This is a genomic window from Amycolatopsis sp. NPDC051758 (assembly GCF_044453095.1).
GTDB lineage: Bacteria > Actinomycetota > Actinomycetes > Mycobacteriales > Pseudonocardiaceae > Amycolatopsis.
This window is the reverse complement of the sequence record NZ_JBITCJ010000010.1, coordinates 169842-224062: the sequence shown is the minus strand read 5'-3', so window position 1 is coordinate 224062 and position 54221 is coordinate 169842. Positions and strand designations below refer to the sequence as shown.

Genomic DNA, 54221 nt, shown 5'->3' with positions numbered 1-54221 from the left:
TTCTCCGCCGCGACGGAGTCCCACTGCCTGAACATCTCCTGCATCGCCTCGGCCGCGGCATCCTCCGCATCGTGATAGCTGCGGCCCCACGTGCGCGCGAACCGGCTCACCGCCGCGAAGTGCTCGTGGTAGAACGCCGTGAACTCCGCCTTGCGCCGCGACGCGGAGTCCGGGCAGCCGCGGCTCAACGTGGCCGCGAACCGGCTCACCGACGCGATGTGCCCGTAGTAGAACGCCGTGAACTCCGCCTCGGGCGGCGACGCGGCGTCCGGACAGGTACGGCTCAACGTGGCTGCGAACCGGCTCACCGACGCGATGTGCCCGTAGTAGAACGCCGCAGACTCCGCCTCAGGTGGCGAGGCGGAGTCCAGGCATGACTGCTCGTCGGTCACTGCGGGTCGTCGGCCCGCCGGTCGGGGATCCACGCGGACCAGCCGCTCTGGTCGACCTCGATCGACCCGCCCGTGCGGACGAGCCGGTCGAGCGCCGAGGTGATCGTCGCCCGGCGGGACCTCTCCCGCATCACGTCCCCTACGACCGACTGGCCGCGCTCCGGCGTGGTGGACGCTTCGCCGTTCTCGTTCATCCTCAACAGCACCCTTCAGTGAAGAACGCCGCGCCCGGCGCTGCTGCGTTCATGGAGAAGTCGTCCGAGGCCCCCACACCTTGATTAGTGACCTGGGTCACTTCCTGGCAGTGGGTGGCGGGGACGCCGGTGGCGGACGGGAATCGGGCGGCGGCCCGGTGCTGCTGCGGGCGGTCGACGAGGGTCCGGCCGGCGCCGCGGTGGGCGTAGAGCAGTTCGTCCAGCTTCGCCGACGTGGTGTGGTCGGCGGCGACCGCGGCGAAGGCCACGCTGACCGCGGTCGGGCCGGTCTTGGAGATCTCGCGGACCGTCGCGACGAGGGTCTCGAAGCCGGTGGGCGTGCTGGTGTCGTCGGTGACGATCTCGTCGGCCAGGCTCCGGGGGAAGTCCCGGCGCAGCCGCGCCTCCATCGTCGCCTCCAGCTGCGCGAGCGGCGCGTCGACGGGCAGGGTCCCAGGTCACGGTGTCGACGCGCTGGGCGTTGTCCGGCGGGGCCGGGTTCGCCGCACCGTCAGCCTGCTCATGGGGCTGACAAAATTCGTGATCGACGACGGCAAGTAGCAGTCACTCTGCCCGGGTTCTTCCGCTCCTTCCGCCGGTCACTTCGGCAGGCGCGCTGCCACAGAGTAGGCGGGGATGATCCGGTCGCCGGTGAGTCTCTGATAAGCCAGTTGCTGAGCGACGGCCTGCTCTTCGCGCCACAGGTTCTGTCCTTGCGTCAGGGCGGTGGCGAACGCGATGATCGCGGTCTTGAACTCCTCGAGCTTGGTCGGGGTGATCACCCGCATCTGCGGAACCGGGATCGCCCGCGCGTCGTACACGTCGACCGGGTGGACCATGACCGGCACCGCTGTGACGCCGCCGTAGGTGTCGGTGTTCCACTGCAGGCCGCCGCGTAGCTGGTCGGCGTCCTTCTTCGCGATGCCGGTGCAAGTAAGCTCCACGCCGGTCTTCAGCTCGATCACCGCGTTGCTGGTCGGGGTGAGGGTCCACAGGTTGTCCGGGCCGGTGTTGTAGAGCCGTTCCGGGCGGGTGCTGCCGAATCCCAGGTGCAGCCCGAGCTTCTCCCAGGCGGCCTCGGCCTGGTCGGTGAGCTCCTCGTCCCACACGATCTCGTCAAGCACGGCGCGCACGCCAAGCACGAGCGCGGTGCTGTCGGCGTAGGTGGCGCCCAGGAACTCCGCGGCCGCGCGAGCCTGCACCGCGGCAGGGCGGGATGGGCGGAGGTCGACGTTGACGGTGGGGCGCAGCACCATCGGGTTCTCCCGGATCGCGGCGCCGAGCTGCTGCTGGGCGATGTCCGGGTTGGTGAAGTGCAGGTAGCCGGCCTTCTGCTCGCGGACCCAGCCGCGCAGCGCCTGGTCGGTGAGGCCGTTGATCGCGGTTTGCAACCGGTCCGCGGCCTGGGAGGTCTGACCTGCAACCGCGAGGTCGAACGCTTCGCGGGCCGCGACTGCTTCGGGCCGGACGGCGCCGATGTTGCGGTAGCGCACCGAGGCGAGCGCGAACCGGCTGCGCTGCACCCACTCGGGGTGGCGGTCCAGGCAGACCGACAGCGCGCTGCGGATCCCGTCGAGTCCTTGACCGTAGAGCTGGATGGCGACGTCGCGGCTGAGTACCAGCTGCGCGCGGGTGGCGGGGGAGAACAGCTCCAGCGACGTACTGTCGTGCACCGCCATGGCCAGCCCGGCGCCGAGCAGCAGCACCGCGCAGTGGTCACCGACGTCGCGGACACCGCGGCCCATACCCTGCTCGATGCGCTGGGCGTCGCGGGCCCGGCGGGTGGGGCTGTCGACGAGCGCGGCGGCTTCGCGGCGGTCGGCGGCCGACATCGGCCGGGGGATGCCGTCGATGACCAGCATCTCGCACGCGGTGCCGGGCAGGTCGATGCCGTCGTACTTGTTGACCAGGACCACCAGGCCGACGTGCCCGGCGCGCAGTTCGGCGACGCCGGCTTCGAGGTCGCCGACGTAGTGGACGCGGTCGGCCAGGCCCCGCCACCGGGCGGCCTGTGCGCCGCTGGGTACGAGCACCACGACGTTGACCGGCCGGGTTTCCGGGATGCCGTCGCCGTCGCGGTCGCCGAGGGAGAACTGCTTGGCCAGCTGCCGGATGGCATCGTCGGTGAGGTTCGGGTTGAGCTGGACCGGCGCGAGAACCAGCCGGTCGCCGAGATCGGCTGCGCTGCCAGGGGTGACGACGTGCTCGAGGTTCTTCGGGTCAGCCTTGAGGTTGGTGACCAGCACGCTGTCGTCGGACAGGGTCGCGGTGAGATAGACCCGGCGGCGGGCGCCGACGAACGAGGGGATCTTGTCGATCGGCGGGCACGGCGGCTGGATCTCGATGCCGCGGCTGCTGAACATCACGGTGCACAGCTGCAGGCAGTCGGCGATCAGCGGCCAGGCGAACTTGAACGCCTCGTCCCGCGCGGCCGCGAACGGCTGCAGAATGCTCCAGACCTGGTCCTGCTTGCTCGCCCACGCCCAGAACGGCACCGGCACCGCGGCGCTGACGTCGCTTTCGCTGATGTCGGCGACCGCCTTGCGGTTCTGCTGCACCAGGTCGTTGACGAACAGGTTCCACAACGGCGCGTACGCCGCGTGGTCGATCGGGATGGTGAGCCGGAACTGCCCCTCGGTGGTGGCGAGCGCGGCGTGTGCGTCGTCGACGACCACGACGCCGAGGTCGAGCGGGGTATGCCGGCCGCCGACGACGCCGAAGACGGACTGGCCGTTGATCAGCTTCTGGAACGTGGTGACGAGGGTGGCGCGTGCGGCCAGGAAGTTCGGGTCGTCGTGTCGCTCGGCGGTCGGCAGGCCCAGCCGCTGCGCCTCCTCGCGCACCCGCGCCGCGAGGTAGGTGTCGGGGGCGAGGTAGACGGCTTTCCCGACGCCTTCGTTGAGGGTGCTCTGCGCGATCAACAGGCCGACCACCGTCTTGCCGCCGCCGGTGTTCTGCTTGATCACCACGTCGCGGACGTCCTTGCGCGCGAACCAGCCCTCCAGCACCTCGCCTTGCTCCTGGCGCAGGTAGGAGTAGGAGAACGGCTTGTTCGGCAGGGCTGCGAAGATGTCCCGCGGTTGCACCAGTAGCTGCGGGCTCGACGAGCCGATCCGGTTCCAGTCCAACGACACGAGAGCGGTCCTTTCGCCTGGGCGAGGCGATGACTTTACCGGGCGTTGGGTGCGCTCTGGCGGGCTGTGCCTGCTGTTACCTGACCAGCGTCTGGCACTTGACCAGGGAAAACGATCTCCGTGCTGGCCGAGGCGAACGCGTTCTTCCCGGCGTGGGGTCACAGGCCCCAGCTTCAGCGGGGCCTCGGCAGCGCAAGAGGTCGCACCTAACGTGTACGACCGCGGTGGACCAGCTCGCCCGGACTGACGTCGGCAGGCTCATCTCCCGGCGAGCGAGCCGTGGGTGCCGCCCGAGGTCGTGACCGAGAAGGAGACCACCGAGCCAACGCGGGCCGAGGGGCGAGAGCTTCTCGCCGAGGTGCGCGTCGCGACGCCAGCCGACGCGTTCAGCGTTATTCAGCTCCTCGTCGGGCTTCCTGCAGTCGCGGGGCGGGATCCGGCCGGTCGATTCCCGCGAGAGCCTCGGCGACGTCGGTGTGCCAGCCGCGGAGCTGCCCGAGGAACCCGACCAGCCTGCGGCTCCTGCTGTTCGGCAGGACGGGGAACAGGATCATCGCGGGCACGAGCGCGACCGTGACGACGACGATCGGGATGACGACAAGGCGCGGATCAGGACCGCGGTCCATCCGGGGGCGGTCACCGGAGCTGACCTACTTCGAGCGGACTGCCCGTCGGCCCTGACCGGCACCGGCGCCTGGCCTTTCGGTCAACCCGCGAACTCACTGCCGCAGAGGGCGGACTCGAGCGGAGTCGATCAGGCGGCGTCGTTGAAGATCTTCCGCTGGATTTCCAGGTAGCGACGCAGGTCGACGACGGGAGCGTCTGCCGAGGTCGAGGTCGGGGTCGGCTCCGGTGGCTCGTCCAGTTCGAACGAGTTCGCCTGGGCCAGCTGCCGCGTGTAGTCGATGACGACCTGGACGAGGGTTTCGGACTGTTCCGCGGAGAAGTCGACGGTGATGTTGCTGTTCTCGGAGTACGCCTTGACCGCTTCGAGATCGGCGATGAGGCGTTCGATGATCTCAGCGTCGAGGTTCTGGTCGCGGACGCCTTCGAGGTAGGCGCGCAGCGAGTCGTTGTAGTTCGTGACGCACTCCGGCAGTGCCCGCCTTCGCTTGCGCACGACCGGAACGACGGCGGCGACCGTCCCGGCGACCGCCAGCGTCGCGAGCCCCGCAACGACGACCGGCTTCTTCTTGAGCATCGAGGCTGCCGCGCCGACCGCGCCCTGCTGGTGCAGCTTGGAGGCAGAGGCCTCCTTGAGGTGGGTCACGATGTGTCCAGCGCGGTTGCGCACAACGCCGCCACAGAGGCGCAGATCGCCCTTGAGCAGGCCCGCCGCGATGTCTGCCGGCATCTCGAAGTCAATCTGAACGGTCATTCGTGGTCCTCAGCTGAGCTCGTGAAGGGCTACTGCGCCACACAGTAGTGCCGACTATCGACTTCACGGGCGTCCCGACCACCGGAGATGAAAAGGGAGCCGCGATGCGTGGGCGGCGGGTGCTCGAGCCGCCGGCTTGGGAGGCGGTCGTCGCGCTGACCCGCAGTGCGTCACGGGGCCCGCCCATGGGGTGATCGCTGATCGCTGCGGGCATGAGCGACGAGGGCGAACTCGTGGATGCCCGGGACCTGCTGCTGGACCAGCGGCTCCGGTCACCCGGGCGCGCTGATCGCACCGAGGTGATGACGCGGATGGCAGGGCTGCGGACCCGTCACGCGGACTGCCTGTGGGCGATTGAGCGCACCGCCGACGCCGAGCAGCAGCTGCGCGAGCACGCCCGCAAGCTGGCGCGGGCGATCGTCGTCATCGCAGACGAGCTGGGCAGCCCGTGTGGCGACATCGCCGGCGGGATCGTCCTGCTCCCGACCAGCAGCGTGGTGACCACCCGGATCGTGACGCCGGCGCAGGTGCCCGGCTGCGGCCAGGAGCACCAGCCAGCGTGGCGTACCGCCGCGGTCGCCGAAGCGGCGCGGGCCCGCATGCACGACCCGAGCGCGTGGCGGCCGTCCTGGGTGGCGTCAGTTCCCGATACCCGGACCGACGAAGGATTCCGGCTGCTCACGTTCGACGTTCGGCGCGGTCGGCGGCCCGGCCGTGGCCACGCGCGACCACTTCGCCGCACACCCGTGGGCGCCGGGTGAGACCGGCTGCACGTGCTCGCCGCGCCGCCGGAGGTCATCCGCCGCCGGATCCACGGCGCCTACCAAGAGATCCTGGCCAACCAGTGGGGCTGCGCCGCGATCCCCGCGGACTGGCTGCACCTCACCCTGTGCGGCGCCGCGACCGGCGTCAACGCCGACGACCAGGAGCACGCGGCGGAGCAGCTGACCGCGCGGCTGCGCGAGGGCGCCGGCGACAAGCTGCTGCAGGGCATCGAGCTGGTGCTGGGCCCGGCCACCGTCAACGCCGACGGTGTCCAGCTCGACATCAACAGCCTCGGCCCGACCGGCCCGGAGGTGTTCGAGGCCTGCGACGAGCCCCTGGGGTAGCTGGTCAACCTGGTCCGCGCGCTCGCGCGCGCCGACGCGATCGGCCGGCACTGGCGGCCGCACCTCGCGTTCGCCTACCCCCGGGCCGATCGCGGGATCCTCGACGCCACCGGCATCAATCACGTCCGCCGGCGCTGGGCCTGGCAGCTGGACGTCCTGCACGTCGCCGCGGTCACCCAGCACCCCACCGACGGCTGCTACCAGTGGGACATCCTCGACACCATCGCGCTCCCCGGGGCGCCGTAGCTCTCGCCGGGGAGTAGTCCTGACAGCCCTGGAGTGCTCACCGTCGGCAGCGTCGGGGGAAGATGAGCGCGTGACTGAACAACCCGACGACCTCGGCGCGGCGTCCGTCCCGGAACTGCTGGGGCGGTACGCCGCGATCCTGGCCGAGCTGCGCGACCGCGGCGTCGTGCGGACCCGCAACGCGCCCCTGGGCGACTATGCCGAGTACCTCGCCGAGAAGGTCTATCGCGGGACGCTGGAACCGAACTCGGTCAAGTCCTACGACCTGATCGACGCCGACGGCCGCCGGATCCAGGTGAAGGCCCGCACCGTCGGGCCGGACACCGGCGCGGGTGCGGTGTTCTCGGTCTTCCGGTCCTTCGACTTCGACATCGCCGTGCTGATCACCTTCGACAGCGCTACCTACGCGCTGCGCGAGGCCCGTGAGGTTCCGGTGGCCGAGCTCGAAACGGCCGGCCGGCACTCCGCCCACGTCAACGGGCGCCTGATCAGGATCACCGCCGGCCTCCGGCTCGGCGTGGACGTCACGGCCCGGTTCCGCGCCGTCGCCTCGATGTAGCCGGCGGGTGTCGTGCGGGGTCAGCTCTGCGCTGGAGCGTGCACGAGGACAAACCGGCGATCTGCGCGGTCCCACCAGAACGCGGGGATCCGCTCCCACAACGCCGGCAGCCGCCACTGCGGCGCCAGCTCCGGGGCGACACCGTCGAGGCCGGGAGTGCCATCCATGTCGATCAGGTAGCTGGTCGGCTCGAGCACCTGCCGCCACGGTGCCCACGTCGGCTCTCCGATGAGTACGGCATTGACGATGCCGGCGGTGATCTGCAGCCCGGTGAAGCCGGGAGGGACGGGGACACGCCATTCCCGCTCGTGCGGCCAGTCGCTGGTGTAGCCCTCGAACCGCACGGCCCAGTTCCGCCGCTCCGCCGTCAGGGTCCGGTGTTGGGCTTCGCGGGTGTACCAGACCGGGCCGCCTTCGGCCTGGTAGACCCATTCGCGGGTGAACAGCAGCGCCCACGGCGGGAACGCCTGGTCGTGGAGCAGCCAGTGCAGGTGCTCGACGGGGCTCCCGGAGAAGCACACCATCCGGTTCGCCGCGCCGAAGGGCGGCGAACCGCGCGCAGCCTGCCTTCCCACAGGATGTTCGCCAGCCGGCCCGGCGCCGAGGTCACGACGGCATTGTCGGGGTCCTGACGACGCCGCGACCCCAACGGCCACTGGGACGCCCTGTTCCGCCCATTGGCCAGCGAATCGGGGCGTGTCGCCCGGTCGGGTGGACTCGCAGGGCCGAACGAGCGACCAGTGGTCACATGACGCGGAACCCGCGCCGCCGGCCGATAGAACTGTGGCTCATCGGCGCAGCACGCGGTTCTGCCTTCGGGGGGTCGGCATGGCGGGTACGGGTCGGCACGCGGTTCACCGCACGATGGTCCTGGTCGACGTGGAGGGCTACAGCGCCGCCAGCCGGACGCTGCCGCACCAGCTCGATACCCGGGCTGGGATGTACGCGGTGGTCACCGAGGCGCTGGCGGCGGCCGGGGTGCCGTTGCAGGCGTGCTGGCACGGAGACGCCGGGGACGGTGTGGTGGTGCTGGTCCCGCCGGAGTACCCGAAGGCACCGTTGCTCGAGGTGCTGCCCGAGGCGTTGGTGCGGGCAATACGTGGTCACAACAGCACGAGCCCTACCGCCGCGCGCGCCCGGCTGCGGCTGGCAGTGCACGCCGGGGAGGTCGCCTTCGACGAACACGGCGCGACCTCGCCCACGATGGTCGCGGCGTTCCGGCTGCTGGATGCAGCCCCGGTCCGCGACGCCCTGACCGGTTCACCGGGCGTGCTGGCCATGATCGTGTCCGGGCTGGTCTTCGACGAGGTCGTACGCAACTCCACCACCCTGGACCCGGCCACGTTCCGGCCCGTCGAGGTGACGGTGAAGTCCTTCCACGACCGCGCCTGGATCGCCCTGCCCGACCACCCCTACCCGGCCGACCCCACCGTCCTCACCCAACGCCCACCGGACACCCCGGCACCGGAGACCGCGCCGACCGGCCCTGCGACCGTCCCCGACACACACGCGCGGTGCGACGGTCCCGGACCGCGCGGGGTGCACATCGCCGGCGACGTGCACGGCTCCGGATCCGGCATCACCATCGGCGCGGCCACCGGCGATCACCTGTCCATCGGCTCATCACCGCCTTCGGCGCAGCAGCCGCGCAACCCTCGCTAGCCGACGCGGACCACGGGCACACCGCGTCGGCGCCCGACCCGCCCCACCCTGACACCACCCCGGACGCCGGCCCCGCGGTAACCACGAGCATCCACGGTGACCTCGTCGCCACCGATCACGGTGCCGCCGTCGGTGTGGTGCACGGCAACCTGACCCTGCACCCGCCACCACCACGACCCGCGCCGGCCATCCCGCGGCAGCTGCCCGCCGCGCCGGGACTGTTCACCGGCCGGACCGCGGAACTGGCCCGCCTGGACCGCGCCCTGACCCACACCGCCGCACCGCAGGAACCAGGCACCGACCCGGCACATGCGGGGACGACGGTGCTGGTCTCGGCGATCGGCGGCGCCGGGGGCATCGGCAAGACCTGGCTCGCCCTGGCCTGGGCACACCGGCATCTGGAGCGGTTTCCCGACGGGCAGCTGTTCGTCGACCTGCACGGCTTCAGCCCCACCGGCGACCTGATGGACCCGGCGGTGGCGGTGCGCGGGTTCCTCGACGCCTTGGGCGTCGAGGCGAACCGCATCCCTGCCGACCTCGACGCCCAGGCCGCGCTCTATCGCAGCCTGGTGGCCGGGCGGCGGATGCTCATCGTGCTGGACAACGCCGCCACCAGCGACCAGATCGCACCGCTGCTGCCCGGCTCGCCGTCCTGCACGGTGCTGGTCACCGGCCGGCACCGGCTGGACTCGCTGATCGACCGGCACGGTGCCCGCCACCTGCCCTTGGACGTCCTGTCCCCCGAGGAGGCCCGCGGCCTGCTGGCCGCCCGCCTGGGCGCCGGCCGCGTCGCCGCCGAACCCGAGGCGGTGGACGAGCTGATCGGGCTGTGCGGCGGACATCCGCTGGCGTTGTCGATCATCGCGCGCACCGCCGGCAGCCGCCCCGGCACTGCGTTGGCCGAGGCCGCCGCCGAACTGCGGGACCTCGGTCTGGAGGCGCTTGACCACGACACCGACCCGGCCGCCAGCCTGCCCACGGTGCTGTCCTGGTCCCTACGCCGGCTCACCGACACCCAGCGCACCGTGTTCGCGTTGCTGGGCATCGCTCCCGGTCCCGACACCACCCCGCCCGCCACCGCCGCCCTCACCGGCCTGCCCGACCGCCTCGCCCGCCGGGCGCTGAACGGGCTGGAGAACGCCTCCCTGCTGGAACGGCGGCCGGGCGGCCGCTACGCCATGCACGACCTGATCCGCCGCTACGCCAAGGACACCGCCCACACCACCCTGCCCGGGCACGTGCGGGAAGCGGCCCTGACCCGGGCAGGGGACTTCCATCTGCACACCGCCCACGCCGCCGACCGCCTCCTCAACCCCCACCGCGAGCTCCTGTCGCCCGAGCCGCCCGCGCCCGGCGTGCACCCGCACCCGCTGCCCGACACCGACACGGCACTGGCCTGGCTGGACGCCGAACACGCCACCCTGCTGGCCACCCAGCGCACCGCCGCCACCTTCGGCCACCACCACACCGTCTGGCACCTGGCCTGGAACCTGCACGCCTTCCACCAGCGGCGGGGACATCGGCACGACGAGATCGCCACGTGGCAGGCCGCACTGCACGCCGCCGACCACCTGCCCGACCCCGCCACCCGCGGCCGCACCCACCGGTTCCTTGGCCATGCCTGCTCCTTTTTGGGCCTGCACAAGCAGGCCACCGCCCACCTGGAGCGGGCCCTGGACCTGGCCCTGCGCCACCACGACTCCACCGAACAGGCCCACACCCACCGGGTGCTCGCGTACGCCTGGGAACAGCGGGGGGACGACCGGCAGGCCCTGGAGCACGCCCACTACGCCCTCGACCTCTACTGCGCACTCGACCACCCGGTGCGGGAAGCCGACACGCTCAACGTGGTGGGCTGGTATGCCGCGCGCCTGGGCCGGTTCGACACCGCCCGCGAGCACTGCCAGGCCGCCCTCACCCTGCACCAACACCACCACGATCCCGGCGGCGAGGCGGCCACCCGGGACAGCCTGGGCTACATCGCCCACCACACCGGCGACCACCACCAGGCCCTCGACCATTACCACCACGCCCTCACCCTGCGCCACACCCTCGGCGACACCTACGCGGTCGCGGACACCCTCGACGGCGTGGGCCATCCCCACGCCGCCCTCGGTCAGCATGAGCAGGCCCGCACGGTGTGGCGGGAAGCGCTGCAGCTGTACCGGGACCAAGGCCGCGACGCCGACGCCGAGCGCGTCCAACGCCAACTCGACGACCTCGACCACACCTGAACCACGCCGCTGCCTACCAGGCAGTTACCAGATAACGGACCATTATCCGGCAAGATGTTCCCCTGCGGCGGGCGGCGACCTGCGGCGGCCGCCCGGCAGGCGATTCGCGACTCGTGCACGTTATCCGGTAGGTCGGGGATCGCCGGGTGGTCCATGGCGACGACGGTGACGAAGCCGGCCACCCGGCAGCGCGTAACGACAGCCAGAGGCGGGCCGACCGTGCGCGCGGCGATCGACGCCATTCTCGACAGCCCGAAGGTGCAGACGAGTCCCAACGATCCGGGATCCTCGACGTCACCGCTCGGGAACTGACCGGGGCGGGGTGGGTCAGGCCGTGGGCGCGGGGCCGAGCGATGACTCGAGCGTGGTGAAGACCCGGCCGTCAGCGAGTTGGAACTCGATGTCGTCGGGCCCGCGTACGGCGATCACCGTTGCCGGCGTGCCTTCGGGTAGGTCGAGGACGGGTTCATCGTCCAAGAACACGACCTGATCGCCAATCTTCATGCCGGTCATGATGCCAACCTGGAGGATTCCGCAAACGCGTTCATCCGCGGCCGCATCGACGAACGAACCGATGGGACTGGGCCGGGCAATTGTCGGCTCGGACGGCTTCCACAGGAAGCACGTTTAGTGAGACCAGCGCGCCCGCAGCGGTCTCAACCAAACTGAGTCCACGCAGGTCGTGAGAAGAAGCAGGCATCATGTGCAACGAGACCGGACAGCCGGATGTCCTGTCTCGCGGACCTGTTGCGAGGGAGCCGGAGTTGATGGCGCGTCGCGCGCTGCCTGATGCGGCACTCACGAAGCTGATGCCGGAGGTCTGCCGGGATCGCGTCCCTCATTGGTGAAGGATGAGAGCACGGTTTCGAGGGCGGGGTCGCAGACGAGCGGGACGGGGAGGTGCGGATGTGGCGGTGACCGCGTGATGCAGCTGCTGAAGGTCGAGGACCGCGTGCTGTTCGACGGCGTCGAGCACCAGGTGGTTGCGCTCGCCGGAACCTGGGTGCGGCTGGCCGCCGCGGACGGCACGCCGAGCGTGGTGTTGCTGGGCCACCTGCTCGCGCCGCCGGGGTTCGCGATCCTCGGCGCGGCCGCACGCCGCCGCTGGGCGGGCACCTGCTCGACGACGTGCCCGCCGAGGTCGGCGCGCGGGCCCGAGAGGGAACACCACGTCGTCGAGGTCAAGTCCGGACTGCCGCCCGGCGCAGCGCCGGGAACCGCACCGCGCTCGGAGTTCGATCCGGCGCTGCGGACCGTCCGGCAGCGGGAAGCGGCCAAGGCCGTCGAGCTGAACGCGGCGGGCACGACGACGAGAGCGCTCGAGGGCTTGCTCATCGTCCGAAGCTGACATTCGGACCGCAAGTCACGCACACTGGATCGGCCCGCTCGTCAACGTCGGTGAACAGGGGGAATCATGACCTGGTGGGCAGCAGTGCTGGGCTTCGCCGGCGCTCTCGCTGGCAGCTGGGGCGGCCAGCTCATCGCCTCACGACGCGAAGACCGCCGCTGGCAACGCGAGCGTGAACGGGAAGACCTTCGCCACGAGCGCGAGATGGAAAAGCTGCGGCTGCAACACGACCGCGACGTCGACCTCGCCTGGCGCTCCGAACGCCACGCCGCCTACACGCGGCTGTTCACCGTGATGCTCGCGTTGGAGCCCAAGTTCCACGCACCGACCGAGGATCCGGCCGTGGTCGACGATACCGCTGAGCAGAAGGACTTCCATCGCATCCACCACGATCTCCACGACGTCTACACGCTGGTCATGATCGGCAGCAGCACCGAGGTCGACATCGCCGGACGACAGCTGATCGGCGTCTGCAAGGATCTCGCCGTTTGGTACTCGCCCGGGCTCCGTCCCACGGACGGCGAAAAGCCCGACTATAAAGGCTTTGTCCGAGCTTTCAACGCTGCCTTCGAGGCCCTGATCGATGCCTGCCGCCAAGAGCTCCGACTTGGTTCTCAAGCTCGATCAGCAGACTTCGCCGACCATCCCGAATCCGCAAACTAGGTTCTGCGCCGGACCAAGCAGGTACTGGCTGCCTACGAGGACGTGCTTACCGATCCGGCGAGGCTCGCGGCGACCGACACGGAGATGGAGGCCTTCGCCGCAGCCGAGAAAGCGCTGCGAGACGAGATCGCCGCGCTGAGACGGGGAGAGCTGCGGCTGGCGGAGTGGAGGCTGCTGATCGCCGTCAGCGCCGGGTTCTCCGCCGGCGTCCCGTACCTGGCCGCGCTCTACCGCCATCTGGGCAGCACCACCCTCACCTGCTCCTGGGAAGACCACGCCCGGCGGGGGGCTGGAGGTCTTCGACCTCCGCATTCCACCGTTCGACGCAGAGAACGATCGCGGTTGACGCCGGGCGACGGCGTAGGTTTACCAGCATGTCTGTCACCGCCGCGACCGGCCCGGAGCCCCGCGACATCGTCGCCGTGGTCGGTCAGCACGTGACACTGATGCCGCACACCGGGGACCGGCTGCGCGGGGTCTGCCCGTTCTGTGGATCCGCGGTCCCAGCCTTCATCGTCCGTCCGGCGCACGGCACCTTCCATTGCCTCAGGTGCGGCCAGGGCGGCAATGCAACCCACTTCGCCGCTGCGATCGATCGCTGACGATCTGCGCCTACGGCAGTCCATAGGCCGGCTTCTACATCGGCTCGAAGACGATCGTGAGCGCGCAGTCGTTCTCATCGGCCGGGGCGTAGACGTCGTAGGTCACCGCGCGGATGATCATCGTGCGTTCGCGCGGCCCGCACCACTCAGCGGCCGCCGCGAACACGGCCCGGCCGGTCGGGCCCGGTGAACTCGATCGCCTCGGTGCCGCCATACGGCGTGCGCGCCGAGGCTGTCGCCGTGCCCATGTTCGTTGTGCTCATCGCAGCAGCTTCGCAAACCGACGATCGACACGATCGGGCGATCACCGGCTGCCGGACGGCAGCGAGGGACCCTAGGTGCTCTGCTCGATGACTCCCGAGGCGGCCAACGACGTGCTGACCGTCTCAGGCAGTCAAGGACCAAGCTGTTCTACTCGGGCACGTCGGCGCGCGGCCAACCGCGCGCAGACGCGGCCCGGACGAGGTCACGGGCCTGTTCGAGCAGCTGAATGCATGCCGTCCACTCCTCGTCGCCCCGCCACGGAATGTCGGCCGCGGCAGCAAGAGCGTGCAGGGCTGCGTGGGCATCTCGAGCAGCCGGTCCAGCTGCCGCGGTGGCAGGGATAGTGCCGAGGGCATAGCGGCGTCCGCGGAGGGCGTCCGCGGTGAAGTCAAGCATGAGCGAATCCAGGACGTCGGCCGCGGCGCCGGCGAAGCGGCCACCATCGCTGACGGCGACCGCGCACCGCAGCGCGGTCGCGACCGCATGCAGCGCGCGTCGTTCCGGTATGTACGGATCGGGGTAGTCGGAATCGCTGCCCATGAGGTACCAGTCTTCATCGTCCTGCGCGGCCCGGAAGGCCTGTTCCAGCGCACGACGGCGGCTAGCTGACAACCCTGCAGGCGGATTCCTCCTCGCCTCCTCAGCGGCCGTGGTGAGGCGGGCCAGCCGCTCGGCCTCCGGGTCTGGGGTCAGGCGCGCGGCGAGGCAGGCGGCGACGGTGAGTGCCTCGTCGTTGTGGGGGAGGGTGGCCAGCAGCGCCGCGAGTGCGTTCTGCGGGCCGGGCGGCAACGCGGCCAGACGCGCGGTGATGTCGGCGGCGTCGACATGGCGGGCGGCGGCGGTGAAGGGAACGTCCGGGTGCGCGGCCTGGTAGGCGCGGATGCGGGCTTTACGGTCGGCGTGCTGGGTCATCGCGGGTTTCCTTCAGCGCGCGGTCCCACGCACCGCGCGGCGAGAAGCCGGTGACGGTGTGGTCTTCGATGGTGTGGCTGCGGGATCCGCTGGGGACCTTGACCGGGTGTTCGGGGACGGCGTGGGCGTCGATCCGATCCGGCGAGGCTCGCAACTGCCAGGCTCGCAAGACTACCCGAGCGTCCCGGGTTCTCGGCGCAGGCCACACCCTGCCGGCTCGGACACGCCGCGCCCACGCCGAGTGCTCCGGTGAAGTCGGCGCCGGGCTTAGGGTCGCCGACGGCGGAGCCGCGCAGGCACGAAGTGCGCGGGCGCCATGACCAAGGGGACGGGTGTGGCGAAGGACGTCGACGACTCGGGCGCGCCGACGGTCCGGACCCCGGAGCAGGAAGCCGGCCGGATCGCGGAAGCGTTCGACTTCTACGACCGTGGCAAGCACTGGGAAGTCGCCGGGGACCGGCTCGCCGAGGACTCCCCGTACGGCACCGCGCGCGTCAGCCGGGTCGTGCCGGCCCGGGTGCTGCACGTGATCGGCGCCAGCGAGATGGCCGAGCAGTTGCGCCACCTCTACGGCTCCGGCGCGGTGACCGGGTGGACGCTGCAGCCGATGCCCGAGACCCGGACCCCGCTGCACACCGTCAAGCAGGCCATCTTGCAGGCCGCCGACGGCCTCGGCCGGGGCTACACGCAGCTCACCCGCGGCGGCTTCGCCTGCACCGAAGAGGTCCAGGCCTGCCCCGACACGGCCATGCTCGGGGTCACCAACATCGGCCCCGGCACACTCGAGGTCATCCGCGCCGTCCTGCCTTACACCGGGCCCGACCCGGCCGAGGTCGCCGCCGAGCAAGCCGATGCCGACGGCGGAACCACCGAGGTGCCGCACGCGGCGCGAGTGGCCGCGCTGTTCAGCGCGGTGACGCGGGCCCGCTACCCGCGGCTGGTCGAGCAGCTGGCCGCTTCCCGGATGCCCGACGCCGCACTGGCCAAGGTCGCCGACGCGCTCAGCAGCGAGCCGCTCCCGCCGGTGGACCCGATGGTGGACCTGCTGCTGGACACGGCCGGACTGCGCCACGCCTTGGAGATCTACCGGGCCACCCACACGGCCGAGAAGCAGTAGCAGCGGGGTCTCACCGTCCGTTGTGCCTCTGGCGGGTGCTGCCGACGTTCGAGTGGAACGGCCGGCACCGTCGGCGCGGCACGCTGGCCAGGACGGGCGCGACGCGCTCTACTCCAAGCTGGTCGCATGGGGAGGAGCCGGTCGATGGGGCAGCCGTCGGGATGGTCGGAGCAGGGTCTGCCCTGCTACAGCTCGGGCACGGCGCCGTCGTTCTTGTGGACGGAGCTCCAGCGCAAACTCGGCAGCGCGTAGCTGTACGGCGGAAGACCGCTGAGCCGGTGCGACTCGGTGGCAGGATGTGGCGACGACGGACAAGCGCGCGGCGGGCAGCTACGTCGTCGCAGTGCCGTATCAGACCGTGTGGGCCGCGGTCGCCGGCGTGATCGACGCGCTCGGCGTCGACACCGCGTCCGGGTTCAAGGTGCGTTCCGGCGAGCACCTGGCCGTGGTGCTCGCCTCGGCGTTCCTCGGCGGGCCCCCGATCGCGACCGACAAGGACGGCGGGCCGGACATGGTGTTCGACCTCGGTGTCCTGCCCGCGGAGTGGCGGCCGGCGCTGACCGGGCGGGCTGACGCACGGTTCGCCGACGTCGAGGTCAAGTCGTTGCGCGGACCGGTCAGGGCATTCGACGCCGCCATCGACGAGGACCTGGCTCACGGCCAGGAGCCGCGCAAGCGGACCATGGTCACACGGATCGTGTCGGCGAACGACATCGTCGCCGGCCCCGGCCAGGACATGCTCGGCGACGCCGCCGAGCAGCTGCAGCGCAAGTCTTCGCCGGACCGCGCGCGCATCTCCATGCTGATCGCCCACCAGCTGGATCACCTGCACGCCGAAGTCCTCGACGTCGTCATCGCGCACCACCTCGAGCCGCTGACCGATCTGCCGGGCAGCGTCGATGCGGTCTGGATGCTGTTCGCTCCGACCCATCTGGTCGTCTGGTCCGTGGTCGAGAACCGCTGGACCAACTTGCTCTTCAAGGCCGCGGACACGCCCGGACAACCTCCGCCACCTGGGGCCGAGGACGGGCTGGAATTCCTGGTCGCCGTGGACGAAGAGTTCCGCCGGCTCATCGGCGACGACTCACCTTCGCCCTACGCGTTCAAGCTGATCGCCGGCTCGGCGCAGGAGCACACCAGCCGAGGGGGCTACAGGGCTACGCCGTGATCGTGTCGATCCGATCGCGAGTTCGGGAGCGGGGCGCCTGCAGTCGGCCAAGGCGCTGGGCGTCATCCGGCTGCGAGGTCAGGGCCCCTGGTGGCGAACTCCTCGCGCACGGCAGCGAACGGGGCCGGATCGGCGAAGGCGAGCGCCGTTGCCATCTGCAGCATCGCCGTGTGGGCCCGGGACTGGATGACGGCATCGGTCATCGCGCGGGAGTGCGTCGGTGTCCCGGTGTCCATGACCTGCATGTACGGGTGGATCGCGGGCAGGACGAGTGAGACGTTGCCGATGTCGGAGGATCCGGTGCCGCCGCGCAGCACGGGTTGTTCGACGGTGACACCCTGGCGGCGGAGGTGGTGGGCGACCCGGTCGGCGATGGTGTGGTTGTTCTTGCGCTCGCGGTCGACGAGGCCGGCGGTGACGGTGACCGTGGTGCCGGTCGCGGCCGCGGCGGCGTGGGCGACGGCGGTGACACGCTCACGCAGGACGTCGAGCTCGGGTGTGGTGGCGGCGCGGACGGTGAACTCGGCGCGGGTGTAGTCGGGGATGACGTTGGCGGCCTGGCCGCCGTCGGCGATGATGCCGTGCATCCGGCTGGTCTCCGGGACGAACTGGCGTAGTGCGTCGACGCCGGTGAAGAACTGGATGACCGCGGCGAGCGCGGATCGGCCGTCCTGCGGGCTTCCCGCTGCGTGGGCGGCGACCCCGTGCCACTCCAGCGTCAGGGACACCGACGCGGTGGCGTGCCGGATCGGCCAGGTGCGGTCGGAGGGGTGGAACATCAGCGCGGCGTCGACGTCGGCGAACACTCCCGCCTCCAGCAGCAGCACCTTGCCGCCGGCGCCTTCCTCGCCAGGCGTCCCGATGCACGCGACCTTGCCGGGCAACTCGGGCGCGGCCCGCCGCAGCGCCGTCGCGGCGCCGACGGCGCCCGCGGCGATCAGGTTGTGGCCGCAGCCGTGCCCGATGCCGGGCAGCGTCGTACTCGGCCAGGTAAGCGATTATCGGGGACGCGTCGCCGGCGTCGGCGCGGAACGAGGTCTCCAGGCCGCCGTAGGGCTGGGTCACGGCGAAGTTGTCGTCGAGGAACGCCGTCAACCGCCGGACGGCGTGGTGTTCCTGCATAGCTAGTTCGGGGTGGGCGTGCAGATCTCGGCTGAGGTCGACGAGCGCGTCGGACATCTGCGCGACTTCGGCGTCGATGCGCTGGTGTACCTCGGTCGGGGCGCCGGCCATCGAGGTGTCCTCCCTTGCAGTAGGGGTAGCGAACGGCGTGTCCCCGGCGAGCCGAGGCGTCCCTCTCCTTCCTACGCCCCCGTCGAGCGGCGGGATGTCGGCTTTACCTGGCGGCGAAGGCTCGTAGGGTTGGACCTTCTGCTCGCACCTGGGCAGAACTGGAAGGGGTTGAGCGTGGCTGTCGATCTGGAAACGCTGGTCGCGCAGGTCTGGAGTCCGGATGTGCGGCCGCTCGCCGAGGAGGCATGGCGCTGCTACAACGCCGGCGCGATCCGCGCGAGCATCGCGGCGACCTGGTCGGCGGTGACCGCGGACATCATCGTGAAGCTGATCCGCCTGGCCGACGAAGGAGACAAGGGCGCCCAGGCGTTCCGCCAGCAGGTCACCGACGCGCAGGACAAGGGCCTCACGCCCGAGGGCGTGCGCGCGATGCAGGCGATCGAGGCCTCGCTGGTCGACAAGGCGGTGGACTTCGAGCTGATCGACACCATCGGCAAGCGCGAGTTGGACCGCATCCGCGAGGACCGCCACCTCTGCTCGCACCCCTCGCTGCGGATGGAGGGCGAGGTCTACAACCCTCGCCCCGAGGCCGCCCGCGGGCACTTGGCCATCGCGCTGTCCACCCTGCTGGTCCACCCGCCCACGCAGGCCGCAAGCTGGTGGAGGAGTTCAAGAACTTCATCTGCGACCCGCTGTTCGCCTCCTCCGCAGCGCACATTCGTGCCGCCTTCCACGACCGCGTCCGGGTCGCCACCCGCAGGAGCATCATCAAGATCGCCGCGCTGGCGGCGATGCTCGAGCTCGACCCGGACGGCCGGATGCCGGCGGACGCGCACGCCGACCGGATGGCGTTCGCGCTGCGCGCCTTCGCCGAAGTGAACCGCGGCGCCGTCCGTGACGCTGTGGGCGAGACGCGCGAGCGGTTCCAGGTGCTCGACGGTGCGGTCCAGCTGCGGACCTTGGTCCGCATGGCCGACGACGACTACTTCTGGCTCTCGGTCGACCCGGTGCTGGCGACACGATTCCAAGCCCTGCTGAACACACCGATCTCGGTGGGGCAGTGGGACCCGTTGCCGCCGGAGGTGGCGTCGTGGCTGGCGCTGGTCGGCAGCAGCTATGCCCGCGGCCGGCTGCCCGGCTTGGAAGTCCGCTTCGACCACCTCAGCGACACGCATCGTGAGCAGGTCATCGCCGCGCGGCCGAGCGAGTTTTTCGTGCCGAAGGTGATCGACATGCTGCGGACGGCGGGCGGCTGGCGCACCGGCGAACGCATCGGGCGGTTGCTGGTGCAGCACGCCGGGTTCCTCTCGCTCGACACGCTAGCGGAGGCGCTCACGGCCTGGTACGACAACAACCAGTGCCGGGAGGCTGGGGACATGCCTGGTCTGGCCGTGCAGCTCGTGCATGCGACCGCGCACCTGGGCGCCGCTCGCGGACCGGTGTTCACCGACTTCGTCGCCAAGTGCGAGAACGACGCCGGGGTGGGTGAGTACTACAGCTACCCGGACCTGAAGTTGACGCTGCACAACCTCGGTCTTCTGCCGCCGATGGCTACGATGCCGGGATGACTCATCAGCCGTCCAGCCGAGAACTGGGGTCCGGTGCGACCCCGCCGCGCGCGCTCGTCGCCGCGGTGTGGCTGCCGTTGGCGGTCGGCTGAGCGTGGCGAACGGCAAGTCCAGGCCAGGTGACCAGACCACGAGGCTGCTGTTCGGCAGCGCCAGCCGGTGCGCGTTCCCGAACTGCCCGGAGCGGCTGGTGCAGCGGTACGACAAACTCATGACGGTAACCGTCGAGATCGCGCACATCCGCTCGGAGAAGCCGCGGGGACCTCGGCATGTGCCTGGGTACGAGCCAGTTCACGAGTTCGAGAACCTGCTGTTGCTGTGCCTCAAGCACCACAAGATGGTCGACGACAATCCCGACGTCTTCCCCATCGAGTTGCTGGAGGAGTGGAAGGAGATCCAGGTCGGGCAGACGGGCACCACCTTGGACGAGGACGTCGTGGCCGCGTTGCTCCAGCAGGTCTCCACCCTGAGCGAGACGATCACCGCGCTGACCGGGCCGACGCCCGCACGGACCGCGACGGTGCAGCTGCTTGCCGGGCGCGGCGGTAACCGCGAAGCGGCGATGATGCCGCTGGATGTGTACCGGCGGGTCACCTTCGAGGACGTCCCCTCGATCGTCTACCTCGGTGTGGAGATCCGCGACCACGGCCTGCTGCGGGTACGGCAGGCTGGCCTCGAGTTCGACTTCGGCGGAGCGAGCGCGGAGACGACGGCGGTCTACCTGCTGCCGTCGGAGATCTTCAGCCGCAACGACCAGCACGAGGTGCGGCTGGTCGACCAGGACCGGCTGCGGTCCAGCATGCTCAAGCTCGGCCAGGCCACGGCCCGGTTGCCGCTGCGGTTCCGCGGATTCGTGCAGCTCGACGACGGCCGCCAGGTCAGCGGGCCGTGGACGCCGATGCTGGAGCTGCCGATCTGGCGCGACGAGATCACCGAGGACGACCTGCGGCGCCTGATGCGGCGCCCATCGGAGTCCTGACCAGCGGCGATCCGGCGCAGCCGGGTGTCACACCGCAGTCGGCAGGTGCCAGTTCCAGGCGCCGAGTGCGGAGCCATCCGGCTGTCCGCGCGTACAAGCGTCGCTTTCGGGCGTAGAAGCATCATCGACCACGTTCGCCCTAGTCGGCGACTGCCTGGCCGCTCACTTCCTGCACGCGAGTGATGCCCGCTGGCCGACGCCCGGACCGCCTGGCGCCAAGCCGGCGTGGACGGGAACCCTCCGACCTGTTTCCGCCCGCACGACAGGCCGAGTGAGCTGACCGGCCACTCGAGTCCGAGTCGTGGGCACTCACGAATCCGCCGACGACGCTGGCTCTTCGCGTGCCACGAGGACCTCCCCATGATCAAATGCAGGACATGCGGACGCTGCACCACCTGACCGAACTGGGCGACGAGGGCCTGGCCCGGTTACGCGGGCTGCTGCTTGTACGTCTGGTGCAAGCCGGACGCGGCCGCGGCAACGACGGCTTGCTGCACCTGTTCCTGCTGCCGTCCGAGCCGCTGGGGACCCGGTTCGTGCTCTACGAGACCGCGCAGGCCTTCGACGGCGACGTGCCACCGCCGAAGGCGACCGCCGCGGCCACCAGGGCGCTGCGGGCCGCCGGTGGCGATCCGCGTCAGCTGCCCGGCGGTGACCGCCGTTGGGCCGAGGTCGACCCACAGGCCCGCGCGCTGTACCTGGGCAGCGGCTGGCGCGTCGCCAGCCCCAACCCCCGCGTGCAGACCACCACGATCGCCCGGCTCGTGGACACCACCGCCCTCTACCTGACCGTCGGCGTCGACGGGGAACCGCTGATCGCCCAGGTCAGCAAGCCCTACCTGCTCGGCGACGTGAAACAGCGGTCGGACACCGTCACCGCCGCCGGCGAGGTCCCCTTCCAGCTGATCGACACCCTCGTCCAGCTCCTGCGCTGACCGCCGCAGGATCGAGGGCATGACCGGCTGGCCGATCTCCCCAGCGCTGCGCCGACGTCACCATCGGCTGCGCCATGTCCGCGCTGGCCGACACTCAGCTGGTCCGGCCCCTCGGGTAGGCGAATTTCGAGGTAGCCTCCGAACCGCACGCCGAGTTTTGGCTGTTCAGCACATCCGTTTCGGCGTACCGAAGTTCGTGTCCCTTGTGCTTCACGCCGTCACTGTGTAAAAAGCGGAGCGGGCCCCGAAGGTCGTGCCCTCACCTTGATCTTTGAAGGTGAGGAAGGTGCGCGATGCCGGAGTGGCTCATCGCGGTGGCGGCCGGCTATGTGTTGCTGCTGATCTCGTTCGTCGTCGTGGTCGCAGTGCTCGATCGCAACCATCGCCGTGGCGATCGCGCTGTCCGTGTCCTGCGGATGCTGCTGATCGGCGCCACCCCGGGCGTCGCCGGCGCGCTGCTAAAGCTGCACCAGGCCGGCCTGCTGTGAGTTGAGCTGCGGGTTCTCGAGCGCGACCTGGACATCGACGACCCGCGAGGCGACGCCTACGAACACGCCGGCCGCGCGAGCCCTGGCCTGGCACCTGCGCACTGCGTAGAAGAAGAACCCGGCCCTTACACCGTGTTCGCCGAGGACGCCCTCGCCGCCTGCAGCTCCGTGGGACGACGGCCGGTCCTCGGCAGCTGGTGCGAGAACTCTCACCCGCCCGCGCCACCGCGCACCCCGCAGAGCACCCGCACCGCGAGACCAAACGCCCTGAACACCAGCCCCTGGCCGGTGCCGGACCGCAAATTGCTGGCGCGCGACCATGGTCCTGGCTGCCGAAGAACCAGCCGGCCCCCGGCGGCCAGGCGGGCAACAACCTCACGGAGGTCGCCGACCTTGGTGCGGGCTACCGGTCGCGCCAGTCAGCTGCGGGTTGTCGGCTCGTGGTGCAGCGTTTCGACGGTGCCGTGGGGTGAGCCGAGTGCGCGTTCGGCGACGGTGGCGGTGACAGTCTCTGCAGGTGCGCTGTCCGGAGTGATGGTGACGAAGTGGTCGCCGGCGTCGCTTCGGGAGGCGTGGAGAGATACGTGACGGCCGTCGGGCAGGCCGTCGACGACGAGGACCCAGACGCTGGCAGCGGCGCGGTCGCGCATCATGCGACAGCGCAGGTCCAGGGCGCCGCCGGGTGCGCAGCCGAGGCGCTCGACCACGGCCAGGCTGTTAGCCGCCATTCCCAGCCGGATCAGCCGCCCGGCGATGGCGATTTCGGAGGTCGACACCGCGGTGACCAGCTCGGCCAGCGGGCGGCGGTCTCGCCAGCCCTGGGTCAGGATCTCGTCTCGCGTGGGGTTCCATGTGCGGGCGGTGTTGTGGTCGAGGTTGGCTTCGGCATCGAAGTCCGGGTCGGTCGCCAGCAGGTGCCGCAGTTTGAGGTCGGCGTCGGCTCGCTGCACGGTGGTCTGGAGTTCGGGCGGGAGCATTTTCTTGCAGCGGGCTTGGATCGCGCCGGTCGTGCGCTGCAAGGTTTCGGCCAGGTCGTCGAGGGGGACACCGTTGCGGAGCCCGTCGAGCAGCGTCGCGCTGTCCTGGGGCGACCAGGCCGCTCCTGAGCGATGCGGGGCCGATTCGGCCTGGCTGTTCTGGCTATCTGTACTCACCTGTTCACGCTAGCGAGCTGGCGGCGGTGTTCAACCGCTGCACGTCGATCAGCTGACCCGACGCTTGGCGCTGACGGTGCCCGGCGAGCCGGGCCCTGGGTGTCGCGCGGGATTGATGACGCGGGTGGCAGCTTCCGGCCTGCAACGCGCACGGCAGGTTCTTCCGCGGGGTGACGCCGAGGCGCTGCTACGCGGTTGGAGGCGCAGCGATGTGCGCGAGCAGCAAGGCGGCCTGTTGCAGAGTTCTGCAACAGGCGGGTTCGGGCTACTCAGCACGCTGGGCGTACAACGCCGAGCCTCACCGGGACGGTCGCTGGATAGTTTGGCGTCTCGGCCTTGGCGATCGGCGCGCGCTTACTCGCCACGCTGCTGGATGGGTCCGATTGAAGTCGTCGGCGAAGCGGCGGAGAGCTTCCTTGGCGGCGCGGTCGTCAGGTGGTTGGCCGGTGCTGCGTTCGGCCCAGTAGATGAGGGCGTTGACGGTCTGCCGGATAGTGTCTGGTCGGTATCGCGGGTAGCCAGCGGGATCCGGAGCATCGGGGGAGTCGTCCCAGCGGTTGATCTGGTCGTGGACGTACTCGACGAGCTTGGAGGTCGTGATCGCATCAGTCCCGTGCTGGTAGCCGCGGGTACGGCACCAGTGCTGGTAGTGCCCGAGCCGGGCGCGGTAGCACGCCAATGTCTTGGTGGAGTACTCGCGCACGATCGACGGGCGCAGATCGACGTCGGGGCGCGGGGCCGCCTTCGGGTCGGCGGAGGCTACGAACCTGGGCACATTCTCAGGGTGCCATCAACCGCGCGCGAAGGGCACGCGCCATGGCATCACCGAGCATTGGTGGCGGCTGCGTGGGCCGAGCTTCCCGAAACCACAAAATGTGGGTGATACCCCCGGGTATCACCCACATCGTCTACAGGACGAGCGCGTCGGAGGTTGACGCTTCTGGCCTACACTCCGACGGCCATCGGTCGGTTCCCGCAGCTCGGACTGTCTGACGACCGCTCGACTGTAACGCTCTGTGGTGGCACCTTGCCAAGCCATGTGACGAAACTACTCTACGCCACCGGCCTGATCGGCCACACTTGCACGGTCACGCAATTCCCCTTTGGACAGTTTCAATGGCGACAAATAGCCCTAGAAATGCAACCATTTGGCATCACGCTATTACCAGAGTTTTGCGACGTGAATACTGATTTAATCAGATCACAGGAAGACGCTAGGGCATTTGGTCGACCCAGCAGGCAGAGGTGGCCGCATGGGGCACTCGTCTGTCCACAGTGGAATTTCTGGGCCGTTTCTGGGCCGTATGGCGATCGGTCGTAACCGGTACGCACCGGCTCTGACCAGCCCAAACATCCGAAACGGCAGGAGGGGTGCCGCACGGCCCAGATCGGGCCCCACGGCACCCCTGGCACACTTCTCGAACGGTGACGCGTCGGCGTCAGCGGAACCGGTTCGCCCACCAGGTCTGGCCGGCCTCGGGCAGGGTGGTGATCGGGTCGTAGTAGGGGTAGCGCCGCTGGAGCGCCTCGCCGCGATCCTCGGCGTCGGCCTTGTCTACGCTGGTCAGGTAGTTCTTGGTCCAGTAGGAGATCCCCAGCTCGCGGTCGTAGTCGGCCAGCTGGTGCACCCACCGCTTCCCGACGTAAGGCACGTCGCACACGATGCGAGGAGTCGCGTAGCCCGGCAGGTAGCCCATGATCGAGTGCTGCAGCTCCTGCGCCTCGTGCACCGACACCCGCCAGTGCTCCGCGTTCGGGATCATGTCGCACATATAAAAGTAGTACGGCAGGATGTTCGCCTCGCCCTGCAGCGCGAAGCACAGGTCCAGCAGCTGGGCCGGCGTCGCGTTGACGCCGCGCATCAGCACGCCCTGGTTGCGGACGTCGCGGACACCCACGTTCAGCGCCGTCTGGGCCGCCTCCGCCACCAGCGGGGTCACCGACTGGGCGTGGTTGACGTGGGTGTGGATCGCCAGGTTGACCCCGCGGCGCTGGGCGGTGACGGCGACACGCTCGAGGCCTTCGACAACCTTCGGCTGGATCCAGTGCTGGGGCAGCGCGGCCAGCGCCTTGGTCGCCAGCCGGATGTCGCGGACGGTCTCGATGTCCATCAGGCGCATCAGGAACGACTCGAGCTGCGGCCACGGCACGTTGGCGACGTCGCCGCCGGAGACCACCACGTCACGGACGCCCGGGGTCTTCTTCAGGTACGCGATCATCGCGTCCTGGCGGTCGACCGGCTTGAGCGTCAGCTTGTGCTTCTCGACCTGCTCGGTCGAGTTGCCGACGAGGTCCATCCGGGTGCAGTGGCCGCAGTACTGCGGGCAGGTCGAGATCATCTCGGCCAGCACCTTGGTCGGGTAGCGGTGGGTCAGGCCCTCCACGACCCACATCTCGGCCTCGTGCAGCGAGTCGCGCTCCGAGTGGGGGTGGCTCGCCCAGACCGGGTCGCGGTCGCTGCGCACCGGGAGCATGTAGCGGCGGATCGGGTCGGCGTAGAAGGCCTCGGTCACCTTCGCCGGGTCGGTGCCCGCCGTCGGCGCCATCGTGTTGATCATCTGCGGCGGCAGCAGCATCGACATGGTCGCCATTTCGCGCTGGTCGGCGGCTAGGTCGTCGTAGAACCGCTCCTCCAGCAGGTCGCCCATCAGTGCGCGCAGCTGCTTGGCGTTGCGGATGCAGTGCACCCGCTGCCACTGGGCGTCACGCCACTCGGCCTCGGTCACGTCCTGCCAGCCCGGGAAGCGGCGCCAGTCGGGTTCCACCAGCTCGGCGCGAGCGTATTCATAGGGCTGGTCGAAGGCGGCGGCTGGCGTCACAGGTTCCTGGGTCGCAGTCACTTGTACTCCTAGTCGTCGGAAACGCGTTAAAATATCCTGTCATAACGTTCTCACAGAGTAAATCGTCCTGCCTGCTGGCCTGTCTTCACCCACGTGCCGAGGCCCCTGACCCCCGGAGCAGACTCAGGGGCGTGACGGACGAACACACGACGCTCCTGCTCGGCGGGCGCATCTACACCCCCGCCGGCCCGGACGCCACGGCGATGGCGGTCACCGGCGGCACCGTGGTCTGGACGGGGCAGGACGCCCCGGCCCGCGCGCTGCACCCCGGCGCCAAGATCGTCGACCTCGACGGCGCGTTCGTGGCCCCGGCCTTCGTCGACGCGCACGTCCACGCCACCGCCACCGGCCTGCACCTGACCGGCCTCGACCTCACCGGCGTCCACGACCGCGCCGAGCTCCTGGCCCGCGTCCGCGACGCCGTCGTCCCCGGGCAGGTCCTGCTCGCCCACGGCTGGGACGAAAGCGGCTGGACCGACTCCCGGCTGCCCAGCCGCGCCGAGCTCGACGCCGCCGCCGCCGGCGCGCCGGTCTACCTCAGCCGGGTCGACGTCCACTCCGCGCTGGTCTCCACCGCGCTGGTCGAGCTGGCCCCGGCCGCCCGCGCCGCCGACGGCTGGTCGCCCGACGGCCCGCTGACCCGCGCCGCCCACCACGCCGTCCGCGCGGCCGTGCGCGCCGCGATCACCCCGGACCAGCGCGATCGCGCCCAGCGGGCCTTCCTCGCCGAAGCCGCGAAGCAAGGCATCGTGAGCGTGCACGAATGCGCCGGCCCCGACATCTCCGGGCGCGACGACCTCGCCGCCCTCCTCGCCCTCGCCGGACCGGACCAGCCCGAAGTCGTCGGCTACTGGGGTGAACTCGGCGCCGTCGAGACCGCCCGCGACCTCGGCGTGCGCGGCCTGGCGGGCGACCTGTTCGTCGACGGCGCGCTCGGCTCGCACACCGCGGCACTGAGCGAGCCCTACGCCGACCACGCCGGCTCGGGCACGCGCTACCTCGACGCCCACCGCATCGGCGAGCACCTGGCCGCCTGCACCGAAGCCGGGCTGCAGGCCGGCTTCCACGTCATCGGCGACGCCGCGGTCGCGGAGGTGGTCGAAGGCTTCCGCCTGGCCGAGAAGGAGGTCGGGCACCGCGCGCTGGCCGCCCGCCACCACCGGCTGGAACACCTCGAGATGGTCACCGCCGAGCAGGCGAAGCTCCTGGCCGGCTGGGGTGTGGTCGCCTCGATGCAGCCGCTGTTCGACGCCGCGTGGGGCGGCACGGACGGCATGTACGCCGAACGGCTCGGCGTGGACCGCGCGGCCGGGCTCAACCCGTTCTCGGTCCTGGCCGCCGAAGGTGTGCTGCTGGCCTTCGGGTCCGACGCGCCGGTGACGCCGCTGGACCCGTGGGCGAGCGTCCGCGCGGCCGCCTACCACCGGACGCCGGGGGCGGGCCTGTCACCGCGGGCGTCGTTCACCGCCCACACCCGGGCCGGGCACCGCGCCGCCGGGGTCAACGACGGCATCACCGGGAGCCTGGCCCCGGGCGCACCGGCGCACTACGCGATCTGGGACGCGACCGACCTGGTCGTGGCGACCCCGGACACCCGCGTGCAGCGCTGGTCCACCGATCCGCGCGCGGGCGTGCCGCCGTTGCCGCGGCTGGAGCCGGACGCCGTCCTGCCGCGGTGCCTGCGCACGGTGCGCGCGGGTGAGGTCCTCCACAACGCCATCACCTAGAGTTGTCAAGCGTGGCAGTCACCGTGGCGGACCCCGAACCGGGCGCCCCGCACCAACCCGCCCGAACCCGGCGCTTCCCGCGTGCCTGGCTGCTGCGGCTCGCCGCGGCACTGGTGTCCGGGTTCGCCTTTTACCTGAGCTTCGCGCCACGCCCGCTGTGGTGGCTGGCCCCGCTCGCCTTCGCCGGGTTCGCGTTCGTGCTGCGCGGCCGCACCTTCCGGGGCGCGTTCGGCTACGGCTTCGCGTTCGGGTTCGTGTTCTTCCTGCCGCTGCTGACCTGGCTGCTGGACTTCCTGGGCCCGGACTTCGGGCCGTGGCCGTGGCTCGGCCTGTCCTTCGCGCTGGCGCTCTACCACGGCCTGGCCGGCGGGCTCATCACGCTGGTGGCCCGGCTGCCGCTGGCGCCGCTGTGGGGCGCGCTGATCTTCATCGCGCTGGAGACCCCGCGCGCGTGGTTCCCCTTCGGCGGCTTCCCCTGGGGCCGCGTCGCGTTCAGCCAGCCGGAAGGGGCGTTCCTGCCGCTCGCCTCGATCGGCGGCGCACCGCTGGTCGGCCTCGCCGTCGTCGTCAGCGGGTTCTGCCTGGCCGCGTTCGCCGCCCGGCTCTGGGACGGCCGTGACGCGTTCACGTCGGCCCTGCGCGCCCGCCGGACCGTCCTGGCCGCCGCCGGCACGCTGCTGCCCGTCGTCGCCGGGCTGGCGCTGTGGCCGGCGATCGGGACCGGCGCGCAGGACGGCGAGCGCACCGTCGCCACCGTCCAGGGCAACGCCCCCGACATCGGGCTGGCGCTGCAGGGTGAGCGGGACGTGCTGCGCCGCAACACCATCGCCGAGAGCGAGCGCCTGCTGGACGCGATCCGCGCCGGGAAGGTGGCCAAACCGGACCTGGTGCTGTGGCCGGAGAGCGCCACCACCGTCACCGGTCCCGACCCCCAGGTCGACCAGCTCGTGGCGAACTTCGGCGTGCCCGCGCTGATCGGCGCGCTCTACGTGCTGCCCGATCGGCACATCCAGAACTCCGTCATCGCCTGGGACCCGAACACCGGGCCCGGGCAGCGGTACGCGAAGCAGCAGCTGGTGCCCTTCGGCGAGTACGTGCCCGCCCGCGACCTCGCCGCGCTCGTCACGCCGTTCATCGACCAGGAGACCGTCGACATGGTCCCCGGCGACGGCGCGAACCAGACACTGGCGGTCGCGGGCACGAACGTCGGGGTGTTCGTCTGCTACGAGGCCGCGTTCGACTACCCGGGCCGCGACGCCGTGCGCGACGGGGCCGAGCTGCTCGTCGTGCCGACCAACAACGCCTGGTACGGCGAGAGCGAGATGAGCGTGCAGCAGCTGGCGATGTCGCGGCTGCGGGCGGTCGAGCACAGCCGGGCGGTGGTGGTGTCCGCCGTCTCAGGAGTGAGCGCGATCGTCGCCCCCGACGGAACGGTTACCAGCTCAACGGGCCTTTTCACCGCGGATTCCCTGGTCGGGCGCGTCCCGCTGCGGACGCAGACTACGCTGTCGGATCGACTCGGTGCATGGACGGAGTACGGGCTGCTGGCACTGGCGATCGCCGGGGTGGCCGGCGGGCTCGTGCTCCGTTTTCGCACCCGGCGCACCAGCGCCGGCACGGCAGCAGGGGAGACGGCGGACTGACCGCCGGGGATATCGGAGGAGCACGGATGTCGCAGGCGCCGCGGGGGGCCGGGGAAATCGAGCCGGTGCTGGTGGTGATCCCGACCTACAACGAGCGGGAGAACCTCGGCCCGATCCTGGATCGCCTGCACAAGGCACTTCCGGACGTGGACGTGCTCGTGGTGGACGACGGCAGCCCGGACGGCACCGGCGAGCTCGCCGACGAGCGCGCCGCCGCGAACGCCCGCGTCCACGTCATGCATCGGACCGAGAAGGCGGGGCTGGGCGCGGCCTACATCGCCGGGTTCCGCTGGGGCCTGGCGCGCGGGTACAACACGATCGTCGAGATGGACGCGGACGGCTCGCACGCGCCCGAGGACCTGCCGCGGCTGCTGGACGCGGTCGGTGACGCCGACCTGGCCATCGGGTCGCGGTACGTGCCGGGCGGCAGCGTGGTGAACTGGCCGCTGAAGCGCCAGGTGCTCTCGCGCGGCGCCAACGTCTACTCGCAGATCGCGCTGGGCATGCGCACCCGCGACATCACGGCCGGTTTCCGCGCCTACCGGCGCCCGGTGCTGGAGAAGCTGGCGCTGGACGAGGTCAACTCGCACGGCTACTGCTTCCAGATCGACCTGACGATCCGCACGGCCGAAGCCGGGTTCGAGATCGTCGAGGTGCCGATCACCTTCACCGAGCGCGAGATCGGCGAGTCGAAGATGGACGGCTCGATCATCCGCGAGGCGTTCCTGCGGGTGGCGAAGTGGGGCGCCGAGCGCCGCTGGCAGCAGATCCGGCGGCTGGTCAAGCGCGGCTGAGCCGGGCGGTCACGATCCAGGTCCGGGCGCCCAGAAGCACACCGTCCGGGGTTTCGTGCGCCGCGAAGGCGGCACGCAGCCGGTTCGCGGCCTCGCCGGCGGGCCCCAGCTCCTGGACGTCTTTGAGGCCGAGGGCGAATTCGCACGCCGTTGCGGCGTCGGGCCCGTAGCAGACGGGTTCGCGCAGCTCGGTGAACTCGACGTCGGCGAAGCCCGCGGTCCGCAGCAGGGCATCGGTGTGGGTTCGGTCGCCGAGGGAGAAGTGCGGCCCGGCGGGTGGCGGGGTGGTGCCGGGGGCGACGGCGTCGTGCAGCACCGAATACCACTCGTTGCGGGCTCGTTCCTGCCACACGAGCAGCACCAGGCGGCCGCCGGGCCGCAGCGCGCGGGCGAGGTTGGCGAACGCCGCGGGCGGGTCGGCGAAGAACATCGCCCCGAACCGGGACAGCACGACGTCGAACGAGCCGGCGGGGAACTCGTGGGTCTGCACGTCGGCGACCTCGAAGCTCGCTCCGCCGAGTTCCCGGGCTTTGGTGATCGCCTGCGCCGAGACGTCGACGCCCAGCGCCGTCGCGCCCGCCTGGGCGGCTTCGCGGGTGGACTCGCCGGTGCCGCAGCCGACGTCGAGGACGTCTTCACCCGGCTGGACGGCGGCCGCGGCGCGGAACCGCTCGTTGTGCGGTCGTACCTCGGCGTCGAACAGGGCCGCGAACCGGACCCGGTGCTCACTCACGTCGTCTTCTCCCGTTCTCGGCCATCATGGGGCCGATGACGACCATCGTGGCCTTCCACGCCCACGCCGACGACCCCGTGCTGCTCAGCGGCGGCACCCTGGCCCGCGCGGCGGCCGACGGGCACCGGGTGGTGGTCGTCGTGGCCACCGACGGCATGGACGCCGAGTGTCCCTCACCGCGCTGGCGTGAGCTGCAGGCGAGCGCGGCCGTCCTCGGCGTGCGCCGCGTTGTGCACCTGGGCTACGCCGACAGCGGGCACGGCCCGGAGCTGTATCCCGATCCGCCCGGCCGGCAGCGCTTCGCCCGCGCGGACACCGAGGAAGCCGCACACCGGCTCGCGGCCCTGCTGCACGAGGAGCGGGCCGACCTCCTGCTCGGCTACGACGCCAACGGCGGTTACGGGCACCGCGACCACGTCAAGGTGCACGAAGTCGCCCGGCGGGCGGCGCGGCTGACCGGGACGCGGCTGCTGGAGGCCACGATGCCGCGTGACGTCGCGGTGCGGTTCGTCCGGGTGGTCCGGGCGCTGCGGATCCCGTTCCAGTACGACGTCGAGGCGCTCGGCCACGCCTACAGCTCGGCGTCGGCGGTCACCCACCGCTTCGACGTGCGGCGGTTCGCCGGCCGGAAACAGGCGGCGCTCGCCGCGCACGTGTCCGACGTCCGCGGCGCCGGGCGGCTCGCGGCGGTGCTGCGGCTGCTGGTGTGGCTGCCGGCGCCGCTGTTCGGGGTGGTGGCCGGACGCGAGTGGTACGTCGAGGTCAAGCCCGCAGGATCGGCACGCCCTGATCTGCAACTTTCTGCACGTTCTGGTCGTCGGCGTCGGTGATGACGCCCGCGATGTCCGCGAAGGGCAGTACGGCGAACCGGGAAGCGGTGCCGAGCTTCTCGGCGCTGGCCAGGACGTAGGTGTCCGCGGCGCGCCGGGCGAGGGTGCGCTTCATCGCGGCTTCGTCGGCGTCGCCGGTGGTGAGGCCGGCTTCGGGGTGCACGCCGGTGACACCGAGCAGGAAGACGTCGGCGTGGATCGCCTGGGCGGCTTCGGCCGCGGCCGCGCCGCAGGTGACCGCGGAGTGCCGGAACAGGCGCCCGCCCAGGAGGAACACCTCGATGCCGTGGTGGTCCAGCAGCGCGACGGCGATCGTCGGGCTGTGGGTGACGACGGTCGCCTCGAGGTCGCGGGGCAGGGCTTTCGTGACGGCCAGCGTGGTGGTGCCGCCGTCGAGGATGACGGTCGAGCCGGGCCGGACCAGGCCGGCGGCGACCGCGGCCACCCGGTCCTTGCCGCCGACGGCGATCGACGTCCGGCTGGTGTAGTCGGCGACAGCGGGGGAGACGGGCAGCGCACCGCCGTAGACACGCTGGCAGAGCCCGGCCGCGGCCAGGTCCCGCAGATCACGGCGGATGCTGTCGTCGGAGACGCCGAGCTCGGCCGCGACGTCCTTCGCCAGCACCTTGCCCTCGGTTGTCAGCCGGGTGAGCAGCAGTTCACGGCGTTCCCCGACCAACATGCACGGTCCTCCTTGTTTCTGCCGAGTCCTGCACATTATGGTCGTGGCATGAGCTCTTCGACAAGCGCCCTCGGCCTGGACCGCAACCCGCGGGTCCGGATCACCGACGTGGAGGTGCTGGCTTCGGCCTGGCACGTCCTGCGCCGCACGACGTTCGAGTACCAGCACAGCGACGGCCACTGGACGACGGAGCAGCGCGAGACCTACGACCGCGGCAACGGCGCCACCGTCCTGCTCTACGACCTCGCCCGCGAGACGGTGCTGCTGACCCGCCAGTTCCGCTACCCGGTCTACGTCAACGATCACCCGGACGGCATGTTCCTCGAGACCGCGGCGGGCCTGCTGGACGCCGACGACGCGGAGACGGCGATCCGCCGCGAGGCGCAGGAGGAGACGGGCGTCCGCATCGGCGAGCTGCAGCTCGTCTTCGACGTCTACACGAGCCCGGGCTCGGTCACCGAGCGCCTCTTCTGTTACGCGGCGCCGTACGACCCCTCGGCCCGCGGCACGGGCGGCGGGCTCGCGGAGGAAGGGGAGTACATCGAGGTGGTCGAGCTGCCGTTCCGCGAGGCGCTGGTGATGGTGCGCGACGGCCGGATCGCCGACGCGAAGACGATCATGCTCCTGCAGTGGGCGGCCCTGGAGGGCCCGTTCAGCAACGCGGCGAGGCAGTAGGTACCCAGACGGTCGGGTCGCGTACCTGGACGGTCGGCTCGCGTACCCAGGCGGTCGGTTACCTGTCCGACTCTCCAGGCACGCGAACCGACTCCCTGGGTACGCGAGCCGACCCTCGGGGCATACGAAAGGCCCCCGCGGGGGGAGGTCGCGGGGGCCTTTCCGTTGTGGTGGGAGCGGTTGGCTACGAGCCGAGCTCCCGGGGTCAAGCGGACCGGGAGGTCCGCCGCCCCTTCAGCTCGGCGAGACGTTCGTTCAACAGGTCCTCGAGCTCCGGAATGGTGCGCCGCTCGAGCAGCATGTCCCAGTGGGTCCGCGGCGGCTTGACCTTCTTTTGCTCGGGCTGTCCGCCATCGACGATCTCGGACTCGCTGCCGTGCAGCCGGCATTCCCACACCGTCGGGATCTCGGCGTCGTCGGAGAACGGCACCTCGAACTCGTGGTTCTTGGGGCAGGCGTACCGCACGGTGCGGCGTGGTGCGAGGTCGTGGTTGCGGTCGGTCTCGTAGCTGACCGCTCCCAGCCGGCTTCCACGAAGAACACGGTCGGCCATGATGGGTCCTTTCAGTCAGCTCCGGGTGGAGCCAGGGTGTTGCTCACCCTATGCAACGACTCGAGGGCCCCGAGGATTCCCGGGATGCCATGTCGTTGCTCACGATGAGCTGCGTCACCCGCCGGCATCAGCTTCCTCTAGTAGGAGGCGTTTCGCGCTCCGGCGTGACGTCAATACGGCCTTCTTAGTGCTGATATCCCCCGGATGGGCTACTGACGTGCAGGTCAGGTCAACCGTAACTGACCGTGATGAGCAGTAACCGGCCCCAGGTCACCCGCCCGATAGTGGCGGCGACACAATACCTGATAACGCACAGTAGCAGATTCGCCCTCAAAACGCGCTGAAGCTGAAGTTTCAACTACGGATTGTTCGGTATCTGCGACCACGACGGTATCGCCCTCACGCACAACCTCGCCATCGAGCACCCGCGCGTTGAACCGTCCGGACAGCCCGCACCAGCACAGCACCTCGACCTGGACCGGCTGCAGCTCGTCCGCCAGTTCGAACAGACGAGCGGCCCCGGGGAACAACCGGCTCCGGAAGTCCGTCGCGATCCCGAAGCAGTACACGTCGATCTCGACCTCGTCGGCCAGCTCCGCCAGCTGGTCGACCTGCGCGGGGGAGAGGAACTGCGCCTCGTCCACCACGACGTAGTCCACGTGCTGGCCCCGCGCCCACTTCTGCCGGACCAGGTCCCGCACGTCGGTGTCCTCGCCGACCTCCACCGCCTGCCGGGTCAGCCCGATCCGGCTCGAGATCTGCGGCGCGCCCGAGCGGTCGTGGCGCACCAGCACCAGGCCCCGCCGGCCCTGCCGCGCGTGGTTGTGGTCGATCTGCAGGGCCAGCGTCGACTTCCCGCAGTCCATCGGCCCGTAACAGAACTTCAGCCTGCCCACCGGGGGCGTCCCGCGGCGCGAACCGGCCGCGGGAACCGACGACAGCGCGTCGGTGGGATCGGAGCCGGCGGCTCGGTCGTTCAGCGAGGTCACGACGCCCGACCCTATCGGTGTCTGGACAGTCGTTCAGGGCCGCCCGGCCCAACCGGCCACCGCACACCGCGTGACAACCGATCGTGCCTCGTCACAGCACTTCCGGCGGGGTGTTGCCCGCCGCGACGATCGCGCGCCGCACCGGCACCAGCCACACCAGCACCAGCCCGGCCGCGAAGAAGACCACCAGCGCGATGATGGCCAGCCGGAACGACCCCGTCGCCTGCCCGACCCCGGCGAACAGCAGCGGCCCCAGCCACGACGTCCCGCGCTCACCCACGACGTAGAGCGAGTAGTACTGCGCGTCCTTGCCCGCCGGGATCATCTGGCTGAACAACGACCGCGACAGCGCGTTCGTCCCGCCCAGCACCAGCCCGATCCCGACCGCCACCACGAGGAACTGCACCAGCTGCTTCGGCTGCACGAAGTACGCCCCGGCCAGCACCACCACCCACAGCACCAGGCTGCCCAGAATCGTCCGCTTCGCCCCGATCCGCCGCGCCACCAGCCCGTGCAGCGTGCCACCCAGGTAGGCGACGAACTGGATCACCAGGATCGTCATGATCAGGACCTCGTTGCCGAAGCCCAGCTCGTCCTTGCCGTACTGCGCCGACACCGTGACCACGGTGTTGATCCCGTCGGTGAAGACCAGGTAGCTGCCCAGGAAGGCCAACGTCAGCGGATACGCCTTAGCCGCCACGATCGTCTGCCGCAGCTCCGCGAAACCCGAACGCAGCACCGACCGCCCCGGAACGACGTCGACCGGCGTGTGGTTGCGGGGGAGCGCCCGCACCGCCGGGATGGTGAACAGCGCCCACCACAGCCCCGAGGTCAGGAAGCAGATCTGCACCGCCGTGTCCTTGCTGACCCCGAAGGTGTCGTGACCGAGGTAGAGCCCCAGCTGCAACACCAGCGCGAGCCCACCGCCCAGGTACCCGAACGCCCACCCCTTCGCCGAGATGTCGTCCCGCTCGTCCGGCCCGCCGATGTCGACCAGGAACGAGTAGTAGACGACCAGCGAGCCGCCGTAACCGATGTTCGCGATGATGAACAGCACCACGCCCAGCTGCCAGTCCGAGCCGGCGAAGAAGAACATCGCCGCCGAGGCCGCCGCACCCAGGAACGCGAACCCGCCCAGGATCCGCCGCTTGTTGTGGCTCCGGTCGGCCACCGCGCCCGCGATCGGCAGCACCAGCACCTGCACGACCGTCGCCACCGACAGCAGGTAGCCCCACACCGAACCGGCCGGGAAGTGCAGCCCGAACAACGTCACGTCACAGTTCTGGAGCGTGTCGGTCTTACCGGCCGCGTCGACACACGGACGGTCCCCGTTAAGGGTGAAGTTCGTCTTCGCGTCCGCCGCCGCGATCGTGCTCATCGAGAGCGCGCCGAACACCGTCGTCGTCGACGAATAGAACGGCGAATTCGCCCAGTCGTAGAAATACCAGCCCCACCGCTCGCGCTTGGTCGAGCGCGTCCCGGCCAGCGTCATCCACGGCTCCTCATGCTCAAGAACGTCCAGGTCAGCGCGGAGACTACTGGGAGGTAGCGGCACCGCTCACAGCACCGTGCAAAACCGTGTCCGGTTTGTCGCTTCGGGCTCATCCGCCACTTCAGTGGCGAGCACGGTCCGCCGTCCCCGGCGTGTCGCCGAGTCCGGTGAACAGTGTTTCGTGTGAGACTCACGAGAGAAGTGTGTCTCTTGTGGTCAAAGGGGCACGCTCTTACTGTGCTCGCATGATCCACAACCGGAGACGCACCGTCGCGAGACTTCTGCTCCTCGCCTTCGCCGCTTTGGGTCTCCAGCTGACCGCCCCCGCCGTCGCCTCCGCGGACCCCGCGACCACGGCCTGGGCCAAGCTCCGCATGTGCGAGTCGAGCGGCCGCTACGCCACCAACACCGGCAACGGCTACTACGGCGCCTACCAGTTCGACCTCCCCACCTGGCGCAGCGTCGGCGGCACCGGCCGCCCCGACCAGGCCGCACCCCACGAACAGGACTACCGCGCCCTCTACCTCTACCGCATGCGCGGCTGGCAACCCTGGCAGTGCGCCGGCATGCTCAAGCTCTCCGGCGACGCCGACGCCCGCAGCAAGCGCATCCCCACCTACGCCGAATCCGCCTACATCGGCGGCGGACCGGCCCCCGCACCCACCCCGCCACCCCCGAGCGGCAAACCGCCGTGGCCCGGCGTCGTCTACGCCTACGGCGACTGCGCCACCCCGCTCAAGGCCTTCCAGCTCCGCATGAACGCCTTCGGCTACGGCTTCACCGGCACCGGCTGCTACTACGACAAGACCCGCACCGCCGTGCTCGACCTCCAGCGCGCCAACGGCATCAAGGACAGCGGCCTGCTCGGCCCCAAGACCTGGGAAGCCGCCTGGAGCGGCAACCCACCCCGCTGACGCCGGCCGGTCAGGCCTGCTGCCACGTGCCCCGCTCGATCAGCACCTCACGCAGCAGGTCCGGCCGGTCCGTCACGATCCCGTGCACCCCCAGGTCCAGCAGCATCCGCATCTCCGCCGGATCGTCGATCGTCCAGGTGTGCACCTCGATCCCGGACCGCCCCGCGATCGACACGAACGCCTTGTCCACCACCCGCAACGCACCCTGCCGCACCGGCACCTGCGCCATCACCCCCGCCACCAGCCGCCGCAACGGCAGGATCGGCAGCTTCCCGCGCGCCCACAGCGCCAGCACCGACCGCGGCCCGACCGCCGTCACCAGCTTCGGCCCCGCCAGCTTCCGCAACCGCGCCAGCCGCGCGTCCGAAAAGGACGCCGCCGCCACCCGGTCGTGTGCCCCCGTCCGCTCCAGCACGTCGACGAACGGTCCCACCGCCTGATCGGCCTTCACGTCGATGTTGAACCGCGCCTCCGGCAGCTCCTCCAGCACGTCCTCCAGCCGCGACAGCGGCGCCTTCCCCCCGACCTTGACGTTCTTCAGCTGCTCCCACGTCTGCGAAGCGATCAGCCCCGACCCGTCCGTCGTCCGGTCCAGGCGGGCGTCGTGGTGCACCACCACCACACCGTCCGCCGTCGCGTGCACGTCCGTCTCCAGGTACCGGTACCCCTCCGCACACGCCCGCCGGAACGCCGGCAGCGAATTCTCCAGCCCGGCCAGCTCGTCCAGGTGCCACCCACGGTGGGCGAAGGCACGGGGGAGCGGATCGGCGAGATACGGAAAAGACGAGCCCATGCTCCAAGTGTGCACGCCCGGCATGGCCCCGGCATGAGCAAGCGATGGCCAGCTAGGGTCTCCGGGGTGAGGGAAGCCGCCGAACTAGCCCAGCCCGCCCCGACGACCCCCGTCGAGTTCACCCCGGGCCGCCGCGGCGCGCCCAAGCACTGCGGCTGGTGCGGACGACGCCTCCCCGAAGGCGGCAACGTCGGCCGCCGCCGGCGCTACTGCGGCCAGTCCTGCCGCCAGCGCGCCTACGAACGCCGCACGGCCCTGCAGCGTAGCGGCCTTCCCGAAGACGCCGTTGTGCTCTCCGACGGTGAAGTCGCGGCCCTGCAGGACCGGCTGTTCCAGCTCCGCTGCGCCGCCGAAGACATCGTCACCGCGGCCGACGACGGCGCCGACGCGGGGGAGCTGCGCGGCCTCGCCGCGGAAATCGCCCGCGCCGCCAAGGACCTCGAACAACTCCGCTGACCGTGACCGAAGTCGCAGCCGAAGGTCGGGCCGCGAGCCCTCAGCCCAACCCGTCCAACGCCCGGTAAGTCCGGTTGCTCGCCGCGGCCGCCCGCTGCTCCCGGCCCGTCGCCTCGATGTAGTTCTGACTCGTCGCCAAACTCGCGTGCCCCAGCAACGCCATGATCTCCGACGCCGTCGCCCCGTCCTCCGCCAGCCGCGTCGCGAACGTGTGCCGCAACGCGTGCAGGTTCGCCCCCACCGGCACCCGGTCGTGCAACCCCGCACCCCGGTAACACGACTTCACCAGGTATTCCAGCGCACCCCGCCCGATCGGCTCACCCGCCCGATCCAGCAGCAACGGCGAACCAGGGGAGAAGCGCACACTCGGGAACCGCACCCGGCACGACTCCCGGTACCGCTCGATCAGCTCCGCCAGCACCGGCTGCACCGGAATCGACCGATCCCGGCTGCCCTTCCCCTTCACGTGCAACCGCAGCTCACCCGCGCGCCCCACCAGCGACCGCGACGTCAGCGCCCGCATCTCCGCCGCCCGCAACCCCGCCACCAGCCCCAGCGCGATCACCAGCACGTCCCGCTCCGGCCACGGATCCCGCGCCCGCCGGGAACCCGCGGCCGCCGCCGACAGCAGCTGCTCCGGGGTTTCCTCACCCCGCAACGGCTTCGGCGTCAACATCGGCGTCCGCGGCCGCGCCACCGCACCCATCGGGTTGCCCGCCAGCAACCCGTCCGCCACGCAGAACGTCAGGAACTGGTTCCACGTCGACCAGGCCCGCAGCACCGAGCTCTTCGCGTGGCCGTCCGCGAACGCCCCGAACACCGACCTCAAGGCCGGCCCAGTCAGGTGGGCGACCTCCAGGTCTTCGGCAGGGCGGCCCAGCTCCGAAACCAGGAGAGTGGTGATGCCGGCGAGATCCCGGCGGTAGGCGTCGGTGGTGTGCGGCGAGTCCTTGCGCGGCCGGCGGGCGGCGAAGAAGGCTTGCTGGGCCTCGGAAACCTTCATGTGGATCTTGTACCGCACACCACCGACAGTTTCCGCGGCAGGGCTGGATCCCATTTCATGCATAATGGCAATTATGCATGAAATGTCGGGATTGGCCGGAGTCCGCTCCTGGGGGATCCATGCTCGTGCCGGATGGCGTTATCAGCCTCTTGGCGGCCGTTTGAACGTGCGACAGGGCATCGCACACACGTTCGACCTGCGGATCGAGCCGGGCGGCCGGCTCACCTGAGGGGTCATGGAGGTTGACCGACTCAGGTCGCGTCAGCTCGTCCTGAGGCAAAGATTGCCCAGTCTAGTTTCGTCACCGTGACGTTTTAGGGTCGGGTGGCAGGACATCCATCTGCAGCTCCAGGGGATGTTCTTCTGGCCTCCTGGAGCTCCGGAGTCGTCTCGGCCCTGTGTCCTGGCGCCCTTGTGCGTCGACGCTCGCTTCCGTCCGGGACGCTTTCCCAGGAGAAGCCGTTCTGACGAACTCCGCCCCGCAGGCTCCGGAATCCGCCCCTCTCGGCCCTCGGCCCAGCTGGTCACCAAGTGCCGATAATGTACATTATGTCAAGTAAGGTCAGTGCCAGTCGCTGATGGCCACGTCTCGCGGGTCCGGCGCGCCCTCCCCGGTCTCCAGGAGCTGTTTGAGGCTCATCAGGAAGATGGCCCACTTGGTGCTGCAGTGGTGCATGAACTCGCCCGCTTCGCGCCAGTCTTCGTGCTTGAACAGGACGATCGTGTAGTCGCCGCGCTGTTCGATGTCCCAGCGGATCGTCGTGCCGACCCACTCCGGTGGTCCGTCGACGACCTCCCAGCGGACGAGCCGGCCCGGGTCGAGTTCGGTGACCTTCATGTCGAACCCGCCGGCGGTGAACCGGAACGCGATGACGCCGCCGAGTTCGGTGTCCCCGACCGTCTTCTGGGCCCACCACGCGGACAGGCCGTCGAGGGTGGTGATCGCCTCGTAGACCTTTTCCGGAGTGGACTTCTCGATGCCGATGCGGTGCAGGATGTCCATTTTCTTCCCTCTCTACAGGTTCTTCTGGATGGTTTCGGCGATGCGCTTGATGCGGCGGAGCCGGGCGTCCCAGGCGGCGCCGACGTCGGCGAGCTGGGCGACGGCGCGGGCCAGCTGGGTTTCGTCGACGCGGTACTGCTTCTCGCGGCCGGCGGGTGTTGCGTGCACGAGGCCGACGCGGTCGAGGACGGTGAGGTGTTTCGCGACGGCCTGGCGGGTCACCGGGAGGTGCTCGCTCAGGCTGGTCGCGGTGCCGCTGCCCTCGTTCAGGAGGAGGTCGAGCATCCGGCGGCGGGTGGGGTCGCCGATCGCCGACCAGAGGTCGTCGTCCACGGCGGTGCTCACGAGGCGGCTTCGACCTTGGCGGCGTACGCGGGCAGACGGGGCAGGAACTGGTCCCAGCCGCTGACGTGGTCGGCGTACTCGGCGGCGATCTTGGCTTCGTCCCAGCCGCGCTCGCGGAAGCCGGTTTCGGTCATCCGGAGCCGGGTGCCGGTGGCGGTCGGCTCGAGTTCGAAGACGACGAGGAAGGAGTTGCCCGGTGCGGCGGTCTCCCCTTCGGCGTGGGTCCAGCGGAAGGAGAAGAGTTTCGGGGGTACGGCGTCGACGACGGTGAACCGGACCCAGTGGCCGCCGAAGCCGATGCGGCCTTCTCCCCCGGCTTCGACCGGGTATTCGGCCTCGTCGGGCCACCATTCGCGGAGGTGCTCGGGGCTGCTGACGACGTCGAAGACGACTTCGGGGGTGGCGTCGATGTGGATCTCGCGGTCGAGGGTTCCGTGTTCCATGCCGGCTCCTTGTGCAACGTTTGGTTGCGTGTCACGTTAGCGGCGCCGGCGGCGATGCGCAACCATCGGTTGCATGAAGGTCCTTCTGGACCCAGGCGACGTCCCGCCACGCGCCGTGTTTCCAGCCGACCTTCCGGTAGACGCCCGCCAGCTCGAATCCGAGTGCGCGGTGCAGGCCGGCACTGGCGTCGTTGGGGAGCGTCATACCGGCGAAGGCGCGGCAGAAGCCGTGGTCCCGCAGTCGTTCGAAGAGCGTCTCGTACAGTGCGCGGCCGGCGCCGGTGCGGCGGCGGCCGTGTTCGAGGTAGATGCTCGTTTCGCACGACCACTGGTAGGCGGCGCGCTCGGCGAAGGGGTGCGCGTAGGCGAACCCGGCGACGTGGCCGTCGTCTTCGAGGACGAACCACGCGTGGGCGTCGGTGATCCGGTGGGCCATCTCGGCGGTGTCGGGTGGTTCGGTTTCGAAGGAGATGACGGTGTCGGTGACGTAGGGCGCGTAGACGGCGGCGCAGGCGGCTGCGTCTTCGGGAGTGGCTTCTCTGATTGACATGGCTCATATGGTAGCCAGAAGTGGTCGTATAGTATCAACTCATGATCGATCCCCTGACTGCCCGCCTGGCCGCCACCGTGCACACGGCACGGACGTCGCAAGGCCTTTCGGCGGCCGCGTTGGCCGAGACCTCCGGGGTGTCGCGCGCGATGATCGGCAAGATCGAGCGGGGTGACGTGCAGCCGACGGCCGCGTTGCTGGCGAAGCTCTCGGCCGCGCTGGGCCTGACGCTTTCGGAGTTGATCGCGCGGGCGGAGGGTGACGAGCGGCGGCTGGTGCGCGCGGCGGAGCAGCCGGTGTGGGTGGATCCGGACACCGGGTACCGGCGACGGGCCGTCTCCCCCGCGGCCGGCCGGCCGCTTGAGCTGGTGGAGATCGAGTTGCCCGCGGGTGCGAAGGTGCCGTTGCTCGCGAGCGCGTTCCTGCACCAGCAGATCTGGGTGCTCGAGGGTCGGCTGCGGTTTCGGGAGGGGGCCGAGGTGCACAACCTGGACACCGGGGACTGCCTGCAGCTGGGGACGGCGGCGGACCGGGTGTTCGAGAACCCGGGGTCCCTCCCCTGCCGGTACCTGCTGGCGCTGGTGCCGCGCGCTACCTGACCAGGTGATCCGGGGTGCCGTCGCGGCCTGGGCCCGCTAGCTTCGCGCGGTGCGCCGTCTGCGGAGGATCTGGTACCAGTGTGCGGAGTTCCTGCTCGTGCTGCTGGGGTTGGGGTGGCTGGTCGCGCCCGACACCGGGCTGGACGTGGTGTTCCTGCTGGCGTGGGACGCGGTCGCGGTGACGGTGATCGTGACGCGGTGGTTGCGGATCCGCCGGTACCGGCTGGTGGGCGACACCGAGCCGACGTGGTTGCACAGCCTGCTGGGGCGCCGGTCGAGTTTTGCGGCGACGCTGGTGGTGAGCGTGGTCGGGATGTCGGCGGGCGGGTTGATCCTGGTGGCGAACGCGATCGCCGAGGAGGACGACGAGACGGCGTTCGTGCTGCAGATCTGTGCGGTGCCGGCGGTGCTGGCGGCGTGGATCCTGCTGCACTTCGGGTACGCGGACCGGTACGCGCACCTGCACCACCGGGCCGCTCCGGGGCCGGGGTTGCGGTTCCCGGCGACGGAGCGGCCCAACCTGCTGGATTTTGCGTACTTCGCCTTCACCGTGGGGACTTCGTTCGCGACGTCCGATGTGGAGGTTCAGGCGCGGCCGATCCGGTACACGGTGCTGACGCACAGCGTGCTGTCGTTCGTCTACAACACGGCGATCCTGGGGATCGCGGTGGGTGTGATCACCGGGAAGTAGCGAAGGCGTCGACGCCGGTGAGTTCGGCCGAGAGCGTCCAGAGGCGGGCGGCCTGCTCGGGGTCGATGGCGTAGTCGCGGACGCCGACGCGGAGTCCGACGTCGGTGACGCCGTCGCCGTCGGGGGCGGGTTCGGCGACCTCGCAGTCCTCGAGGTAGACCCCGCCGAGGCCGTCGAGCCGGGGTGAGGTGGCGGCCCAGACCTGGGTGGCGGCGCCGGCTTCGGGGGTCTTGAAGTAGCCGCTGGGGTTGCCGTTCTCGTCGACCCAACCCTGTGCCACGCGCTCTTCCTGCGGGATGTGGCGGGCGAGGTGGGTCAGGATCGAGCCGGGGTGCAGGGCGAAGGCGCGCACGCCGCGGTCCTGGCCGAGCCGGTCGAGCTGGACGGCGAACAGGACGTTGGCGGTCTTGGCCTGACCGTAGGCGAGCCACTTGTCGTAGCCGGTCTCGAAGTGGGGGTCGTCCCAGCGGATCGGTGAGAAGTGGTGGCCGCGCGAGGACACCGAGACGATGCGGGCGCCGTCGGCGATCGCCGGCCACAGCCGGTTGACCAGGGCGAAGTGGCCGAGGTGGTTGGTGGCGAACTGGGCTTCCCAGCCGGGCCCGACGCGGGTTTCGGGGGCGGCCATGATGCCGGCGCTGGTGATGACGATGTCGAGCCGGCGGCCGGTGGCCAGGAAGCGGTCGGCGAACGCGTGGACGCTGGTCAGGTCGCCGAGGTCGAGTTCGTCGAGCTCGACGTTCTTGATGCCGTTGAGGGCTTCCTCGGCGGTGGCGCGGCGGCGGGCCGGGACGACGACGTGGGCGCCGGCGTTCACCAGGGCGCGGGTGGTCTCCAGGCCGAGGCCGGAGTAGCCGCCGGTCACGAGGGCGAGCTTGCCGGTCAGGTTGATGCCGTCGAGGACCTCCGCCGCGGTGCTCGTGGCGCCGTAGCCGGAGCCGATCCGGTGCTGGGGTGTGGTCATGCCTTCGACCGTAGGAGCTGGAGTGCGCTCCAGTGCAACCCCGCGGGAGGATGGCCGCGTGGAGCGGGTGCTGGTGCTGGGGTGCGGCGGGTCCGGGAAGTCGGTGTTCGCGCGACGGCTCGGCGCGGTGGCCGGGTTGCCCGTCGTGGAGCTGGACGCGGTGTTCTGGCAGCCGGGCCCGGCGGGGTTGTCGCGGGCGGACTGGGTGGCGCGGCAACGGGAGCTGGTCGCCGGTCCGAAGTGGATCCTCGACGGTGACCTCGGGCCCTACGACGTCCTCAAGGTGCGGCTGGGGGTGGCGGACACGGTGGTGCTGCTGAACCTGTCGCCCCTGCGATGTGTGTGGCGGGCGCTTCGGCGTGGCCGCGAGCGGTGGGACTTCTGGTGGTGGGTGCTGACCTACCGCCGTCGGCACCTGCCCGCGCTGCGCCGGGTGCTCGCGGTGTCCGATGTGGACGTCGTGGAGCTGCGCTCACCGCGTGCGGTCGAGACGTTCCTCAGCCGCGCAGGCTGAGTGACGCGAGTGCGTGCTCGATCCAGGCGGTGAGGAAGCGGTCCGGGGCGAGGTCGCCGGGGGTGTGTCCGATGAGGACGTCCAGGATCGGGTAGTAGGTGAGGGACGCGACCAGCACGGCCGCGGTGGCTTCGGGGTCGGTGACGTCCGCGCGGCCCTGGTCCCGCAGGGTGGTGATCCACTCGGTGCCGCGCCGGTAGACCGTGGCGACAACGCCCTGCCACATGGCTTCGAACAGCTCCGGGAAGCCGGTGAACTCGCGGATCATCAGCCGGACGAGGTCGCGGTCGGCGGCCAGGAACGCCCAGACGACGCCGGCGAGCACGTGCAGGGCCTCGCGCGGGTCGTCGGGGAGCTCCGCGTCGGCGGTTTCGGACGTGCGGGCGGCGAGGCGTTCGAGGTTGTCGTGCACCGCGGCCTCGAGGAGCGCGGCCTTGGACGGGAAGTGCTTGTAGAGCGCGCCGGAGCCGGGGTGGAGACCGCAGGCGGTCTGGATGTCGGCGACCGAGGTGGCGTCGTAGCCGCGGGTGGCGAAGAGGCGGACGGCCTCGTCGAGGATGCGGCGTCGGGTGACGCCGGGGGTTGTTCGAGCCATAGTGAGAAACTACTCTCTTTCTATGGTGGAAGTGACCGTGGAAGAGACCGTGTTGTGCACCCCGGAGGCCTTTCTCGCGCTGGTCATGGATCCGCGGCGGTACGCGGAGATCGACCGCAAGCTGGGCCGGATCGACTGGGTCCGCCGCGAGGGGGACGTCACGGAGTTCCGGTTCCGGTCGGCGCTGCCGGGGCTGGGCCCGGGGCCGAAGATCGTGTCCCGGATGACGCTGACGCCGGGCGAGCGGGTCGACGTCCGGTTGCCGGACCGGCCGGAGAACCGGCTCGCGCGCCGGGTGTCGACCTTCGAGGCGTGCTTCTCGTGTGTGCCGGTGGACGGCGGGATCCGGGTGACGCGCCGGATCGTGTTCGGGTTCGCCGCTCCCCTGCGCCCGCTGCTGGAGCCGCTCGTGCGACGGAAGCTGCGAGCCGACGTCGAGGCCGAGGTGCGGGGCGCGAAGCGGCTCCTGGAGCGTTGACTGAAGTAATGAATCGGTGGTTCACTTCTTGACGTGCCCTACCGCCGCACCCCGAAGGTGCAGGAACGCCTGGACGCCCAGCGCGAGACGATCGTCGCCGCGGCGACACGACAGCTGGCCGAACACGGGTACGGCGGCTGTTCCGTCGCCGCGGTCGCCGAGCGCGCCGGGGTTGCGGTCGGCAGCGTCTACCAGCACTTCCCCACCAAGGCCGACCTGGTCGTGCACGTGTTCCGGCAGGTCGTGACGCGGGAGGTCGAGGCGGTCCGGGCGGCGTCCGCGCAGCCGGGTGCGCCCGCCGAACGGGTCCTGGCGGTGTTCGAGACCTTCGCCCAGCGCGCGCTCAAGGCGCCGCGGCAGGCGTACGCGCTGCTCGCCGAGCCGGTCGACGCGCTGATCGACGCCGAGCGCCTGGAGTTCCGCCGGGCGTTCACCGAGGTGGTCGCCGAGCACGTCGCCGCCGGGGTGCGGACCGGCGCGCTGCCGCCGCAGGACGGCCGGCTGACCGCCGCCGCGCTGGTGGGCGCCGCCGCCGAGGTCTTGATCGGCCCGTTGACCAGCGGGAACGCCGGTGACGTCGCCGAGCTTCGCACGTTTGTCGTCCGCGCTCTAGGAGGTTCCGATGCCCGCCACGCATGAGGTCACCAACCAGGTTCCGCCGCTGGCGGGCCACGACGTCGGGGCCGACCCGGCGTTGCTGGAGGGACTCGAGCGGGCGAACGCGGGCTGGGCCGCCGACGAGGTGCACAACCTGGGCCGGCTGGCCGGCAGCGAACAAGCCCAGGAATGGGGCCGGCTGGTCAACGAGAACGAGCCGGTGCTGCGCACGCACGACCGGTACGGGAACCGCATCGACGAGGTCGAGTTCCACCCGCACTGGCACGACCTGATGGACGTCGCGGTGTCACACGGGCTGCACGGCACGGCCTGGCAGGACCCGCGCGAAGGCGCGCACGCGGCCCGCGCGGCGAAGTTCTACGTGTGGGGCCAGGTCGAGGCCGGGCACAGCTGCCCGATTTCCATGACCTACGCGGCGATCCCGGCACTGCGGGCCAACCCGGAGCTGGCCGCGCGGTACGAGCCGCTGCTGGCGGCGACCGAGTACGACTTCGGGCTGCGCGAGCCGAGCACCAAGCGCGGGCTGATCGCGGGCATGTCGATGACCGAGAAGCAGGGCGGCTCCGACGTCCGGGCGAACACCACGACGGCGGTGCCGAGCGCCGACGGCAGTTACACCCTGGTCGGGCACAAGTGGTTCACCTCGGCGCCGATGTCGGACATGTTCCTGACCCTGGCCCAGGCGCCCGGCGGGCTGTCGTGCTTCCTGCTCCCCCGGGTGCTGCCGGACGGCTCGCGCAACCCGATCCGGCTGCAGCGGCTGAAGGACAAGCTGGGCAACCGGTCGAACGCGTCGTCGGAGATCGAGTACGACAACGCCGTGGGCTGGCTCGTCGGTGAGGAGGGCCGCGGGGTCCGCACGATCATCGAGATGGTCAACAACACCCGGCTCGACTGCACCCTGGGCAGTGCCTCGGGGATGCGGCTGGGCGCGGTGCGGGCGGTCCACCACGCGACCCACCGGCACGCCTTCGGCAAGGCGCTGGTCGACCAGCCGCTGATGGCGAACGTCCTGGCGGACCTGGTGCTGGAGTCCGAGGCGGCGACCACGGTGGCGATGCGGCTGGCCGCGGCCGGCGACCGGCGCGGCGACGAGCAGGAACAGGCGTTCCGGCGGCTCGGGCTGGCGGTGTCGAAGTACTGGGTGTGCAAGCGGGCGCCGATGCACGCGGCCGAGGCCCTGGAATGCTTCGGCGGCAACGGTTACGTCGAGGAATCGGGCATGCCGCGGCTCTACCGCGAGGCGCCGCTCTCGTCGATCTGGGAGGGCTCGGGCAACGTCGCCGCGCTGGACGCGTTGCGCGCCATGGGGAAGCAGCCGGAGTCGGTCGCGGCCTTCTTCGCCGAGGTCGAGCAGGCCGCCGGTGGTGACGCCCGGCTCGACGACGCCGTCGACCGCGTCCGCAAGGAGCTGACCGACCTCGAGGGCATCGAGTACCGGGCGCGACGGCTGGTCGAGGCGATGGCGCTGGTGCTGCAGGGCTCGCTGCTGGTGCGTCACGGCCACCCGGCGGTGGCGGACGCGTTCTGCGCGTCCCGCTTCGGCGGCGACTGGGGCATCGCGTTCGGGACCCTGCCGGCCGGGGTGGACACGGCCGCGATCATCAACCGCGCCTCGGTCGGCTAGCGGCCGAGGGCGTCCAGTGCCCCGGCGACCGCCGCGGCCTTGAGGTCCTCGACCGGGGCGTCGGGGAACTGCATGCAGACGTCCTGCAGGCCGCCGAGGGCGAGGATCGCGCGGGCCTGGTGTTCGAGCGTGGGCTCGGGGCCGCAGATCAGCTCGGTGAGCCGGGTGCGCCAGCCGAGTGCCTTGTCGATGAGCCCGAGGTCGGCCAGCGTCGGCATCTCGCTCAGCAGCATGATCACGTCCGCGCGGTGGCGGTAGTTGAAGTCGAAGAAGCCCTCGATCAGCTCCCGGACCGGCGCGTCGCCGCGGGCCTCCTGGGCGAGGAGGAAGTTCTCGCCGTCGTCGAGCATCGGCTGCACGATGCTGCGCACCAGGTCGTCGCGTGACGGGAAGTGGTAGTAGAGCGCGGGTTTGGTGATGCCGAGGCGGTCGGCGATGTCCTGCAGGCTGGTGCGCTGGACGCCCTGGCTGGTGAACAGGTCGCGGGCGACGTCCTGGATGCGCTGTTTGGTGTCGGAGGGTTTCGGCACCGGCCCAGCATAACTGACTTAACGATAGGTAAGGAGCCGTGGTACAACTTACCTACCGTTAAGTCAGGGAGGTACTCATGCGGATTCTCGTCTCCGGCGCCAGCATCGCGGGTCCGGTGCTGGCCTATTGGCTCACCCGGCACGGCTTCGACGTCACCGTCGTCGAGCGCGCGCCCGCGCTGCGCAAGACCGGCGGCCACGCGGTCGACCTGTTCCGCCCAGCCATGGACATCACCGAACGGATGGGCGTGCTGCCCCGCGTCGAAGCCCGCAAGACCGGCACGACCCGGATGACGCTGCACCGCGAAGGCGCCCGGCGGCCGGTGCGGATCGACCTGTCCAAGATCTACCGCGCCACCTCCGACCGGCACGTCGAGATCATGCGCGACGACCTCAGCGAGATCTACTACGACGCCGGCCGCGACGACGTCGAGTACCTCTTCGGCGACTCGATCACCGCCATCTCCCCCGACGGCGAAGTCACCTTCGAACACGCCGCACAGCGCAGGTTCGACGTCGTCGTCGGCGCCGACGGACTGCACTCGAACGTCCGCCGCCTGGTGTTCGGAGAGGAAGCCGGGCTCACCAAGTTCATCGGGGCCTACCTCGCCGTGCTGTCCCTGCCCGGCACCCACGGCCTCGGCGACGGCGAGACCGACCTGCACCTGGGCCCCGGCCGCACCGCGGGGATCTACAGCGCCCGGCACCTGGACGAGGCCCGCGCGGTGTTCCTGTTCCGCCGCGACGAGCAGCTCGACTACCACCACCGGGACGTCGCGCGGCAGAAGGAACTGCTGCGCGAGGCGTTCGCCGGAATGCACCCGCAGGTCGAGGGCTGGCTGGCCGGCCTGGACGGCGCGGGCCCGTTCTACTTCGACTCGATCACCCAGCTGCAGCTGGAAACCTGGTCACGCGGGCGCATCACGCTCGTCGGCGACGCCGGGTATTGCCCGGGCCCCGCGGTCGGTGGCAGCACCAGCCTCGCGGTCCTCGGCGCGTACGTCCTGGCGGGCGAGCTGGCCGCGGCCGGCGGCGACCACGAGCGCGCCTTCGCCGCCTACGAACGGGAAATGGGCGAGCTGGTGCGCAAGAGCCGGGCGTTCGCGGCCGGCGCCGCGCGGAGCCTGATCCCCGCCTCGCGTGCCGGGGTCTGGGCGCTGGCCCGCGGCGGCCAGCTCGTCACGGCGCTGCCGGCCCGGCTGACCACGGCGCTCGCAAAGCTGAACACCGGCGGTGTCCGGATGCACGACACGATGACGGTCAAGGACTACGCCGTCACGCCCGTGGGCTGAGCCCGTCGGTGAGGACGCCGACCATCCGCTGGTTGAACTCGAGGTCCTCACCCCGCACCGGCTGGCAGAGCAGGGCCACAGCGTGCAGGAGATCCTTCGCGCCGACGTCGTCGCGGATCTCCCCCGCCTCGGCCGCCGCCTCGAGCAGGGCACTCAGGACCGGTTCCATCTGCTGCATGAAGTAGCCGGGCAGGGCGTCGAACGCCGGGTCACCCGAGTGCAGGGCCGTGGCGAAGCCCCGCTTGGTGCCGACGAACGCGGTGTAGCGGCGCAACCACCTCCGCAGCGCTTCGCCCGGCTCGTGGTCGGCGCTCAGCGCCGGCCCCGCCTGCGCCACGACGTCGATCTCCCGCTGCAGCACCGCCGCGACCAGGTCCGCGCGCTGCGGGAAGTGCCGGTACAGCGTGCCGACGCCGACGCCGGCCAGGTCGGTGATCTCCTTCGCCGGCGCGTCCACGCCTGAGGTGGCGAACACGCTCTTCGCCGCTTCGAGCAGCGCGTCGACGTTGCGCTGAGCGTCGGCACGCCGGCGGCGCGGCGGGGTGCTCTCGGTCATGGTGCTCCTCGGGGGTGGCTAAGCGGAAAGGCTTTCCGTATAGTTTGTGGAAAGCCTTTCCGCTTATGGCGAGGATACCCCGAGGAGCCCCCATGCAGTATCGCACCCTGGGCCGGACCGGCATCAAGGTCAGCCCCTACGCGCTCGGCACCCTGATGTTCGCCACGACCATGGGCAACGCGCCCGAAGACTCGGCCCGCATCATCCACAAGGCACTCGACGCCGGCATCAACTTCGTCGACACCGCCGACGCCTACGGCGACTCCGAGGAGATCGTCGGCAAAGCCCTCGAAGGCCGCCGCGACGACGTTGTGCTCGCCACCAAGTTCGGCCGCCCCACCGGGCAGGACCCCAACCACCAGGGCGCCTCACGACGCTGGATCGTCACCGCCGTGGAGAACTCGCTGCGCCGCCTGCGCACCGACCACATCGACCTCTACCAGCTGCACCGGCCCGACCCCGGCACCACCATCGACGAGACCCTCGCCGCCCTGGACGACCTGCTCCGCAGCGGCAAGGTCCGCGCGATCGGCGCGTCCCAGACTCCCGCGTCCGACATCGTCGAAGCCCAATGGGTCGCTTCGCGGCGCGGCCTCACCGCGTTCCACACCGAGCAGCTCGCCTACTCGCTGCTCAACCGCGGCATCGAACGCGAGATCCTGCCCACCATCCAGCGGTTCGACATGGGCACGCTCGTCTGGGGACCGCTCGGCCAGGGCCTGCTCACCGGCCGCGTGCGCCGCGGCGAGCCGAACGACCTGCGCCGCGCCGGCCTGGTCCGCCACCTCACCGACGAACGCCGCCTCGACGTCGTCGAACAGCTGATCCCGCTCGCCGAAGAGGCCGGGCTGCCGATGACGCACCTCGCCATGGCGTTCACCATCACCCACCCCGGCGTCACCAGCGCCCTCCTCGGCGCCCGCACGATGCAGCACCTCGACGACCTGCTCGCCGGCCTCGACGTCACCCTCACCGACGAGGTCCTCGACCGCATCGACGAGATCGTGCCGCCCGGCACCGACGTCGGCACGCTCGACCAGGCGTTCCAGCCTCCGGCGGTGGAGCAGCCGGTGCTGCGGCGGCGTCCCGCCGGGGAGCGCGCCGCCGCCTAGCCGCGGTGGTGGTGGTCGGCCGCATCCTGGTCGCGGCCCGGGCGGCCGTCGATGAACTCACGGAGGATGTCGGCGTGGCCGGCGTGCTGAGTGGTCTCGGCGACCACCCGTACGAGCAGCGACGGGACCGGCGGCGGGCGCCTACGCAGTCGCCGAGGGAACCGAACTCGACCCGGCGACGTGTTCGACCAGCCCCAGCACATTGGTCGCCATCGGTGTCATCGGCCGGCGGATGGCAGTGCCGGCCACCGAGAAACCCCGGGACAGCGGGGCGCCGACGTGCGCGCACCAGCAGAGCCGGGCGGGCGCGCGGGAGACCCGCGCGCCCGCACCCCCAGTGGGCTCGGCGGAACCCCGCCGTCATCGCACAGGAGACAACGAGTACCGCGCTGGATACCGGGAATCCCGGCGATTTTCAGCCCGGCAACAGCCCCGGGTCGGTCTCCGGCGGACCCGCGGGCCACCACTCGCCGTCCTCGAGCCGGTACGGGTGCCAGCGGCCCTGGCGGTCCAGCCGCAGCTGCGTCTCGCCGGCCGTGCAGTGGTTGCGGTTGAACACCGGCTCGTCCTCGGTGACGTCGGCGAGCGCGGCCCGGGCGGCCGCGAGGGCCGCTTTCGGTGGCGACCACGGTGCTTCGAGGACGTCCAGACCGGCGCTCCCGCCGAACGTCCACGCCGCGACCGCCCGCCGGAAGTTCGCTCCCTCGCCCAGCCGCTCGGCCGCCGCGGGGAACTCCGCCGCCAGCCGGACCGCGTCGTGACGCCGTCCTGGCCACGGCTCTCCCGCCAGCAGCGCCCGCGCCTGACCCGACGCGTTCGCCGTCAACAGCGCAAAAGCCTCGGCCGGCACACCGGGCGCGGCCGGGATCGACGGCGCCCCCGACGGCTGGAACGCGGCCAGGTCGGGCAGCTCCCCCGGCGTCCGGTCCGCCGCCACGGCGGCGAAGTCCTCCCGCGGCGCGGTCCGGCTCTCCAGCTCCTCCCGGATCTCGCGCTCACCCAAACCCCGCATCAGCAACAGCACGAACGGGTCCGTGTCCAGCAGCCACGACGCCTGGAACGACAGCGCCGCCGCGTGTTTGCAGGGCAGCTCCCAGCCCGGGCAGTCGCACTCCGGGTCGAGGTCGCCGATCACGGGCAGCAGGTGGACGCCGGCGTCGTCGGCCGCCTCCACCAGGTCGTGCGGCATGTCCCGGTCCAGCAGCGCCGCCAGGTGCCCGGCCCGCGACGCGACCCGGTCGAGGAACCGTGTCCAGTCCCCCTCCGACAGCTCGGCCAGCCGCAGCTCCGTCCGGTACGGGCCGCCGTCGACGTCATCGACCACCGCCGCGATCCGGCCCGGGCTCACCGTGATCGGCCCGACCAGCCCGGCCGCGGCGTACCGGCGGCCCGCCTTGAGCTGGCGCAGGTCCAGCGCGGTGTCCTCCATCGCGCTCACCCACGCCCGGCCCCACCACGACGTCGCGAACTTCCCCCGCGCCCCGGTGGCCCCGAACGCGGGGAAGCCGCGCACTCGCTCGTCGTTCATCCGCGGCTCCTCAGCTCGACGAGCTCCGCGAGCTCGGTGTCCGACAGTTCGGTCAGCGCGGCCTCGCCGCCGGCCAGCACCGCGTCGGCCAGTGCCCGCTTCTCCCGCAGCATCACCGCGATCCGGTCCTCGACCGTGCCTTCGGTGACGAGCCGGTGCACCTGGACCGGCCGGGTCTGCCCGATCCGGTAGGCGCGGTCGGTCGCCTGGTCTTCGACGGCCGGGTTCCACCAGCGGTCGAAGTGCACGACGTGGTCGGCGCGCGTCAGGTTCAGCCCGGTGCCGGCCGCCTTGAGCGACAACAGGAACACCGGGACCGCACCGTCCTGGAACCGGGCGACCAGCTCCTCGCGGCGGGCCACCGGCGTGCCGCCGTGCAGCAGCTGGGTGCCGATCCCGCGGTCGGCGAGGTGCTTCTCCAGCAGCCGCGCCATGGCGACGTACTGGGTGAACACCAGCACCGCGCCACCCTCGGCGAGGATCGTCTCGAGCAGCTCGTCCAGCAGCTCCAGCTTCCCCGACCGGCCGCCGGGCTCCTTGAGGTACTGCGCCGGGTGGTTGCAGATCTGCTTCAACGCCGTCAGCAGCTTCACGATCCGGCCGCGGCGCGCGATGCCGTCGCTCGCGGCGATGTCGGCCATCATCTCCCGCACGACCGCCTCGTACAGCGCCGCCTGTTCCGGGCTGAGCGCCACCGGCCGGTCGGTCTCGGTCTTCGCCGGCAGCTCCGGCGCGATCCCGGGGTCGGACTTGCGGCGCCGCAACAGGAACGGCCGCAGCAACCGCGCCAGCCGTCCCGCGGCCCCGGGGTCGCCCGCCTCGATCGGCCTCGCCCAGCGCGCCCGGAACTCCGTCAGCGACCCGAGCAGGCCCGGCGCCGTCCAGTCGAGGATCGCCCACAGCTCCGAGAGCGTGTTCTCCACCGGCGTGCCGGTCAGCGCCACCCGCGCGGCCGCGGGCACCAGCCGCAACGCCTTCGCCGTGCCCGACCGGTGGTTCTTGACGTGCTGGGCCTCGTCCGCGACCAGCAATCCCCACTGCGTCGAGGCCAGGGGCGCGGGATCGGTGCGCAGCGTGCCGTAGGTGGTCAGGACGAAGCCGTCCGCGCCGTCGAGGGACCGGGCGGCGCCGTGGAACCGCCGCACCGGCACCCCGGGGGCGAACCGGCGGATCTCGCGTTCCCAGTTGCCCAGCAGCGAAGCCGGGCAGACGACCAAGGTCGGTCCGGCTTCCAGCGGCGTCCGGTGCAGGTGCAGCGCGATCAGCGTGACCGTCTTGCCCAGGCCCATGTCGTCGGCGAGACAGCCGCCGAG

At 70.9% G+C, this 54221-nt stretch carries 63 protein-coding genes (2 of these 63 cut by a window edge); 31 read left to right on the top strand and 32 right to left on the bottom strand.

The features are described from left to right. The 6 genes from ACIA5G_RS39170 to ACIA5G_RS39145 form a co-directional block, all read right to left on the bottom strand. On the bottom strand, positions 1-392 hold the 5' portion of the coding sequence (locus ACIA5G_RS39170; protein ID WP_395932733.1) for an RNA polymerase sigma factor. It extends 376 nt beyond the left edge of the window; the window shows 392 of its 768 coding nt (coding positions 1-392); the start codon lies at positions 390-392; the stop codon falls past the left edge of the window. Then, positions 389-586: a hypothetical protein gene (locus ACIA5G_RS39165; protein WP_395932731.1), complete on the bottom strand. Its 198-nt coding sequence runs from the start codon at positions 584-586 to the stop codon at positions 389-391. Before ACIA5G_RS39165 ends, ACIA5G_RS39170 begins: the two co-directional genes overlap by 4 nt. A gap of 2 nt (positions 587-588) precedes the next feature. Next, the gene (locus ACIA5G_RS39160; protein WP_395932729.1) at positions 589-996 is read right to left on the bottom strand and encodes a hypothetical protein; all 408 of its coding nucleotides are present in this window, start codon (positions 994-996) and stop codon (positions 589-591) included. Between the two features lie 189 nt (positions 997-1185). Next, positions 1186-3720 (bottom strand): DEAD/DEAH box helicase, encoded by a 2535-nt coding sequence (locus tag ACIA5G_RS39155; RefSeq protein WP_395932727.1) that lies wholly within the window; start codon positions 3718-3720, stop codon positions 1186-1188. Between the two features lie 392 nt (positions 3721-4112). After that, complete coding sequence (locus tag ACIA5G_RS39150; RefSeq protein ID WP_395932725.1) at positions 4113-4346, bottom strand: hypothetical protein; 234 nt, start codon at positions 4344-4346, stop codon at positions 4113-4115. A gap of 128 nt (positions 4347-4474) precedes the next feature. Then, on the bottom strand, positions 4475-5098 hold the full coding sequence (locus tag ACIA5G_RS39145; protein ID WP_395932723.1) for a hypothetical protein: 624 nt from the start codon (positions 5096-5098) through the stop codon (positions 4475-4477). Between the two features lie 212 nt (positions 5099-5310). Here ACIA5G_RS39145 and ACIA5G_RS39140 point away from each other — a divergent pair, with 212 nt between their 5' ends. The 3 genes from ACIA5G_RS39140 (at position 5311) to ACIA5G_RS39130 (ending at position 7012) form a co-directional block, all read left to right on the top strand. Then, positions 5311-5859, top strand: a complete 549-nt coding sequence (locus tag ACIA5G_RS39140) for a hypothetical protein (RefSeq protein ID WP_395932721.1) — start codon at positions 5311-5313, stop codon at positions 5857-5859. Positions 5860-5871: 12 nt separating this feature from the next. Further along, positions 5872-6207, top strand: coding sequence for a hypothetical protein (locus ACIA5G_RS39135; RefSeq protein ID WP_395932719.1), 336 nt, complete (start codon positions 5872-5874; stop codon positions 6205-6207). A 316-nt stretch (positions 6208-6523) separates the two neighbouring features. Then, a complete protein-coding gene (locus tag ACIA5G_RS39130; protein WP_395932717.1) occupies positions 6524-7012 on the top strand; it encodes a DUF6998 domain-containing protein in 489 nt (162 codons plus the stop codon). A gap of 20 nt (positions 7013-7032) precedes the next feature. Here ACIA5G_RS39130 and ACIA5G_RS39125 read toward each other — a convergent pair whose 3' ends face one another. Next, entirely contained in the window at positions 7033-7587 is a 555-nt protein-coding gene (locus ACIA5G_RS39125; RefSeq protein ID WP_395932715.1) for a hypothetical protein, read from the bottom strand. A gap of 253 nt (positions 7588-7840) precedes the next feature. Between ACIA5G_RS39125 and ACIA5G_RS39120 the strand changes: the two genes are divergently transcribed. Both ACIA5G_RS39120 and ACIA5G_RS39115 read left to right on the top strand, forming a co-directional pair. Next, complete coding sequence (locus ACIA5G_RS39120) at positions 7841-8674, top strand: hypothetical protein (RefSeq protein WP_395932713.1); 834 nt, start codon at positions 7841-7843, stop codon at positions 8672-8674. Positions 8675-8808: 134 nt separating this feature from the next. After that, positions 8809-10908, top strand: coding sequence for an ATP-binding protein (locus ACIA5G_RS39115; RefSeq protein WP_395932711.1), 2100 nt, complete (start codon positions 8809-8811; stop codon positions 10906-10908). A 327-nt stretch (positions 10909-11235) separates the two neighbouring features. Here the strand turns inward: ACIA5G_RS39115 and ACIA5G_RS39110 are convergent, their stop codons facing one another. Continuing rightward, a complete protein-coding gene (locus ACIA5G_RS39110) occupies positions 11236-11421 on the bottom strand; it encodes a hypothetical protein (RefSeq protein WP_395932709.1) in 186 nt (61 codons plus the stop codon). A 409-nt stretch (positions 11422-11830) separates the two neighbouring features. Between ACIA5G_RS39110 and ACIA5G_RS39105 the strand changes: the two genes are divergently transcribed. From ACIA5G_RS39105 to ACIA5G_RS39095, 3 genes are all read left to right on the top strand, one after another. After that, positions 11831-12256: a hypothetical protein gene (locus ACIA5G_RS39105; protein WP_395932707.1), complete on the top strand. Its 426-nt coding sequence runs from the start codon at positions 11831-11833 to the stop codon at positions 12254-12256. 66 nt (positions 12257-12322) lie between these two features. Then, a complete protein-coding gene (locus tag ACIA5G_RS39100; protein ID WP_395932705.1) occupies positions 12323-12919 on the top strand; it encodes a hypothetical protein in 597 nt (198 codons plus the stop codon). 374 nt (positions 12920-13293) lie between these two features. Then, positions 13294-13521, top strand: coding sequence for a CHC2 zinc finger domain-containing protein (locus ACIA5G_RS39095; RefSeq protein ID WP_395932703.1), 228 nt, complete (start codon positions 13294-13296; stop codon positions 13519-13521). Between the two features lie 34 nt (positions 13522-13555). On the opposite strand, the gene ACIA5G_RS39090 is transcribed toward ACIA5G_RS39095, so the two are convergent. Beyond that, positions 13556-13687, bottom strand: coding sequence for a hypothetical protein (locus tag ACIA5G_RS39090; protein ID WP_395932701.1), 132 nt, complete (start codon positions 13685-13687; stop codon positions 13556-13558). Between the two features lie 245 nt (positions 13688-13932). Then, on the bottom strand, positions 13933-14697 hold the full coding sequence (locus ACIA5G_RS39085; RefSeq protein ID WP_395932699.1) for a hypothetical protein: 765 nt from the start codon (positions 14695-14697) through the stop codon (positions 13933-13935). Positions 14698-15013: 316 nt separating this feature from the next. On the opposite strand from ACIA5G_RS39085, the gene ACIA5G_RS39080 reads away from it, so the two are divergent. Next, positions 15014-15814 carry a hypothetical protein gene (locus tag ACIA5G_RS39080; RefSeq protein ID WP_395932697.1) on the top strand — a complete coding sequence of 267 codons (801 nt, stop codon included), beginning with the start codon at positions 15014-15016 and terminating at the stop codon, positions 15812-15814. A 298-nt stretch (positions 15815-16112) separates the two neighbouring features. Next, entirely contained in the window at positions 16113-16982 is an 870-nt protein-coding gene (locus ACIA5G_RS39075; RefSeq protein ID WP_395932695.1) for a hypothetical protein, read from the top strand. Positions 16983-17044: 62 nt separating this feature from the next. Here the strand turns inward: ACIA5G_RS39075 and ACIA5G_RS39070 are convergent, their stop codons facing one another. Further along, positions 17045-17920: a M20/M25/M40 family metallo-hydrolase gene (locus tag ACIA5G_RS39070; protein ID WP_395933065.1), complete on the bottom strand. Its 876-nt coding sequence runs from the start codon at positions 17918-17920 to the stop codon at positions 17045-17047. Here ACIA5G_RS39070 and ACIA5G_RS39065 point away from each other — a divergent pair. From ACIA5G_RS39065 to ACIA5G_RS39040, 6 genes are all read left to right on the top strand, one after another. Continuing rightward, the gene (locus ACIA5G_RS39065; RefSeq protein ID WP_395932693.1) at positions 17844-18110 is read left to right on the top strand and encodes a hypothetical protein; all 267 of its coding nucleotides are present in this window, start codon (positions 17844-17846) and stop codon (positions 18108-18110) included. The genes ACIA5G_RS39070 and ACIA5G_RS39065 overlap by 77 nt on opposite strands. Before the next feature lie 279 nt (positions 18111-18389). Beyond that, positions 18390-19094 carry a hypothetical protein gene (locus ACIA5G_RS39060; protein ID WP_395932691.1) on the top strand — a complete coding sequence of 235 codons (705 nt, stop codon included), beginning with the start codon at positions 18390-18392 and terminating at the stop codon, positions 19092-19094. Beyond that, positions 19007-19783 carry a hypothetical protein gene (locus tag ACIA5G_RS39055; RefSeq protein WP_395932689.1) on the top strand — a complete coding sequence of 259 codons (777 nt, stop codon included), beginning with the start codon at positions 19007-19009 and terminating at the stop codon, positions 19781-19783. The genes ACIA5G_RS39060 and ACIA5G_RS39055 overlap by 88 nt, the downstream gene beginning before the upstream one ends. 211 nt (positions 19784-19994) lie before the next feature. Then, complete coding sequence (locus tag ACIA5G_RS39050) at positions 19995-20762, top strand: hypothetical protein (protein ID WP_395932687.1); 768 nt, start codon at positions 19995-19997, stop codon at positions 20760-20762. 377 nt (positions 20763-21139) lie between these two features. Next, complete coding sequence (locus ACIA5G_RS39045; protein WP_395932685.1) at positions 21140-21697, top strand: hypothetical protein; 558 nt, start codon at positions 21140-21142, stop codon at positions 21695-21697. 293 nt (positions 21698-21990) lie between these two features. Beyond that, the gene (locus tag ACIA5G_RS39040) at positions 21991-22185 is read left to right on the top strand and encodes a hypothetical protein (RefSeq protein ID WP_395932683.1); all 195 of its coding nucleotides are present in this window, start codon (positions 21991-21993) and stop codon (positions 22183-22185) included. A gap of 419 nt (positions 22186-22604) precedes the next feature. Here ACIA5G_RS39040 and ACIA5G_RS39035 read toward each other — a convergent pair whose 3' ends face one another. The 3 genes from ACIA5G_RS39035 to ACIA5G_RS39025 form a co-directional block, all read right to left on the bottom strand. Beyond that, complete coding sequence (locus ACIA5G_RS39035) at positions 22605-23339, bottom strand: hypothetical protein (protein ID WP_395932681.1); 735 nt, start codon at positions 23337-23339, stop codon at positions 22605-22607. Positions 23340-23637: 298 nt separating this feature from the next. Then, positions 23638-24114 carry a hypothetical protein gene (locus ACIA5G_RS39030; RefSeq protein ID WP_395932679.1) on the bottom strand — a complete coding sequence of 159 codons (477 nt, stop codon included), beginning with the start codon at positions 24112-24114 and terminating at the stop codon, positions 23638-23640. Positions 24115-24778: 664 nt separating this feature from the next. After that, complete coding sequence (locus ACIA5G_RS39025; RefSeq protein ID WP_395932677.1) at positions 24779-26179, bottom strand: KamA family radical SAM protein; 1401 nt, start codon at positions 26177-26179, stop codon at positions 24779-24781. Between the two features lie 131 nt (positions 26180-26310). Here ACIA5G_RS39025 and ACIA5G_RS39020 point away from each other — a divergent pair, with 131 nt between their 5' ends. From ACIA5G_RS39020 to ACIA5G_RS39010, 3 genes are read left to right on the top strand one after another with little or no spacing between them, the layout of a single operon-like run. After that, on the top strand, positions 26311-27906 hold the full coding sequence (locus ACIA5G_RS39020; RefSeq protein WP_395932675.1) for an amidohydrolase: 1596 nt from the start codon (positions 26311-26313) through the stop codon (positions 27904-27906). Positions 27907-27917: 11 nt separating this feature from the next. Beyond that, positions 27918-29549: an apolipoprotein N-acyltransferase gene (lnt, locus tag ACIA5G_RS39015; RefSeq protein ID WP_395932673.1), complete on the top strand. Its 1632-nt coding sequence runs from the start codon at positions 27918-27920 to the stop codon at positions 29547-29549. Positions 29550-29575: 26 nt separating this feature from the next. Continuing rightward, on the top strand, positions 29576-30343 hold the full coding sequence (locus ACIA5G_RS39010) for a polyprenol monophosphomannose synthase (RefSeq protein ID WP_395932671.1): 768 nt from the start codon (positions 29576-29578) through the stop codon (positions 30341-30343). On the opposite strand, the gene ACIA5G_RS39005 is transcribed toward ACIA5G_RS39010, so the two are convergent. Further along, entirely contained in the window at positions 30330-31076 is a 747-nt protein-coding gene (locus tag ACIA5G_RS39005) for a class I SAM-dependent methyltransferase (RefSeq protein ID WP_395932669.1), read from the bottom strand. The two genes, ACIA5G_RS39010 and ACIA5G_RS39005, sit on opposite strands and share 14 nt — an antisense overlap. A gap of 35 nt (positions 31077-31111) precedes the next feature. Between ACIA5G_RS39005 and ACIA5G_RS39000 the strand changes: the two genes are divergently transcribed. Further along, the gene (locus ACIA5G_RS39000) at positions 31112-31906 is read left to right on the top strand and encodes a PIG-L deacetylase family protein (RefSeq protein WP_395932667.1); all 795 of its coding nucleotides are present in this window, start codon (positions 31112-31114) and stop codon (positions 31904-31906) included. On the opposite strand, the gene ACIA5G_RS38995 is transcribed toward ACIA5G_RS39000, so the two are convergent. After that, entirely contained in the window at positions 31839-32588 is a 750-nt protein-coding gene (locus ACIA5G_RS38995; RefSeq protein ID WP_395932665.1) for a DeoR/GlpR family DNA-binding transcription regulator, read from the bottom strand. The genes ACIA5G_RS39000 and ACIA5G_RS38995 overlap by 68 nt on opposite strands. Before the next feature lie 48 nt (positions 32589-32636). Between ACIA5G_RS38995 and ACIA5G_RS38990 the strand changes: the two genes are divergently transcribed. Further along, entirely contained in the window at positions 32637-33263 is a 627-nt protein-coding gene (locus ACIA5G_RS38990; RefSeq protein ID WP_395932663.1) for an NUDIX domain-containing protein, read from the top strand. Between the two features lie 205 nt (positions 33264-33468). On the opposite strand, the gene ACIA5G_RS38985 is transcribed toward ACIA5G_RS38990, so the two are convergent. From ACIA5G_RS38985 to ACIA5G_RS38975, 3 genes are all read right to left on the bottom strand, one after another. Continuing rightward, positions 33469-33816 (bottom strand): RNA polymerase-binding protein RbpA, encoded by a 348-nt coding sequence (locus ACIA5G_RS38985; protein ID WP_003081521.1) that lies wholly within the window; start codon positions 33814-33816, stop codon positions 33469-33471. Between the two features lie 224 nt (positions 33817-34040). Then, positions 34041-34805 (bottom strand): thymidine kinase, encoded by a 765-nt coding sequence (locus tag ACIA5G_RS38980; RefSeq protein WP_395932660.1) that lies wholly within the window; start codon positions 34803-34805, stop codon positions 34041-34043. Between the two features lie 91 nt (positions 34806-34896). After that, a complete protein-coding gene (locus ACIA5G_RS38975) occupies positions 34897-36297 on the bottom strand; it encodes an MFS transporter (protein WP_395932658.1) in 1401 nt (466 codons plus the stop codon). A 245-nt stretch (positions 36298-36542) separates the two neighbouring features. Here ACIA5G_RS38975 and ACIA5G_RS38970 point away from each other — a divergent pair, with 245 nt between their 5' ends. Then, a complete protein-coding gene (locus ACIA5G_RS38970) occupies positions 36543-37211 on the top strand; it encodes a transglycosylase family protein (RefSeq protein ID WP_395932656.1) in 669 nt (222 codons plus the stop codon). Positions 37212-37221: 10 nt separating this feature from the next. Here the strand turns inward: ACIA5G_RS38970 and ACIA5G_RS38965 are convergent, their stop codons facing one another. Then, positions 37222-38004, bottom strand: a complete 783-nt coding sequence (locus tag ACIA5G_RS38965; RefSeq protein ID WP_395932654.1) for a glycerophosphodiester phosphodiesterase — start codon at positions 38002-38004, stop codon at positions 37222-37224. Positions 38005-38070: 66 nt separating this feature from the next. Here ACIA5G_RS38965 and ACIA5G_RS38960 point away from each other — a divergent pair, with 66 nt between their 5' ends. Then, complete coding sequence (locus ACIA5G_RS38960) at positions 38071-38460, top strand: hypothetical protein (RefSeq protein ID WP_395932652.1); 390 nt, start codon at positions 38071-38073, stop codon at positions 38458-38460. A 40-nt stretch (positions 38461-38500) separates the two neighbouring features. Here the strand turns inward: ACIA5G_RS38960 and ACIA5G_RS38955 are convergent, their stop codons facing one another. The 5 genes from ACIA5G_RS38955 to ACIA5G_RS38935 form a co-directional block, all read right to left on the bottom strand. Next, entirely contained in the window at positions 38501-39481 is a 981-nt protein-coding gene (locus ACIA5G_RS38955) for a tyrosine-type recombinase/integrase (RefSeq protein WP_395932650.1), read from the bottom strand. Between the two features lie 544 nt (positions 39482-40025). Beyond that, on the bottom strand, positions 40026-40466 hold the full coding sequence (locus ACIA5G_RS38950) for an SRPBCC domain-containing protein (RefSeq protein ID WP_395932648.1): 441 nt from the start codon (positions 40464-40466) through the stop codon (positions 40026-40028). A gap of 12 nt (positions 40467-40478) precedes the next feature. Further along, positions 40479-40811 carry an ArsR/SmtB family transcription factor gene (locus ACIA5G_RS38945; protein ID WP_395932646.1) on the bottom strand — a complete coding sequence of 111 codons (333 nt, stop codon included), beginning with the start codon at positions 40809-40811 and terminating at the stop codon, positions 40479-40481. Continuing rightward, entirely contained in the window at positions 40808-41254 is a 447-nt protein-coding gene (locus tag ACIA5G_RS38940; RefSeq protein ID WP_395932644.1) for an SRPBCC domain-containing protein, read from the bottom strand. Before ACIA5G_RS38940 ends, ACIA5G_RS38945 begins: the two co-directional genes overlap by 4 nt. Positions 41255-41285: 31 nt before the next feature. Further along, positions 41286-41804 (bottom strand): GNAT family N-acetyltransferase, encoded by a 519-nt coding sequence (locus ACIA5G_RS38935; protein WP_395932642.1) that lies wholly within the window; start codon positions 41802-41804, stop codon positions 41286-41288. Between the two features lie 41 nt (positions 41805-41845). On the opposite strand from ACIA5G_RS38935, the gene ACIA5G_RS38930 reads away from it, so the two are divergent. After that, positions 41846-42403 carry a helix-turn-helix domain-containing protein gene (locus tag ACIA5G_RS38930; RefSeq protein ID WP_395932640.1) on the top strand — a complete coding sequence of 186 codons (558 nt, stop codon included), beginning with the start codon at positions 41846-41848 and terminating at the stop codon, positions 42401-42403. Positions 42404-42452: 49 nt separating this feature from the next. Beyond that, complete coding sequence (locus ACIA5G_RS38925) at positions 42453-43094, top strand: DUF1345 domain-containing protein (protein ID WP_395932638.1); 642 nt, start codon at positions 42453-42455, stop codon at positions 43092-43094. Here the strand turns inward: ACIA5G_RS38925 and ACIA5G_RS38920 are convergent. Continuing rightward, positions 43081-44058 (bottom strand): SDR family NAD(P)-dependent oxidoreductase, encoded by a 978-nt coding sequence (locus tag ACIA5G_RS38920; RefSeq protein ID WP_395932636.1) that lies wholly within the window; start codon positions 44056-44058, stop codon positions 43081-43083. The genes ACIA5G_RS38925 and ACIA5G_RS38920 overlap by 14 nt on opposite strands. A 58-nt stretch (positions 44059-44116) precedes the next feature. Between ACIA5G_RS38920 and ACIA5G_RS38915 the strand changes: the two genes are divergently transcribed. After that, positions 44117-44572 carry a DNA topology modulation protein FlaR gene (locus ACIA5G_RS38915; RefSeq protein WP_395932634.1) on the top strand — a complete coding sequence of 152 codons (456 nt, stop codon included), beginning with the start codon at positions 44117-44119 and terminating at the stop codon, positions 44570-44572. Here ACIA5G_RS38915 and ACIA5G_RS38910 read toward each other — a convergent pair. Then, positions 44556-45167 (bottom strand): TetR/AcrR family transcriptional regulator, encoded by a 612-nt coding sequence (locus tag ACIA5G_RS38910; RefSeq protein ID WP_395932632.1) that lies wholly within the window; start codon positions 45165-45167, stop codon positions 44556-44558. The two genes, ACIA5G_RS38915 and ACIA5G_RS38910, sit on opposite strands and share 17 nt — an antisense overlap. A 22-nt stretch (positions 45168-45189) precedes the next feature. On the opposite strand from ACIA5G_RS38910, the gene ACIA5G_RS38905 reads away from it, so the two are divergent. From ACIA5G_RS38905 to ACIA5G_RS38895, 3 genes are read left to right on the top strand one after another with little or no spacing between them, the layout of a single operon-like run. Continuing rightward, complete coding sequence (locus ACIA5G_RS38905; protein WP_395932630.1) at positions 45190-45645, top strand: SRPBCC family protein; 456 nt, start codon at positions 45190-45192, stop codon at positions 45643-45645. Between the two features lie 33 nt (positions 45646-45678). Next, on the top strand, positions 45679-46284 hold the full coding sequence (locus ACIA5G_RS38900) for a TetR/AcrR family transcriptional regulator (RefSeq protein ID WP_395932628.1): 606 nt from the start codon (positions 45679-45681) through the stop codon (positions 46282-46284). Continuing rightward, entirely contained in the window at positions 46268-47890 is a 1623-nt protein-coding gene (locus ACIA5G_RS38895) for an acyl-CoA dehydrogenase family protein (RefSeq protein WP_395932626.1), read from the top strand. Before ACIA5G_RS38900 ends, ACIA5G_RS38895 begins: the two co-directional genes overlap by 17 nt. On the opposite strand, the gene ACIA5G_RS38890 is transcribed toward ACIA5G_RS38895, so the two are convergent. After that, positions 47887-48420 carry a TetR/AcrR family transcriptional regulator gene (locus ACIA5G_RS38890; RefSeq protein ID WP_395932624.1) on the bottom strand — a complete coding sequence of 178 codons (534 nt, stop codon included), beginning with the start codon at positions 48418-48420 and terminating at the stop codon, positions 47887-47889. The two genes, ACIA5G_RS38895 and ACIA5G_RS38890, sit on opposite strands and share 4 nt — an antisense overlap. Before the next feature lie 77 nt (positions 48421-48497). Here ACIA5G_RS38890 and ACIA5G_RS38885 point away from each other — a divergent pair, with 77 nt between their 5' ends. Beyond that, positions 48498-49712, top strand: coding sequence for an FAD-dependent monooxygenase (locus ACIA5G_RS38885; protein WP_395932622.1), 1215 nt, complete (start codon positions 48498-48500; stop codon positions 49710-49712). On the opposite strand, the gene ACIA5G_RS38880 is transcribed toward ACIA5G_RS38885, so the two are convergent. Beyond that, a complete protein-coding gene (locus ACIA5G_RS38880; RefSeq protein ID WP_395932620.1) occupies positions 49696-50268 on the bottom strand; it encodes a TetR/AcrR family transcriptional regulator in 573 nt (190 codons plus the stop codon). The genes ACIA5G_RS38885 and ACIA5G_RS38880 overlap by 17 nt on opposite strands. A gap of 92 nt (positions 50269-50360) precedes the next feature. Here ACIA5G_RS38880 and ACIA5G_RS38875 point away from each other — a divergent pair, with 92 nt between their 5' ends. Beyond that, positions 50361-51380 carry an aldo/keto reductase gene (locus ACIA5G_RS38875; RefSeq protein ID WP_395932618.1) on the top strand — a complete coding sequence of 340 codons (1020 nt, stop codon included), beginning with the start codon at positions 50361-50363 and terminating at the stop codon, positions 51378-51380. On the opposite strand, the gene ACIA5G_RS38870 is transcribed toward ACIA5G_RS38875, so the two are convergent. From ACIA5G_RS38870 to ACIA5G_RS38860, 3 genes are all read right to left on the bottom strand, one after another. Beyond that, positions 51377-51487 carry a DUF664 domain-containing protein gene (locus ACIA5G_RS38870; protein ID WP_395932616.1) on the bottom strand — a complete coding sequence of 37 codons (111 nt, stop codon included), beginning with the start codon at positions 51485-51487 and terminating at the stop codon, positions 51377-51379. The two genes, ACIA5G_RS38875 and ACIA5G_RS38870, sit on opposite strands and share 4 nt — an antisense overlap. A 308-nt stretch (positions 51488-51795) precedes the next feature. After that, positions 51796-52908 carry an SWIM zinc finger family protein gene (locus tag ACIA5G_RS38865; protein WP_395932614.1) on the bottom strand — a complete coding sequence of 371 codons (1113 nt, stop codon included), beginning with the start codon at positions 52906-52908 and terminating at the stop codon, positions 51796-51798. Further along, positions 52905-54221 carry the 3' portion of a DEAD/DEAH box helicase gene (locus ACIA5G_RS38860; protein ID WP_395933063.1) on the bottom strand. Its footprint extends 1191 nt past the window's final position, so 1317 of the gene's 2508 nt are visible here — the last part of the coding sequence; its start codon lies off the right edge, out of view — the gene reads right to left on this strand; the stop codon is at positions 52905-52907. The genes ACIA5G_RS38865 and ACIA5G_RS38860 overlap by 4 nt, the downstream gene beginning before the upstream one ends.

Excerpts from the sequence above, each read along its gene's own strand:
- ACIA5G_RS39165 (WP_395932731.1), bottom strand. The coding sequence starts at position 586 with ATGAACGAGAACGGCGAAGCGTCCACCACGCCGGAGCGCGGCCAGTCG.
- ACIA5G_RS39160 (WP_395932729.1), bottom strand. The coding sequence starts at position 996 with ATGGAGGCGCGGCTGCGCCGGGACTTCCCCCGGAGCCTGGCCGACGAG.
- ACIA5G_RS39150 (WP_395932725.1), bottom strand. The coding sequence starts at position 4,346 with ATGGACCGCGGTCCTGATCCGCGCCTTGTCGTCATCCCGATCGTCGTC.
- ACIA5G_RS39145 (WP_395932723.1), bottom strand. The coding sequence starts at position 5,098 with ATGACCGTTCAGATTGACTTCGAGATGCCGGCAGACATCGCGGCGGGC.
- ACIA5G_RS39140 (WP_395932721.1), top strand. The coding sequence starts at position 5,311 with ATGAGCGACGAGGGCGAACTCGTGGATGCCCGGGACCTGCTGCTGGAC.
- ACIA5G_RS39120 (WP_395932713.1), top strand. The coding sequence starts at position 7,841 with ATGGCGGGTACGGGTCGGCACGCGGTTCACCGCACGATGGTCCTGGTC.
- ACIA5G_RS39110 (WP_395932709.1), bottom strand. The coding sequence starts at position 11,421 with ATGACCGGCATGAAGATTGGCGATCAGGTCGTGTTCTTGGACGATGAA.
- ACIA5G_RS39100 (WP_395932705.1), top strand. The coding sequence starts at position 12,323 with ATGACCTGGTGGGCAGCAGTGCTGGGCTTCGCCGGCGCTCTCGCTGGC.
- ACIA5G_RS39095 (WP_395932703.1), top strand. The coding sequence starts at position 13,294 with ATGTCTGTCACCGCCGCGACCGGCCCGGAGCCCCGCGACATCGTCGCC.
- ACIA5G_RS39085 (WP_395932699.1), bottom strand. The coding sequence starts at position 14,697 with ATGACCCAGCACGCCGACCGTAAAGCCCGCATCCGCGCCTACCAGGCC.
- ACIA5G_RS39080 (WP_395932697.1), top strand. The coding sequence starts at position 15,014 with ATGACCAAGGGGACGGGTGTGGCGAAGGACGTCGACGACTCGGGCGCG.
- ACIA5G_RS39065 (WP_395932693.1), top strand. The coding sequence starts at position 17,844 with ATGCACGCGACCTTGCCGGGCAACTCGGGCGCGGCCCGCCGCAGCGCC.
- ACIA5G_RS39055 (WP_395932689.1), top strand. The coding sequence starts at position 19,007 with ATGCTCGAGCTCGACCCGGACGGCCGGATGCCGGCGGACGCGCACGCC.
- ACIA5G_RS39050 (WP_395932687.1), top strand. The coding sequence starts at position 19,995 with ATGACGGTAACCGTCGAGATCGCGCACATCCGCTCGGAGAAGCCGCGG.
- ACIA5G_RS39045 (WP_395932685.1), top strand. The coding sequence starts at position 21,140 with ATGCGGACGCTGCACCACCTGACCGAACTGGGCGACGAGGGCCTGGCC.
- ACIA5G_RS39040 (WP_395932683.1), top strand. The coding sequence starts at position 21,991 with ATGCCGGAGTGGCTCATCGCGGTGGCGGCCGGCTATGTGTTGCTGCTG.
- ACIA5G_RS39010 (WP_395932671.1), top strand. The coding sequence starts at position 29,576 with ATGTCGCAGGCGCCGCGGGGGGCCGGGGAAATCGAGCCGGTGCTGGTG.
- ACIA5G_RS39000 (WP_395932667.1), top strand. The coding sequence starts at position 31,112 with ATGACGACCATCGTGGCCTTCCACGCCCACGCCGACGACCCCGTGCTG.
- ACIA5G_RS38995 (WP_395932665.1), bottom strand. The coding sequence starts at position 32,588 with ATGTTGGTCGGGGAACGCCGTGAACTGCTGCTCACCCGGCTGACAACC.
- ACIA5G_RS38990 (WP_395932663.1), top strand. The coding sequence starts at position 32,637 with ATGAGCTCTTCGACAAGCGCCCTCGGCCTGGACCGCAACCCGCGGGTC.
- ACIA5G_RS38985 (WP_003081521.1), bottom strand. The coding sequence starts at position 33,816 with ATGGCCGACCGTGTTCTTCGTGGAAGCCGGCTGGGAGCGGTCAGCTAC.
- ACIA5G_RS38975 (WP_395932658.1), bottom strand. The coding sequence starts at position 36,297 with ATGACGCTGGCCGGGACGCGCTCGACCAAGCGCGAGCGGTGGGGCTGG.
- ACIA5G_RS38970 (WP_395932656.1), top strand. The coding sequence starts at position 36,543 with ATGATCCACAACCGGAGACGCACCGTCGCGAGACTTCTGCTCCTCGCC.
- ACIA5G_RS38965 (WP_395932654.1), bottom strand. The coding sequence starts at position 38,004 with ATGGGCTCGTCTTTTCCGTATCTCGCCGATCCGCTCCCCCGTGCCTTC.
- ACIA5G_RS38950 (WP_395932648.1), bottom strand. The coding sequence starts at position 40,466 with ATGGACATCCTGCACCGCATCGGCATCGAGAAGTCCACTCCGGAAAAG.
- ACIA5G_RS38940 (WP_395932644.1), bottom strand. The coding sequence starts at position 41,254 with ATGGAACACGGAACCCTCGACCGCGAGATCCACATCGACGCCACCCCC.
- ACIA5G_RS38935 (WP_395932642.1), bottom strand. The coding sequence starts at position 41,804 with ATGTCAATCAGAGAAGCCACTCCCGAAGACGCAGCCGCCTGCGCCGCC.
- ACIA5G_RS38930 (WP_395932640.1), top strand. The coding sequence starts at position 41,846 with ATGATCGATCCCCTGACTGCCCGCCTGGCCGCCACCGTGCACACGGCA.
- ACIA5G_RS38920 (WP_395932636.1), bottom strand. The coding sequence starts at position 44,058 with ATGACCACACCCCAGCACCGGATCGGCTCCGGCTACGGCGCCACGAGC.
- ACIA5G_RS38910 (WP_395932632.1), bottom strand. The coding sequence starts at position 45,167 with ATGGCTCGAACAACCCCCGGCGTCACCCGACGCCGCATCCTCGACGAG.
- ACIA5G_RS38905 (WP_395932630.1), top strand. The coding sequence starts at position 45,190 with ATGGTGGAAGTGACCGTGGAAGAGACCGTGTTGTGCACCCCGGAGGCC.
- ACIA5G_RS38895 (WP_395932626.1), top strand. The coding sequence starts at position 46,268 with ATGCCCGCCACGCATGAGGTCACCAACCAGGTTCCGCCGCTGGCGGGC.
- ACIA5G_RS38885 (WP_395932622.1), top strand. The coding sequence starts at position 48,498 with ATGCGGATTCTCGTCTCCGGCGCCAGCATCGCGGGTCCGGTGCTGGCC.
- ACIA5G_RS38880 (WP_395932620.1), bottom strand. The coding sequence starts at position 50,268 with ATGACCGAGAGCACCCCGCCGCGCCGCCGGCGTGCCGACGCTCAGCGC.
- ACIA5G_RS38875 (WP_395932618.1), top strand. The coding sequence starts at position 50,361 with ATGCAGTATCGCACCCTGGGCCGGACCGGCATCAAGGTCAGCCCCTAC.
- ACIA5G_RS38865 (WP_395932614.1), bottom strand. The coding sequence starts at position 52,908 with ATGAACGACGAGCGAGTGCGCGGCTTCCCCGCGTTCGGGGCCACCGGG.